This window comes from Aneurinibacillus thermoaerophilus, assembly GCF_900099925.1.
Classification (GTDB): domain Bacteria; phylum Bacillota; class Bacilli; order Aneurinibacillales; family Aneurinibacillaceae; genus Aneurinibacillus; species Aneurinibacillus thermoaerophilus.
On sequence record NZ_FNDE01000029.1, the window covers coordinates 1 to 48691 of the forward strand.

The 48691-nt window shown below is 45.3% G+C and carries 49 protein-coding genes, 5 pseudogenes and 1 riboswitch; of the genes and pseudogenes, 38 read left to right on the forward strand and 16 right to left on the reverse strand.

Annotated elements, in window-relative coordinates:
• From BLR88_RS19965 to BLR88_RS13405, 13 genes are all read left to right on the forward strand, one after another.
• On the forward strand, positions 1-576 hold a 576-nt coding region (locus tag BLR88_RS19965), incomplete at its 5' end, for a DUF6883 domain-containing protein (protein WP_409359904.1).
• Positions 577-584: 8 nt separating this feature from the next.
• On the forward strand, positions 585-785 hold the full coding sequence (locus tag BLR88_RS13365; RefSeq protein WP_057900477.1) for a DUF4926 domain-containing protein: 201 nt from the start codon (positions 585-587) through the stop codon (positions 783-785).
• A gap of 223 nt (positions 786-1008) precedes the next feature.
• The gene (locus tag BLR88_RS13370; protein WP_057900478.1) at positions 1009-1464 is read left to right on the forward strand and encodes a hypothetical protein; all 456 of its coding nucleotides are present in this window, start codon (positions 1009-1011) and stop codon (positions 1462-1464) included.
• 4 nt (positions 1465-1468) lie between these two features.
• A complete protein-coding gene (locus BLR88_RS19610) occupies positions 1469-1621 on the forward strand; it encodes a hypothetical protein (protein ID WP_175493629.1) in 153 nt (50 codons plus the stop codon).
• 124 nt (positions 1622-1745) lie between these two features.
• The gene (locus tag BLR88_RS19615) at positions 1746-1916 is read left to right on the forward strand and encodes a hypothetical protein (protein ID WP_156424000.1); all 171 of its coding nucleotides are present in this window, start codon (positions 1746-1748) and stop codon (positions 1914-1916) included.
• A 78-nt stretch (positions 1917-1994) separates the two neighbouring features.
• The gene (locus BLR88_RS13375) at positions 1995-2492 is read left to right on the forward strand and encodes an HGGxSTG domain-containing protein (RefSeq protein ID WP_057900479.1); all 498 of its coding nucleotides are present in this window, start codon (positions 1995-1997) and stop codon (positions 2490-2492) included.
• A gap of 188 nt (positions 2493-2680) precedes the next feature.
• Entirely contained in the window at positions 2681-3490 is an 810-nt protein-coding gene (locus tag BLR88_RS13380; RefSeq protein WP_057900480.1) for a recombinase family protein, read from the forward strand.
• Between the two features lie 16 nt (positions 3491-3506).
• Positions 3507-3677 carry an IDEAL domain-containing protein gene (locus tag BLR88_RS13385; RefSeq protein ID WP_082705898.1) on the forward strand — a complete coding sequence of 57 codons (171 nt, stop codon included), beginning with the start codon at positions 3507-3509 and terminating at the stop codon, positions 3675-3677.
• Positions 3678-4058: 381 nt separating this feature from the next.
• The gene (locus BLR88_RS13390) at positions 4059-4883 is read left to right on the forward strand and encodes a hypothetical protein (protein ID WP_057900481.1); all 825 of its coding nucleotides are present in this window, start codon (positions 4059-4061) and stop codon (positions 4881-4883) included.
• 340 nt (positions 4884-5223) lie between these two features.
• Entirely contained in the window at positions 5224-6459 is a 1236-nt protein-coding gene (locus BLR88_RS13395; protein WP_057900023.1) for an IS110 family RNA-guided transposase, read from the forward strand.
• A 432-nt stretch (positions 6460-6891) separates the two neighbouring features.
• Positions 6892-7347, forward strand: coding sequence for a hypothetical protein (locus BLR88_RS13400; RefSeq protein ID WP_057900482.1), 456 nt, complete (start codon positions 6892-6894; stop codon positions 7345-7347).
• 436 nt (positions 7348-7783) lie between these two features.
• Positions 7784-7942, forward strand: coding sequence for a hypothetical protein (locus BLR88_RS19620; protein ID WP_175493630.1), 159 nt, complete (start codon positions 7784-7786; stop codon positions 7940-7942).
• A gap of 14 nt (positions 7943-7956) precedes the next feature.
• A complete protein-coding gene (locus tag BLR88_RS13405) occupies positions 7957-8454 on the forward strand; it encodes a hypothetical protein (protein WP_057900483.1) in 498 nt (165 codons plus the stop codon).
• 311 nt (positions 8455-8765) lie between these two features.
• Here BLR88_RS13405 and BLR88_RS13410 read toward each other — a convergent pair.
• Positions 8766-8977: pseudogene (locus BLR88_RS13410) on the reverse strand (helix-turn-helix domain-containing protein).
• Here BLR88_RS13410 and BLR88_RS13415 point away from each other — a divergent pair.
• Both BLR88_RS13415 and BLR88_RS13420 read left to right on the forward strand, forming a co-directional pair.
• A pseudogene (locus BLR88_RS13415) lies at positions 8948-9364 on the forward strand (transposase); the annotation flags it as partial. The pseudogenes BLR88_RS13410 and BLR88_RS13415 sit on opposite strands and share 30 nt — an antisense overlap.
• 37 nt (positions 9365-9401) lie before the next feature.
• On the forward strand, positions 9402-10115 hold the full coding sequence (locus BLR88_RS13420) for an AHH domain-containing protein (RefSeq protein ID WP_091260898.1): 714 nt from the start codon (positions 9402-9404) through the stop codon (positions 10113-10115).
• 124 nt (positions 10116-10239) lie between these two features.
• Here the strand turns inward: BLR88_RS13420 and BLR88_RS20185 are convergent.
• Positions 10240-10335 (reverse strand): annotated as a pseudogene (locus BLR88_RS20185) (DUF4351 domain-containing protein); the annotation flags it as partial.
• Positions 10336-10535: 200 nt separating this feature from the next.
• Here BLR88_RS20185 and BLR88_RS13425 point away from each other — a divergent pair.
• Positions 10536-10829, forward strand: a pseudogene (locus BLR88_RS13425) (sigma-70 family RNA polymerase sigma factor); the annotation flags it as partial.
• Between the two features lie 59 nt (positions 10830-10888).
• Here the strand turns inward: BLR88_RS13425 and BLR88_RS13430 are convergent.
• Together BLR88_RS13430 and BLR88_RS13435 are read right to left on the reverse strand one after the other, a co-directional pair.
• On the reverse strand, positions 10889-11680 hold the full coding sequence (locus BLR88_RS13430) for a LysM peptidoglycan-binding domain-containing protein (RefSeq protein ID WP_057897999.1): 792 nt from the start codon (positions 11678-11680) through the stop codon (positions 10889-10891).
• Between the two features lie 8 nt (positions 11681-11688).
• Positions 11689-11838, reverse strand: a riboswitch (cyclic di-AMP (ydaO/yuaA leader).
• A gap of 59 nt (positions 11839-11897) precedes the next feature.
• Complete coding sequence (locus BLR88_RS13435; RefSeq protein ID WP_057898000.1) at positions 11898-12611, reverse strand: polysaccharide deacetylase family protein; 714 nt, start codon at positions 12609-12611, stop codon at positions 11898-11900.
• 151 nt (positions 12612-12762) lie between these two features.
• Between BLR88_RS13435 and BLR88_RS13440 the strand changes: the two genes are divergently transcribed.
• From BLR88_RS13440 to BLR88_RS13450, 3 genes are all read left to right on the forward strand, one after another.
• On the forward strand, positions 12763-14100 hold the full coding sequence (locus BLR88_RS13440; protein ID WP_057898001.1) for a cytochrome ubiquinol oxidase subunit I: 1338 nt from the start codon (positions 12763-12765) through the stop codon (positions 14098-14100).
• A gap of 30 nt (positions 14101-14130) precedes the next feature.
• Complete coding sequence (locus BLR88_RS13445; RefSeq protein ID WP_057898002.1) at positions 14131-15162, forward strand: cytochrome d ubiquinol oxidase subunit II; 1032 nt, start codon at positions 14131-14133, stop codon at positions 15160-15162.
• Positions 15163-15480: 318 nt separating this feature from the next.
• Positions 15481-17046, forward strand: a complete 1566-nt coding sequence (locus BLR88_RS13450) for a fatty acid--CoA ligase (RefSeq protein WP_091260900.1) — start codon at positions 15481-15483, stop codon at positions 17044-17046.
• Positions 17047-17122: 76 nt separating this feature from the next.
• Here the strand turns inward: BLR88_RS13450 and BLR88_RS13455 are convergent, their stop codons facing one another.
• Positions 17123-18670, reverse strand: a complete 1548-nt coding sequence (locus BLR88_RS13455) for a hypothetical protein (RefSeq protein ID WP_057898004.1) — start codon at positions 18668-18670, stop codon at positions 17123-17125.
• A gap of 375 nt (positions 18671-19045) precedes the next feature.
• Here BLR88_RS13455 and aspA point away from each other — a divergent pair, with 375 nt between their 5' ends.
• Together aspA and BLR88_RS13470 are read left to right on the forward strand one after the other, a co-directional pair.
• A complete protein-coding gene (gene aspA / locus BLR88_RS13465) occupies positions 19046-20473 on the forward strand; it encodes an aspartate ammonia-lyase (protein ID WP_057898006.1) in 1428 nt (475 codons plus the stop codon).
• Positions 20474-20686: 213 nt separating this feature from the next.
• Complete coding sequence (locus BLR88_RS13470) at positions 20687-20881, forward strand: alpha/beta-type small acid-soluble spore protein (RefSeq protein WP_057898007.1); 195 nt, start codon at positions 20687-20689, stop codon at positions 20879-20881.
• An 83-nt stretch (positions 20882-20964) separates the two neighbouring features.
• Here the strand turns inward: BLR88_RS13470 and hemY are convergent, their stop codons facing one another.
• Genes hemY through hemE form a run of 3 tightly spaced genes read right to left on the reverse strand, consistent with a single transcriptional unit; the run spans position 20965 to position 24413 of the window.
• On the reverse strand, positions 20965-22392 hold the full coding sequence (hemY, locus tag BLR88_RS13475; RefSeq protein WP_091260905.1) for a protoporphyrinogen oxidase: 1428 nt from the start codon (positions 22390-22392) through the stop codon (positions 20965-20967).
• Positions 22392-23336, reverse strand: a complete 945-nt coding sequence (gene hemH, locus BLR88_RS13480) for a ferrochelatase (RefSeq protein WP_091260907.1) — start codon at positions 23334-23336, stop codon at positions 22392-22394. The genes hemY and hemH overlap by 1 nt, the downstream gene beginning before the upstream one ends.
• 27 nt (positions 23337-23363) lie before the next feature.
• Positions 23364-24413 carry a uroporphyrinogen decarboxylase gene (gene hemE / locus BLR88_RS13485; RefSeq protein WP_057898008.1) on the reverse strand — a complete coding sequence of 350 codons (1050 nt, stop codon included), beginning with the start codon at positions 24411-24413 and terminating at the stop codon, positions 23364-23366.
• A 484-nt stretch (positions 24414-24897) separates the two neighbouring features.
• Here hemE and fecE point away from each other — a divergent pair.
• Positions 24898-25029: pseudogene (gene fecE / locus BLR88_RS19100) on the forward strand (Fe(3+) dicitrate ABC transporter ATP-binding protein FecE); the annotation flags it as partial.
• Positions 25030-25044: 15 nt separating this feature from the next.
• Here the strand turns inward: fecE and BLR88_RS13500 are convergent.
• On the reverse strand, positions 25045-25836 hold the full coding sequence (locus BLR88_RS13500; RefSeq protein WP_236781968.1) for a 2-phosphosulfolactate phosphatase: 792 nt from the start codon (positions 25834-25836) through the stop codon (positions 25045-25047).
• Between the two features lie 91 nt (positions 25837-25927).
• On the opposite strand from BLR88_RS13500, the gene BLR88_RS13505 reads away from it, so the two are divergent.
• Together BLR88_RS13505 and BLR88_RS13510 are read left to right on the forward strand one after the other, a co-directional pair.
• Positions 25928-26191, forward strand: a complete 264-nt coding sequence (locus BLR88_RS13505) for a YqhV family protein (protein WP_057898010.1) — start codon at positions 25928-25930, stop codon at positions 26189-26191.
• 14 nt (positions 26192-26205) lie between these two features.
• Positions 26206-27414: a M14 family metallopeptidase gene (locus BLR88_RS13510; protein ID WP_254778319.1), complete on the forward strand. Its 1209-nt coding sequence runs from the start codon at positions 26206-26208 to the stop codon at positions 27412-27414.
• On the opposite strand, the gene BLR88_RS13515 is transcribed toward BLR88_RS13510, so the two are convergent.
• On the reverse strand, positions 27411-28175 hold the full coding sequence (locus BLR88_RS13515; protein WP_091260903.1) for a TSUP family transporter: 765 nt from the start codon (positions 28173-28175) through the stop codon (positions 27411-27413). The two genes, BLR88_RS13510 and BLR88_RS13515, sit on opposite strands and share 4 nt — an antisense overlap.
• A 263-nt stretch (positions 28176-28438) precedes the next feature.
• On the opposite strand from BLR88_RS13515, the gene BLR88_RS13520 reads away from it, so the two are divergent.
• From BLR88_RS13520 to BLR88_RS13530, 3 genes are all read left to right on the forward strand, one after another.
• The gene (locus BLR88_RS13520; protein WP_057898013.1) at positions 28439-29719 is read left to right on the forward strand and encodes an ArsB/NhaD family transporter; all 1281 of its coding nucleotides are present in this window, start codon (positions 28439-28441) and stop codon (positions 29717-29719) included.
• A gap of 15 nt (positions 29720-29734) precedes the next feature.
• Positions 29735-30013, forward strand: coding sequence for a hypothetical protein (locus BLR88_RS13525; RefSeq protein WP_057898014.1), 279 nt, complete (start codon positions 29735-29737; stop codon positions 30011-30013).
• Between the two features lie 135 nt (positions 30014-30148).
• The gene (locus BLR88_RS13530; RefSeq protein ID WP_057898015.1) at positions 30149-30886 is read left to right on the forward strand and encodes an NADPH-dependent oxidoreductase; all 738 of its coding nucleotides are present in this window, start codon (positions 30149-30151) and stop codon (positions 30884-30886) included.
• Between the two features lie 67 nt (positions 30887-30953).
• Here BLR88_RS13530 and BLR88_RS13535 read toward each other — a convergent pair whose 3' ends face one another.
• Positions 30954-32603, reverse strand: a complete 1650-nt coding sequence (locus BLR88_RS13535) for a M20/M25/M40 family metallo-hydrolase (protein ID WP_057898016.1) — start codon at positions 32601-32603, stop codon at positions 30954-30956.
• 238 nt (positions 32604-32841) lie between these two features.
• Between BLR88_RS13535 and BLR88_RS13540 the strand changes: the two genes are divergently transcribed.
• The 4 genes from BLR88_RS13540 to BLR88_RS13555 all read left to right on the forward strand — a co-directional run bounded on the left by BLR88_RS13540 (position 32842) and on the right by BLR88_RS13555 (position 35947).
• Positions 32842-33666: an ABC transporter substrate-binding protein gene (locus BLR88_RS13540; RefSeq protein WP_057898017.1), complete on the forward strand. Its 825-nt coding sequence runs from the start codon at positions 32842-32844 to the stop codon at positions 33664-33666.
• 60 nt (positions 33667-33726) lie between these two features.
• A complete protein-coding gene (locus BLR88_RS13545) occupies positions 33727-34431 on the forward strand; it encodes an amino acid ABC transporter permease (RefSeq protein ID WP_057898018.1) in 705 nt (234 codons plus the stop codon).
• Complete coding sequence (locus BLR88_RS13550; protein ID WP_057898019.1) at positions 34428-35150, forward strand: amino acid ABC transporter ATP-binding protein; 723 nt, start codon at positions 34428-34430, stop codon at positions 35148-35150. Before BLR88_RS13545 ends, BLR88_RS13550 begins: the two co-directional genes overlap by 4 nt.
• A gap of 116 nt (positions 35151-35266) precedes the next feature.
• Positions 35267-35947: a L,D-transpeptidase family protein gene (locus tag BLR88_RS13555; protein ID WP_236781970.1), complete on the forward strand. Its 681-nt coding sequence runs from the start codon at positions 35267-35269 to the stop codon at positions 35945-35947.
• On the opposite strand, the gene BLR88_RS13560 is transcribed toward BLR88_RS13555, so the two are convergent.
• The gene (locus BLR88_RS13560) at positions 35944-36978 is read right to left on the reverse strand and encodes a YkvI family membrane protein (RefSeq protein WP_057898020.1); all 1035 of its coding nucleotides are present in this window, start codon (positions 36976-36978) and stop codon (positions 35944-35946) included. The two genes, BLR88_RS13555 and BLR88_RS13560, sit on opposite strands and share 4 nt — an antisense overlap.
• A gap of 215 nt (positions 36979-37193) precedes the next feature.
• On the opposite strand from BLR88_RS13560, the gene lepB reads away from it, so the two are divergent.
• Positions 37194-37706, forward strand: a complete 513-nt coding sequence (lepB, locus tag BLR88_RS13565) for a signal peptidase I (protein ID WP_057898021.1) — start codon at positions 37194-37196, stop codon at positions 37704-37706.
• Positions 37707-37950: 244 nt separating this feature from the next.
• Complete coding sequence (locus BLR88_RS13570) at positions 37951-38844, forward strand: diacylglycerol/lipid kinase family protein (protein ID WP_057898022.1); 894 nt, start codon at positions 37951-37953, stop codon at positions 38842-38844.
• A gap of 81 nt (positions 38845-38925) precedes the next feature.
• Here BLR88_RS13570 and BLR88_RS13575 read toward each other — a convergent pair whose 3' ends face one another.
• Both BLR88_RS13575 and BLR88_RS13580 read right to left on the reverse strand, forming a co-directional pair.
• The gene (locus BLR88_RS13575; RefSeq protein WP_057898023.1) at positions 38926-39525 is read right to left on the reverse strand and encodes a TVP38/TMEM64 family protein; all 600 of its coding nucleotides are present in this window, start codon (positions 39523-39525) and stop codon (positions 38926-38928) included.
• Between the two features lie 4 nt (positions 39526-39529).
• Positions 39530-40252 carry an alpha/beta hydrolase gene (locus BLR88_RS13580; RefSeq protein ID WP_057898024.1) on the reverse strand — a complete coding sequence of 241 codons (723 nt, stop codon included), beginning with the start codon at positions 40250-40252 and terminating at the stop codon, positions 39530-39532.
• A gap of 198 nt (positions 40253-40450) precedes the next feature.
• Here BLR88_RS13580 and pdhA point away from each other — a divergent pair, with 198 nt between their 5' ends.
• The 5 genes from pdhA (at position 40451) to BLR88_RS13605 (ending at position 46045) form a co-directional block, all read left to right on the forward strand.
• Positions 40451-41497: a pyruvate dehydrogenase (acetyl-transferring) E1 component subunit alpha gene (gene pdhA, locus BLR88_RS13585; protein ID WP_057898025.1), complete on the forward strand. Its 1047-nt coding sequence runs from the start codon at positions 40451-40453 to the stop codon at positions 41495-41497.
• A 3-nt stretch (positions 41498-41500) separates the two neighbouring features.
• Complete coding sequence (locus tag BLR88_RS13590) at positions 41501-42481, forward strand: alpha-ketoacid dehydrogenase subunit beta (RefSeq protein WP_057898026.1); 981 nt, start codon at positions 41501-41503, stop codon at positions 42479-42481.
• A gap of 62 nt (positions 42482-42543) precedes the next feature.
• The gene (locus BLR88_RS13595) at positions 42544-43881 is read left to right on the forward strand and encodes a dihydrolipoamide acetyltransferase family protein (RefSeq protein ID WP_057898027.1); all 1338 of its coding nucleotides are present in this window, start codon (positions 42544-42546) and stop codon (positions 43879-43881) included.
• A gap of 3 nt (positions 43882-43884) precedes the next feature.
• Positions 43885-45297, forward strand: a complete 1413-nt coding sequence (lpdA, locus tag BLR88_RS13600; RefSeq protein ID WP_057898028.1) for a dihydrolipoyl dehydrogenase — start codon at positions 43885-43887, stop codon at positions 45295-45297.
• 310 nt (positions 45298-45607) lie between these two features.
• Positions 45608-46045, forward strand: a complete 438-nt coding sequence (locus BLR88_RS13605) for a DUF2621 family protein (RefSeq protein WP_057898029.1) — start codon at positions 45608-45610, stop codon at positions 46043-46045.
• Between the two features lie 157 nt (positions 46046-46202).
• On the opposite strand, the gene BLR88_RS13610 is transcribed toward BLR88_RS13605, so the two are convergent.
• Together BLR88_RS13610 and BLR88_RS13615 are read right to left on the reverse strand one after the other, a co-directional pair.
• Positions 46203-46463, reverse strand: coding sequence for a CstA-like transporter-associated (seleno)protein (locus BLR88_RS13610; protein WP_057898030.1), 261 nt, complete (start codon positions 46461-46463; stop codon positions 46203-46205).
• Between the two features lie 32 nt (positions 46464-46495).
• Positions 46496-48592: a carbon starvation CstA family protein gene (locus tag BLR88_RS13615; RefSeq protein WP_057898031.1), complete on the reverse strand. Its 2097-nt coding sequence runs from the start codon at positions 48590-48592 to the stop codon at positions 46496-46498.
• Positions 48593-48691: the final 99 nt, after the last annotated feature.

Consider the following 48691-nt stretch of genomic DNA (forward strand, 5'->3'; position numbering starts at 1 on the left):
AGGGAATTAGTTGGAAAAGAGAATTTTGACGCATTAACAGACAATAAATGGACGATGGATGATGTGAAAGCCGCAGGCGGAGCATTAGAAAATTTGTTTTTAGGAAGACTTAAGATTGTCAAAAACATCAATAAAACGGTTAAAATTACAAAAAGATTGGATAAAGCGAAACAGCCATTACAACCGCCGAAGCCGAAACAATCCACTGGGAATGCAACTAAGGGGATGGGTAAAGTTCAAAATGCTTTACCTAACCTAGAGAATGCAAAGATAGACCCTCGAAAACTCACAGACTACGCTCTAAATCCGGAACATCCAGTGGGGGGCAATAAAGCGAAAGTGTTTGAAAGTGCTCTAGGATACAATAAATCAAATGCCGATGAATTAATGAAGCAGGTTCAAGAGAAGTTACCTCAGAGTGAAGCTATCTTGGGGAAAGCAGACCAATATGGACAAAGGTATACTGTGGATATGCAGATAACAGGTCCAAATGGTAATACAACAACAGTCAGAACAGGTTGGATTATTAAACCAGGTTCAGATGTACCAGAGATGACAACAATATATGTAAAGTAGGTGATTAAATGAGTTTTGATGAACTCGATACTGTCGTGATATTAAATGATTACCCAAATGAAGGGATAAAAAAGGGTGATATCGGGGTGGTAGTTTCAGTGCATACAGTTCCGAATGAAGCATATGAAATCGAATTTGTAGATGATGAAGGTAGAACTAAATCCATAATCGTACTTGAGCCACATGAGATAGAGAAGTATGTGGGCTAATTGGTAACGGTTACCCGTGCTGAAAAAACGAACGTTCGCGCTGATGGGAAAATATAGACGGGTTTACATCTTAAAAACAAGATCGTACAATACAACCAATAAACCAAACACTAAAAAACTTGACAAACACGCTTAGACCAACTTTCAAAGGCTTATTCCAACTTTAACGATAAGGAGGAATGAGCCTTTTTTGCATGCCCTAAATCAAAGGAGGAAAAGGAAAATGGCAAAGCAGGTACAGGAAAAGGTAGGTCTAATTGCACAGGCAGAAGCAGAGTATGAGGCAATCGTAGACGAAGTAAGGGGATACTGCCAGAAAGCACGAGAGTTACGACAACAGGCGGACGAACTTAGACGTTCAGGTAATATCGCCCCAAAGGTAGCGTCAGAAGTAAGGAAACTACTCGAACAGGCTGAATACTTTTACCAGTTGGCAGACGAAAAGGACGGACACCCAAGACTGGAAGCAATTCGCCGTTTGGAAGAACTACAACGTGAAGCATCTGGATTAAGGGAGACTGTACAGCATAACGAAAGTGTGTTAGCCCGTCAGAAAAAGGAATTGGACGTAGCAAAGGAAGAAGCGGCGGCGATGATTCGGCGGGCAGAGGAACGAATACAGGAAACGGAAAAGCTAATAGCTTCCCAAATGGCAAAGCTGGAAGAATTGGAGGGATAGACGAATGGCGCAACTAAGCCCCGAAGCAGTAGAAGCACGCCGCCAGTACGAAAGAGAATACAGACGGAAGTGGCGGCAAAAACCCGAAAACAAAGAAAAGCAAAGAGAGTACGAGCGCAGGTACTGGGAGCGAAAGGCAAAGCAGTCCAAGGAATAACCCATACAGCCCCACGCTCTTATAGTGCAAACCGCATCAACAAACAAAGCAAGGACATATTACCCGACAAGGAACGAAACCACGATACAAACCAAATACGAAGGTCGCAGGAGGAATAACAAAAATGACGGAGCATGAGAAATTCTTATGGGAAGAACTGAGCATGGCAAACGAAAGCCATACGAGAATCCTAAACCTGTTAGAATGCTATATCGACTTTGTCGTTGGAGTAGGATTGCAAGACGAGTTTCATGCCTACCTGGCAAAGAGAGTTACACCAAGCCGAAATGGATGATGAGATAAAAGCTGGGGGCGTATAGTCCTCCCCCGGTCGGGGAAACAAACCTCATGAAATAAGGTAAGGGGTGAAAGGATGGAGAAAAAGCTCTGCGGAGCAAAGACGAGAAGCGGCGAGCCTTGCCAGAAAGCGGCGTTGCATAATGGACGGTGCAGATTGCATGGTGGAAAATCAACGGGGCCGAAAGACCGTTCCAAGCTAAAAGGCAACAAAAACGCGCTGAAACATGGGCTGTATGAAACGATCTGGCTGGATACGCTGACAGACGAAGAACGGCAACTGTATGCAAGAGTATCAACCGACCCGACAACCCAAGTGGAAAACGAGTTCAAACTGTCCGACATACGCATCCGGCGCATGTTGCAACGTATCAAGCAGGAAGAAGAAAAGGACAAGCCGAATCAAGCTGCTATCCGAGCCATTGAGGAAGCGATCACGAAAGTACAGATGAACAAGGCAACACTTATTCGGGAAAACAGCAGGCTGGTGGAAAGGAACGGAACAGAAAGCGATGGAGCATTAGACCAACTGGCAGTCATACTAGAACAGGCGAGAAAAAAGCATCAAAAATGATTCGGGAAGCAAACAAGGCAGACAGCTTTGTTCGCTTCCTTTTTTGTGGTTCGCGCAGGGGATACGCGATAATAAAATGACAGTTGGCTTACCACGATCACGGTTAGCGCATGGCAGGAAGGATAAAAGGAATTGTGATTCGTATTACCCAGGTCGTAAACTGTAACAAAAAATAGGAGGAACTGGAAATGGTTCAAGAGACAATCAAGAAGGTGGTCGGGTATGCCCGCATATCTTCAGATAGCCAGATTGGAAATACATCCATAGCGGAGCAGGTAAGGAAGATAGAAGCATACTGTATCAGCCAAGGCTGGGAACTGGCAAAGATGTTCATTGACGAAGGGGAAAGTGGAAGCACGAAAGAACGTGGCGGCTACCGAGATATGATGCAATACATAGAGCAAACGGAAAACGAGATCAGCGGTATCGTTGTCCTCAAGGCAGACCGCATCCATAGACGGCTGAAAAATCTGCTGGAACTGATTGAGGACGAACTGGAACCGAAAGGGATTGCTTTCATTAGCGTGTCGGAAAACTTTGATACTTCCACCCCGCAAGGGATGCTGTTCCTGCAAATGATCGGCTCTTTTGCAGAGTTTGAACGCAAGATTATCAACGAACGGACGAAAAGTGGACGGATTGCCACCGCTAGAGAGAATAAATACGCAGGTGGGGGTGTGCCATACGGCTATCAGGTAGTGAATGGGACGATCTTGTTGGACGAGCAACAAGCGCAGACGGTGAAAAGTATCTTTCAACTCTATGTAGAGGGGAATAACCCATACAAAATCGCTTGCAAGTTGAACCGAGCAGGCATCACAACGAAGACGGGTAAGCAATGGACAGTGGTACAGGTACAAAACATTTTGAACAACGAGACGTATACAGGTTTTAATATGTACAACGGGCTAAAGGAGAGGAACGGCATTCGGCAGAAAGACGTTTTCCCTCGTATCATTAGCCGCCAGTTGTGGAATAAGGCAAGGCAGGTTAGCTAAATAGGAGGATGAACAAATGAGCGAATTCAAAGAGCCAATGATGATGTGTTCTAAGGATTACGACGAAATGATTGACATGGCTCTAGCCATGAAGGATAAAGAATGGTTTGAGGAACTGGTTACCAAGCAAAAGCGGTTACGTGAACTAGAGATTGAGATGCGCCGCGAATTAGGTGTACTTGACTAGGATACGAGCATACTCCACAGCAGACCAACGAGAACAGGGCGAGATGACGTTCTTATGTAGGATTACCACAAATGACACCGATGATGGGAGATACAAACAAGAGCGAACCATCTCACAGGGTTAAACGTTATTGTTGACCCCAAGCAAAGCATGTGTCATAATCTCCATACAGTATTCAATTGTGATTCAGGGGGATACTGCTAACTTGGTAAACTTCAACTCTTAGAGCACTTGATTGTCTGTAATGGGCGACAAGTGCTTTTTTGCGTTCAACAGTCAGAAACGGACAGCGCCCGATAATTACTTAATTAGTCGAGTAAGTGTACATTTTACAATCACAAGTAGCCAAAAAAGCGTATGAGAACGGGAGTGTAGCGTGTGATGAAGGCAACTATATCTATCGACAAATTTGTCATGGAGTACAAGGATGTGCCGCTTGGGGCTTATTACGGATTGATAAGAGATGCGGCGATGAACGGGTTTCAAATGAAAGAAACGGTGTATTGGGGCGAATACTGCTACGAGTTGCATATACGGAAAGAGAAGAAAGCCTACCTACATGTATTTTACAAGAACTTTAGGGAGACGAAGGGACATTTGCATACTTTGCGACTAGAGACGCGCCCCGAACATTACTTGCATTTTTATGAGTTGCTGGAACCGATACGCAAGGTGGCAAGCAGGATATACTTTGTTGGCTGTGATGTGGCGTATGATGTGCGTACCTCATTGGAACATGTGGTGGTGATCCCGATGCATGGTAAGAGAAAAATGACTCATGAAGGAACAACGAGGTATTTCGGATTACCTTGTCAGCGCAAGACAAACGGATACTGCCGCATTTACGATAAAAAGCTGGAGCTATGGGAAAAGCAAAAGATCATGCTTGACCACGAGTTGAGCCGTATTGAGATTGTCTACAAGCCCGATAAGAAAATACTGTTGACGGATGTGAGCGGACATCCACCAGAGCAGAACAAGCAATATTTTGCGGCAGTGGTACCAGATTGGAGCGAACTCCCTAAAAGACGGGCAGAACAGATTCGCAACTTGAGGGATGGAGTAGATATGTATGATCGTCGTATTCGAAAAGCGGTAAAAGAAACCCTTGCCGCCCGGTATCACGTAGATTTCAACCAGTTAGCAAGGGAACAATGGGAATCGCTCGTTGAAGTACCTTGTGCGGTATTGCTGGGGGCAGCATAAACCGCAGATTCAACAGCGACTGGTGTAACGATTTCGCATATACAGTATACGACCTTCCCCCAGAGGAAAACGACAGAAAACATACAGGGTTGTGCAGATTTTGGAAAATATCGTATACTACGCATCATTGTTTCCTGTTGGTGTACGGGAGAGTAAAAAATTTTGCTCGGCACTTAAAAAACAACAACATTTTGATATATGTCTGATACAGACGTTGAACGATGAGAAAATGGACTGGCTGGCGTCCCGTTGCGGGTCACTTGTTGACTAACGCTTGAGCTGAGGTTGCCGACATTTTTTCCACATTCAACGTATTTCATAGACAGAGGTGATGCCTTGCATGCACTACAAACAGAAGCATATTTACATTGGAGTTGACCTGCACAAGAAAACACATACGGCTGTGGTAATCAATTGCTGGAACGAGAAGCTGGGGGAAATTACGTTTGAGAACAAGCCCGCCGCTTTTGATGAACTGACCACGTATGTCAAGCAGTTCAAGAAGCGAGGCATGACCCCTGTGTATGGGTTGGAAGATGTAGGCGGGTACGGCAGGGCATTAGCGGTGTACCTGCTGGAAAACAAACAGAAGGTGAAGGAAGTAAACTCCGCTCTTTCCTACGCCGAGCGCAAAAGTTACCCGACCACACAGAAAAGCGATAGCTGGGATGCGGAGTGTGTAGCAAAAATCCTGCTAAACAAGCTGGACATGTTACCCGACGCAAACCCGCAAGACGTATACTGGACGATTGGTCAACTGGTGACGAGAAGGAATGGCTTGGTGAAGGCATTGATCTCCCTTAAAAACCAATTGCACACCCAACTCAGTTACCATTACCCCAGTTACAAGAAGTTTTTTAGCGATATAGACGGAAAATGTGCGCTGGCGTTTTGGGAGAAGTACCCCGCCCCGCATTTGCTGGAAGGTGTATCGGCAGAAACATTGTCGGCATTTTTGCGGAAGTCGAGCAATAACGCCTGCTCCACAAGGAAGGCGGAGGAAATATTGGCATTGGTTCAGGCAGATGGCGATACAACAAGAAAGTACCAAGAACAGCGCAACTTTCTTATCCAGAGCCACGTAAGAGATATACAGTTCAAAAAGAAGGAAATTGCGTATGTGGAGGAAGAACTAGGTAGAATGATGAAGGTACTAGATTTCCAACTGGAAACCATGCCAGGAATTGATTTGGTAACGGCATCTTCTCTAGTTGCAGAAATAGGTGACATTAACCGCTTTGCCAGCGCAGACAAACTGGCACGTTTTGCAGGAATCGCACCTGTTAATTTCAGTTCTGGCGGTAAGGGTACGAACCAAAAAAGCAGACAGGGCAATAGGGTATTGCATGGCTTGTTTTACAACCTAGCTGTCCAGCAAGTACAAGTTTCAAAAGGGAGCAAAAAGCCACGAAATCCATTATTTTACGAATACTTCAACCGCAAAAAAGAAGAAGGAAAAACGCCAACGCAAGCATTGGTATGTGTGATGCGGCGGTTAGTCAATATCATCTATGGCATGATGAAGAACAAAACAGCGTTCCGTCTTCCTGAAAAAGCAGAAAAACAAGCAAGCTGACTGGTGGTATTGCTGGTACATCTAGCAGCCACCGTTACTTTTCAATAGTCTAGCTTTACAACATAGGGGACGGATAATGCTTCGAGCAATCTAAATAAAGATTTTAAAAATTATCGAAAGACTTTTTTCAACGAGTATCCTGAATTAAAAGGGAAGGTTATTGTACATCACGCTATTGAGCAACAAATATTAAAAAGATATAAAGGGCTTTTCAGTGAGCAAGAAATACACGCTCTAGAGAATTTACGTGGAATCCCTAAGGAGATTAATAGTAGTCTTCATTTATCGACAATTAGAAAAGAGTGGAATAGCTTTTATAAGAATAACAAAAACCCAACCAGAGAAGACATAATTAACTTCATGTTGAAACTTGATAAGGAGTATGGGCATTTATTTAATCCACCTGTAAAAAAATGATTTGGAGGTAAGGCTATGAATTTATATTTACTAGAGCCTGAAGTTGCTGGCGGGCATGGAGAACAAACGATTTACGAAGATGGAGATTTTGATAAAGTAAAGTTTTTGCACTATGAGTTCTATGGATGGTTAGGTGATGAACTATTAGAATCAACACCTTGTTTTATAATTACTAGTTCTTTAGCAAAAGAATTAGTTGCCGCAAATCTAACTGGCTACAAGTTAACCAATTGTTTAATAACGACTAGTGAAGAATTCGAGGATTCTTCGCCCGACACAGAATTACCAGAGTTTAAGCAGTTAATTCCATTGGGAAAGGTTACTACTGAAGATAACACATATCATTTTTGGTCAGGTGAAGACTTTTGTCTCTCTGAAAATAATAGTTTAGTTGTTACTCAAAATGCATTAAGTATTCTACAATCGCATACTTTGAATCAGTGTAGTATTACAGTTCTCCATAAAAAATAAAATAGGTTTGACGATTAGACGATACCAATGTCGAATGAATTCATCATTCAACTAATACCACATATAATGCATGCCGAATGCCACAATACGAGTTAACTGTCTGTATTGTGGTCTTCTTTTGCTTTTGGCGGCGGTTAATGAATCGCCAACCCCCCAGTGTCGAATGAGTCGCTTTCTCCACTACCAACAAGCATAACCCAAATCATGCCTATATAATATTCCTGCGATTTCCCTGTACGTACATCATGACACATATTGGTTTACAACTCAGGGTACTAGTAATTTTATTAAGGTTGATAAGAATAAAATAATACAGACAGCTACTGCGCATAGAAAAGGTGGAGAAACTGTAGTAGGTCATGCTTTACAGAAACATGCAGGCAGAAATCCTGATATTTGGGGGAAAGTAAAAGGAGGTCCTGACCAGATAAATCAAATGGCACTAAAACATCTTCAAGAAATATTGAATGGACCAGGAGGATTTAAAAGAGTAAAAAACTCTAGAGGGATAGAGTTTCTTGAGAAAAAGCTTCCTGATGGACGTGGGGTACGTTTAAATCTTGACGGAACATTTAAAGGATTTATTGATCAGTAAAGGGGTTAGCCGAAATGGAAAACTTAGAGATTGTATTATTGGATTTTAAGAAAGAAGAACTTGAAACTCTAATTCATGAAGAACTTAAGTTATCGACCTTAAACATTAAATCATCACATTTTTATGATTTAAACTTAGGAAAAGATATAGAATTTTCTCAAGTAAAAAACATGAAAGAGGTATTATCACCAACAGGAACGGGCAATATTGTTCTAGAACAATTGCAATTAGGAATAACCCTGAAAAATGTAGTAATAGTTTTTTCTTTTGATGAGGAATACGGAGATATCGTTTTCAATTTTCCTGAAAGCGAAATATTTGTAGATGATAAGAGTGAGGTTAAATCGAGATTTAAAAAGTTAGTTAATTATTTAATGAATTTAAAAATCAAATATAATATTTCTAAAGTGATAATAGGTTACGAACCTGCTTATGATGAAGATACAATGTTAATCGAATTTAGCAATAATACTCTTAACTTGGAAAAGGTGCTAGAAAAAATACTTTATTAAATTCTTTGAGCCTCAAGAAATTCCTTGAGGCTCTTTTTATAGGCATATAGTGTCGAATAAACCGTTAGACCGACAATCTATACCTATAACTCCCGAACTCCTTGAATGATAATTTTTTGAGTTATCTTGTACGCACAGAATGAATTTGGAAAAGATGTCCTATTTTATGATTTTCATCAACGATAAACAATGGAAAAATCATCAGCTACCACCGTTTTTATCTCCAAAAACCTTACCTTTGTTTTCTCAACGTTTTAAAAATTTTTTTCGCAACTTTTTCTTCACTACCACCGATTACTATAGCGAGAGGATTACTCCAACTCGATTAACTCCTGGATGTCGATGTCTAGCACTTTGCATACTTTTTCCAATGTGGAGAGATAAACTCTGTCTACGTTGTCCGAACAAAGATGGCTGATGGTGCTGTGCTTGGGCGCAGCCCTGTGAGCCGGGCCAATTCACGTTGAGAAATGCCACGTTCTTTCAGGATTTCTTTCAGCTTGAAACGATGCCAGGCATTGATACGGTGACAGCATCCGCTTTCATTGCAGAAATCGGGGATATTCATCGTTTCACTAATTCCGATAAACTTGCAAGATACGCAGGAATAGCCCCTGTCCGAATGGGTTCGGGCGGCAAGGAAACTATTCAGAAAAGCAAAAAAGGAAACAGGGAATTATACACTATCTTTTATAACTTGGCTGTTCAACAAATACATATTTGTAAAGGTAGTAAAACTCCTCGAAATCCTGTGTTTTACGAGTATTATCAGAAAAAGCTAGCAGAAGGTAAAACCAAACAACAAGCGCTTATTTGCATTATGAGAAGACTTGTCAATATTATCTATGGCATGATGGAGAATAAAACCGCTTATATCATGCCTGACATACCTAACAGCAAAGTAAGTTGATATAATGAGTGGTAGTTACTGAACTGCCACTCTTTTTATAAAGTCATGTTTATTAGACTTTCCTAAGGGGACGCCAAAAGCTAAACCTGAACAAGTACATCATTATGCAACTAATAAAAGTAAGAAGTATACACCGCAAATAGAAGCGATTACGAAAAAGTATGGCTTAGATTTGGATGAGGCTTGGAATAAAGAATTGCTTCCGCATCAAGATAGGCATCCGGATGACGATATTATGTGTTATTGTGAAGAAACTTATGGGATAGAGCAATACCAGCTTAAAGAGGGAAAACTCTTCAAAAGTTGGAACGAAAGAATCACTTTTTATTATGACCCGAACGAGGGGGAACGGCAAACAGACTACCTAGCGAATAATTTAGGGTGGTTTGTCGTTTCGTCTAAATTGAAGAGGGTTTTAGACAGTTTAGAAAAGGGTAATATTCAGTATTTCCCTGTTAGAATCATAGACAAGTGTACGAACGAGCCGCTGGAAGGTTATTTTGTGGCAAATATTATAAATGTGGTAGACGCGCTTTGTCTTGAACATTCAAAGGATAGTGTTTTTGAACTAGATGGAGAAAAAATATATTCGGTACAAAAATATGCGTTGACTAAAGAGAATGTAGCTGGGAATCATATAATTAAACTAAAAGGGGATGAGATACCAGTATTTGTGTCAGAAAAGTTTAGGGAAGAAATAGAGAAGAATGGGATTATTGGGTGCGACTTTCAAGAAGTAAAGGTAGTTTAGAGGTGGATACCGGACTAAACGTTTTGACTGGGAGTTCTGCATCTTAAAGGGGAGCATATCACAGTGTCATACAAGCCGGGTCTGCACCAGCATGCGAAGAAATTCTTTTTTTGGCTTCTACTCATTCTTTGGAAGTGTACCTTATTTTGCTTAGCAGTGCAGCCGCGATAGGATTGTCCTGCTGAATATAGTCACGCCAGTTTTTTTGTTTCAGTTCGACTTTTATTGATAATGATAAGTCTGTAACGTATAAAGTTGTATTTAAAGGGGGTTCCGTATTTTATTTTTTTGGATAATTCTGGATAAAAAAGATTGAATCCATCTGAACCGGATAAAGGTTGGGTTCACCAGTATTTTTCGTCGGGGAATGCACACACGAATATGGATCTGATCGCACAACACATACAACATATTTGGTTAAATGAAATATCCCTTATCGATATTCTTGGCACAGAAGCGAACGAAGTCGAAGATAAGGTACAGCTAAAGATTGAAAAAAACAAAATTTATCAGCACATTCATATCCTCGATGATAGGGAAAAAGAAGTTATTATTGGCCGTTTCGGGCTGGATAACGAAGAGGAACGGACACAGCGGGAGATCGCGCGTGAGCTTGGCATTTCACGTTCATATGTATCGCGGATTGAGAAGAGGGCTTTATTGAAGTTGTTTCATGAATTTTACCGCAAAAACGAGAATGCAGTGAAAAATTAATCGAACATATAAAAACAAACCGCCGAAAAATTTTTTCCCATTTTTCGGCGGTTTGTTTCTTATTTTAAAACATAAACTTTTATATTTTGAACGCCAAACTTACTTACATGTTCTGGTGAGCCTGGCACGAAAATATCCACGCGGTTGTTTTGAATAGCTCCGCCAATATCGGTGGCGTGTGCGATCATACCGCCTTTCGGAAGCCCCTGGAAGGAATAGCCTGTAATGTACACTTTGCTTCCAAGCGGAATCACATCTGGATCGACCGCGATGGTACCGACCTTCAGCTTATTGCCGAAGTAGTCCACACCTTCCCACCCGCCGTTTTCTTCAGGTGCAGCGGAATAAGCCGTTGCTTTTGAAAAAATGACGCGCTTATAGGTAAACTTTTTACCAGAGGCCGTTTTCACCGACGGACTGTCGGAAGTTTTGTTGGCTGCAATTGCGGTCGCTGGTTTGTTCGCTTTCTTTTTTGGTGCCTTTTTATCGTCTTGTTTCTTTTCTGGCAACACAAGTACGGTGCCGCCTTGAATATTTTGCGGGTCTACGTTTGGATTCGCGGCTTGCAGCTTTTGGACAGGAACGTTTAGCTTCTTCGCGATGGTCCAGAAAGTTTCTCCTTCCATGGCTGTATAGGTGTCCGGTAATTGGATCGTAGAACCGATTTGCAAGTTTAATGGATCAACGGATGGGTTGACAGCCTGAAGCGAAGTGAAAGGTAGATGATGAGCCTTTTCAATGTTCCACAGCGTATCATTTCTTTTTACTTTGTACTCTGCACCGGCGGCTATATTGGTGGCGCTTACGCATGCAGTTAATGTAAGTAAACCGGTAAATAAACTTTTTTTCATACAAAAAACTCTCCTCTCCTGATAGCCTACAAGGTTAGTTGCCGGGTTCGGGTTCAGGAGTTTACCCTATGCTTATCCATGTATCTTGATAAGCAATTCACCCCAAAAGAGTATCCCCTGCACTTCTTTATTTAAAGAAGTTTCGGCTTTTTTGTACCCCGACATCATAACACAAAAATCAAAAGAGGATCGCTGGTAATTATAAGTACTTAAAGTTTTATCTTTCTTTTTCTTGTAAAAGATGGGAAAGCGTTACGAATTTATACCCTTTTTTAGAAAGAATAGGAAGGATTTTCTCCACTGCAAGCAATGTTTGCGTCTGGTCGATACCGGAGTCGTGAAACAGAATAATATCTCCCGGTTTGGCTCCACTTGTTACTTTGTTAACTATGTAGTCGATCCCCGGATGTGCCCAATCGCGCGTATCTTGGTGGTATGACCAGATGACGACCGGATGTTTTTGTTTTGTCGAACTGAGAAGCACAGTATATGTTACTTCTCCTCCGGGTGGACGAAAGAAGCGCGGGTGTTTCCCGATTAGCGAGTAAATGACTTGATCGGTTTTGCGGATTTCATCACGTAAACGGGCCGTAGTTATGTTCTTCATACGCGGGTGGGTAAACGTATGGTTGCCGATTTCATGACCTCTGCGATTAATGTCCCTGATCACACGGGGATACCATTTCGCGCGCTGGCCCACGACAAAAAACGTCGCTTTGGCATGATATTTGTCAAGAATGTTTAGCAACTTAGCCGTATAGACAGGATGGGGGCCATCGTCGAACGTAAGGGCAATGAGTTTCCGCTTCGTGTCAACATGGTAAATAGGGGAAGCAGTCGATTTCGAGATTGCTGGCGCTGCTGGAAACACAGTGGCCCAGCAGCATAACAATGTGGCGATTAAGCTAACGAAAAGCTTCACAATTTTCATGTCTCTCACCGTTTTATGTAATGGTATGTATAATGTTTGCGCGTTTTTGGATAGGTATGCTTACAAAGGGTGGGAATGCATGCAGAATATTTATCGTGTAGGAAAACAATACTAAAGTGGAAAGCATTCCAGATGAGAGGAGCAGAAAACGGTGGATGATTTGCAACTAGCCCGGGCGTTGTTTGGGACGACAATGGGATTTCATATTATTTTTGCTACGCTTGGCGTGGGGCTTCCGCTGATGATTTTAACAGCAGAAGTTTTGCGCCAGTGGAAAAAAGACAAAGACTATGGCATTATGGCACAACGCTGGACGAAAGGATTTGCGGTGCTTCTCGGGGTGGCTATTCCTTCCGGCACCATTGCGGGTGTTCAGCTTTCCTTGCTGTGGCCTGGTTTTATGGAAGTCGTTGGGAAGGTTGTTGCTCTTCCGTTTCAGATTGAGATTTTCGCTTTTTTGTTGGAAGCGTTGTTCATGTCCATTTATGTGTATGCGGCCGATCGGTTGTCCGCGTCTATGCGCATTCTAAGCATGATATTCGTAGTGATTGGTGCGGCAGCATCCGCGATCCTGATTACAAATGTGCATGCATTTCAGGGAACGCCCGCCGGTTTTAGGATGGAAAACGGCGAAGTGATTGATGTGGATCCGTGGGTTGGATTTTTTAACCCGAGTTTTTTTGTATCGGCGGGACATGTTACTTTGTCTGCTTACATGACCGGCGCATTTACGATTGCTTCCATTGCAGCGTTTAAATTGTTGAAGAGTAACAGGGGAAGTAAGGAATTTTTATTTCACCGCAAAGCGTTAATGATGGCTCTTACCGTTGGCGGTTTGTTTTCTCTTGGCACGGCGCTGAACGGTCATGATTCGGCGCAAATGCTACACAAATACCAGCCGGAGAAACTTGCGGCCGCTGAAGGACTTTTTGAAACGCAGCCGTATGCTCCGTTGGCGATCGGTGGTTATACGGATGAAGCCACTAGAAGTGTCAAGTATGCGATCGAGATTCCGGGGCTGCTCAGTTTTCTTGCGGGCAACCGGTTTGACGAGGTAGTAGCCGGATTAAACGATTTTCCACGCGAATACTGGCCGCCACTTTATGTGCATATATTGTTCAACGCGATGGTCGGCATCGGTGGCCTGCTTCTTGCGCTATCTATCATTGGATTTGTTTGGCGTCATTTACTGAGGCGGGAAACGTTTCCGCGCTGGTTGATGTGGTTGTTTATTGTAACGGGACCGTTGGCAATGATCGGAATTGAGTGTGGCTGGATTTTTGCCTGCACCGGGCGTCAGCCATGGGTGTTGTACCGGACGCTTTTGACTGCTGATTCCGTTACTCAGGCAGGCAATATCGGGTTTTTATTTGTTCTGTTTGTTGGGATTTATATACTGCTCGGTTTGGCGACCGTGTTTGTGCTGCGCCACTATTTCAAACGCCATCCGCTTGTTAAAGATTTGGAGAAAGTGTCTCTCGGTTCATGAGGTACAGGAATAAGGAAGGGATGGAGGAATATGAGTAATGAATTGATCGCAATTGCTATGTTATGGATGTTTGTGTTCGTGTATTCAGTTGCTGCATCTATTGATTTTGGCACCGGTTTTTGGTCTATGATATACATGAACCGGAGGCAGAACAGGGCAACCAATATCGCTAACCGGTACTTGTCCCCTTCGTGGGAAGTGACGAATGTGTTTGTTGTACTTATTGTGGTCGGGCTGATGAGTTTTTTTCCCGGTGCCACATTTACGCTGGGCACGGTACTGCTGATTCCTGGCAGCTTAATTCTGCTGCTTTTGGCTATCCGCAGCGCATTTCTTGTATATTCACATTCGATGGAAGGGTATGAAAGGCAGCTTGCGATTATATCTGGCATTAGCGGTCTGTTTATTCCCGCATTGCTCATTCTTGTTCTGCCCGTTACGCAGGGAGGATTTATTCAAGTAATAAATGGGCATGAGGAATTGTTGCTTGGGAAATTGTTGACAAGCGCAAGCGGGATTTCGTACATGGCTTTTGCCATCAGCAGTACATTCTTTTTGTCTTCGTTGTTGCTATCCGATTACTCTAGGGTCGCGGGTGAAATGGAAGCATACCGCTTATATCGCCGCGACGCCATTTTGAATGGCCCGCTTTCTTTTTTTACTGCGCTGGCACTCGTTACATCCATGAAAAGTGAGGCTTTATGGCTGTATGAAAATTTGCTACATCATTTCTGGCTGCTTATTGCATCGGCTGTAGCGTTCTTTATCGGCTATACGGCGTTGTGGTGGCCGGGAGGAAAGCGCGCTTCATTGCCCGGTCAGCCCCGTGTGGCGGTACTTGGCATCGTGGTACAATACTTGCTTGCCAGCTATGCTTATGGAAAAGCTCATTTGCCCTATATCGTGTATCCGCACGTTACCATTGAGTCCGCTTTTACTCATCCAGATACGTTCCGGGCGCTGTTTGTTTCCTACATTGTCTGCTTTGCGATTCTAACCCCGGGATTTTTATATTTCTGGCGAATGTTTATGAAAGACAAACGTTACGTAAAGCAGCCATAAACATTTTATTTGTTATTTCAGCGTTTCAGCTATGGTTAGAAGGCAGGAAAGTTGGAAGTAAGAAGCACGTTTTGTTTTTTCTTCTCCCTTTCCCCTTCTTTCACTATGAGAACACCGATATCTGAATGAAGTCAAGTGCATAGAGGAATATTGTTTCTTTTTGATATGAATTATTTCTTTTAGAAATGTATTGTTTCTATTGAAAACAATACACACTGCTAATGATACAACACTTTAGCATTAATAAGTCAGAAAATTGGTTTTATTTTTGCAATAGAAGAAGGAGAGGAATGATTTTAATGCTTGTGGGGGGATAGGATGAGTACGACCATTGGCGAGTTAGTAGAATGGACAGCCCGGAATTATCCGGAGAAGATCGGTTTGATATACCGGCGTAAAAATCAAGTATGGACGTATAAGCAGTTGGATGAGCAGGTAAATCGCTTTGCAAATGCCCTTATTGGGCTCGGTGTAAGAAAAGGAGATATTGTTTCCGTATTTTTGTACAACACGAGCGAGTTTGTGGTTGCGTTATTCGCAGCTGCAAAAATCGGTGCGGTTTTTAATCCGATTAATTATCGCCTAACCGCCTACGAGTTGCAGTATATTTTAAACGATGCCAACAGTAAAGTTTTGCTATATGAGGAGCAGCTGAAAGAGACGGTTCACAAAACAAAAGAGCTTGGCGTTAAGGTTGAATATTATATTTTTGTTGATGAGCAAGTTCCGGACTATGCCTGTTCGTTTTATGAATTGTTGGAGGAAAGTGAGGATCGTGCGCCGTTCGTTGAAGTTCATGAAAATGATTTATATATCATGATGTATACAAGCGGGACAACCGGGCGGCCGAAAGGCGTGCTTCACCGGCATCGCGATATGGTACACCATAATTTGCTGATGATGCAATGCATGGGACTTAACAAAAATGACATTGGCCTGTGCGTGGCTCCACTCAACCATACGGCTGAATTGCATACATCGTTTTTTCCGCGCATGCAGGTGGGAGCCACAAATGTTCTGCTTCATTCCTTTCAGGCTGAAGAAGTGCTGGCGACGATCGAAAAAGAAAAAGTTACCCATTTGTTCGCAGCGCCGACGATGGTGAATATGCTGTTGAACGATCCTTCGTTTGAAAGATATGATTTATCCTCTTTGCGTTTGCTTGGCTATGGCGGCGCTTCGATGGCACCTGTACTTATTAGACAATTTCAGGAGAAGGTGGGTGCAGATTTGGTGCAGATGTATGGTTTGACGGAGATGGGGCCGGTGGTAACCGTACTGTACCCGGATGAACAGTTGGCCAGGGCCGGATCGGCGGGCAAAGCGGTGATGACGCACGAAGTGAGAATTGTACGCACGCGGGAAGACGGCAGTCCTTCACACCCCGACGACATATGCGGCGTGGGAGAAATTGGAGAAATTATCGTAAGAGGTCCGTGTATGATGCTTGAATATTACAAGCGGCCAGAAGCGACGGAGAAAGCGCTGGCATACGGCTGGTACCATACTGGGGATATGGCTTCGTATGATGAAGATGGATATATTTGGATTCGTGATCGTATTGACCATATGATTGTTTCCGGAGCGGAAAATATTTTTCCGCGTGAGGTGGAAGACAGGCTGATAGAACATCCAGAGGTGCTGGAGGTGGCGGTGGTAGGCAAGCCAGATCCAACATGGGGACAGATTGTTGTTGCTTATGTTGTAACCAAACAGGGAAGTGCGGTGGATAGCAAAGAACTGGATGCTTTTCTTCTTAGCGGCGGCCAACTGGCGAAATATAAGCGACCGCGCGAGTATTACTTTGTGGAGCGTCTGCCTAAAACACCGAGCGGCAAAATCCAAAAATTCGTGCTGGAAAAACAGCTAAAAGAAGTACAGTAAAGCGCAAGTATAAAGCGGGTGAAAAAACTAAGTAAACCCCCGTTCTATTCGAGATAACAGAACGGGGGGATTTTTCTTATTGTTGACTATCTAGCCATTTATTTTTATTGTCAATTAAATATTGGAGCACCGGGTCTGGTTCACCTTGAATCCGGGTGAGAAAGTATTGCGAGAGCAACAAATCGTTGCGGGTCAAATCAAGATAGTCCGGATACGGGTGCGGCGTGAAATTCGGATAGAGCGCATAATACAGATTATGGTTAGGCATAACCCAGAGTTCTTGTGTAGCTTTAATGCCAGCCAACAGCTTATTACCGAGTTCCCTTTTTTCTTCATCCTGGTCACGCAAGTAAGCTTCGTATAGATAATTCATAATCGCGACCAAATGATTAAGGGAAGTATGGGTTCGCTTCGTTTCCGCGCTTCCTACATAATCGGGTACAAACACACCGTATTTGCCGATCTTCATACCATGCATAGCGATGTAACGTGTAAGATATGCGTTCCACTTGCGCAACGCATGCTGAACGGCGGCATCTGGCATGGCTTGCGTGAAGCGGAGCAGGAAGGTGGCGTTGTCTGCGTTCCGCCGGTTGTCCATATACTTATAGCCGATTTTATATTCCTTATTAAGCCATTCCGATCTCGGCTGTGTTTCCCAATATCCTTCTTTGTTTTGGTTTTTTACTGCCGCGTAAGCGAGATGGGTGGCGAGATTGACGAAAAATGCGCCGTTTTCTTCCGTGGAAAGGAAGGAAAGGGCGTGTAAGCCGTCTCCATTGGCCGGATTTCGGTAGAATGAGCCCGGTGCGTACGGACGGTAAGTGGACTCATTCGGATAATAGGCTCCATCTTCTCTTAATTTTTTATCTTTATCCAATTCTAATAACGCCGCTTTGGCTGCCGCCTGCTCGTTGTCCCAGCGAATAAGCGGCTGATTTCCCAGCATTCCCCATGTAACAGCCTCCGTTTTTGCATCCGCGTTCAAAACAAGGGAAAACGTATGACCGTTCGCGGCTTGCGCGTGTTTTATTGGCTGCTCCTTTTCCCTTATCTGTTTGTATACCGTATAACCGAGGGGCGCATAGGCTTCCGCCTGACCAATCCGATAAAACAGGCGTTCTCCGTCTACATAAAGAGCCGAAGAAAAGACAGGCGGAATGTAGCTGCTTTGTTTCCATGTTTTGGTTGGAACTGCTGACAATTGCGCCGTTTTGACAACCGTAGGATCGAAAGCAAGAATGCGCAACGGAATGGAGACTGCTCTGTCAGAAGCGGTATGTTGCACAAAATAAAGCACGCTTCCATTCTCCATCCGGGCCAGCGTTAAGCGAAAAGAGAGCCCGCCTTTTTTATACTGATAATGCGTATATACCGCATGCTCGTATGTATCTGTTGTAACCGAAGGCGTCACGTCGGCAACCCACCCACTGGCTTCAATACGGAACTCTGGAATTCCGTCCTTGTCAAGGTCAATGGGAAAGAAAGCCATGGACGCTTCTTTGGCACTTACTTGCGTTGCAAGTGCGATAAATAAACACAATGACAATAACAAACCGAACCAACGTGCAATCATCGTTTTCATCTGTCTTCGTTCACTCAGCACCTTTCCAAAATCTATCAAAAAATATAAAACTCTTTTTCAATAAAATCAATAGAAGAATGATAAAAAAGCGTCAAAGAAGTCTTTGATGCTTCTAAAACAAAAGGATGTTGCAGAAGCTTGAAATAACATAAAAACCAGTAATCTTCAACAATCTTTTCCACTTCTGAGGCAACGATATGATGAAATGCTTGCCAGCGATCATGCATACATAATTTAATTGTATAAGAAATGAAGCCATAAGCGAAGAATTTTTTTTTCGGCTTCGAATCATGAAAGAACGGGAATACGATAAGCCACGTTTGTATGATAGTCTGTTGTTTGTTGAATAAATATACCTATAATAAGAGTATGGAGAAAGCAAAATATTACAGCTATTGGAGATGTTATCGAGTCATGGAACAAAACAAAAAATTCCGCGTAGAAAAAGATTTTCTTGGCGAAAAAGAAGTGCCGATTGACGCATATTATGGCGTTCAGACAATGCGTGCAGTAGAGAATTTCCCGATTACCGGATACCGTATTCACGAATCGCTAATCATAGCAATGGCGATGGTCAAAAAGGCAGCCGCGCTTGCCAATATGGAGACTGGACAGTTAAATCCACGCCTTGGTAATGCTATCGTACAGGCGGCGCAAGAAATTATTGACGGAAAGATGCACGATCAATTTATCGTCGATCCGATTCAGGGCGGTGCCGGGACATCCATTAACATGAATACGAATGAAGTGATTGCAAACCGCGCGTTGGAGCTTCTCGGACAGAAGAAAGGCGATTATTTCCAATTAAGTCCAAATACGCATGTTAATATGGCGCAGTCCACCAACGACGCGTTCCCAACTGCCATTCACATTGCAACGCTTTCTATGCTGGAAAAATTGCTGGTTACGATGCAAGAGCTGCACGATGCATTCGGGAAAAAAGCGAAAGAGTTTGACCATATAGTAAAAATGGGACGCACGCATCTTCAGGATGCAGTGCCGATTCGCCTCGGCCAGGAATTTGAAGCGTACCGCCGGGTGCTAGAAAGAGACATGAAACGGATTAAGCAGTCCCGCCAGCATCTGTATGAGGTAAACATGGGTGCCACGGCGGTGGGGACAGGCTTAAACGCTGATCCACGCTATATTAAGAGTGTGGTGAAACGCCTTTCGGAAATTAGCGGTTTCCCGCTTGTAGGTGCAGAACATCTTGTCGACGCGACCCAGAATACGGACGCGTACACAGAAGTATCGGCTGCGCTAAAAGTGTGCATGATGAATATGTCTAAAGTTGCGAACGATCTGCGCTTGATGGCTTCTGGCCCGCGTGTTGGCTTAGGAGAGATTTCGCTTCCGGCTCGTCAGCCTGGCTCTTCCATCATGCCAGGTAAGGTGAACCCTGTAATGGCTGAAGTAATTAATCAAATTGCGTTCCAAGTTATTGGTAATGATCATACGATTTGTCTTGCTTCCGAAGCTGGCCAGCTTGAATTGAATGTAATGGAACCGGTGCTTGTCTTTAATTTATTACAGTCCATCAGTATTATGAACAACGGTTTCCGCGTGTTCCGTCAATATTGCGTGGAAGGTATCATGGCCAATGAAGACAGGCTGAAAGAATACGTGGAGAAGAGCGTAGGCGTGATCACCGCGGTCAACCCACACCTTGGTTATGAGACGGCAGCTCGCATTGCACGTGAGGCGATTTTGACAGGCAAATCGGTTCGCGAATTATGCCTGTATTACAATGTACTAACGGAAGAGGAACTGGACTTGATTCTTGATCCGTATGAAATGACCAACCCGGGTATTGCGGGCGCATCGCTTTTGTTTAAAGAGTAGCGGTGTTTATGAAGAGGGGCCTTTACGCCCTTCTTTTTTATTTTTATTACTTACCTTAGTGGTTGTTAGCACAAATCGAAAAAGACGATTACCGGGGTTTTCCCAGTTAGGACAAAAATACGTCAATTGTCTCCCGCTTTACCAATATGTTTGCTTCATAAAAAGAAATCCAGAACAAACAATAACAATACTTCAAGCAGGAGGTGAAATACCATGGCACAGGGCAGAAGCAACAAATTGCTTGTTCCTCAGGCGGCGCAATTGCTTGATCAGTACAAATACGAAATTGCTTCAGAGTTTGGTGTAAAGCTCGGAGCGGATACGTATGCCCGTTCTAACGGTTCCGTAGGTGGCGAAATTACAAAACGTTTGGTGCAGATGGCGCAGCAACAGCTAAGCGGTAAGTAGTCAATCGAATAAAACCCGGCTTCCGTGGAAGAGCCGGGTTTATATATGAATATGATAAGATAGGTCATGTTACATATATTAAGTTATACAAGGATTGGTGTGCGCAGGTGCCTGAGCACTTGTTTCACTGCCGCTTCTCCTTGGTCGATGCAGTCCGGAAGTCCGATGCCGTAATACGGCGCTCCAGCGAGGAATATACCGGGAAGATGTCGTTTGAGTTCATCGCTCAACTTTTCAATGCGGTATTTGTGACCGACAATATACTGTGGCATCGCCTGTTTCCAGCGTGTAATGTGGTAGAACTCAGGTGTTTCATTGATTTCCAAAATTCTCCGTAAATCGTGCAACACCGCCCTGATAATTTCTTCATCCGATTTGTATACGATACTGTCGTCCCCCGCGCGGCCGACGTAGCAGCGCAACAGCGCTTTGCCTTCAGGTGTCGTGTGCGGCCATTTTTTGTGCGTCCATGTACAGGCGGTAATCGTATAGTGGGCATTCCTTGATACAACAAAACCAGTACCGTCGATATTCTGTTTAATGGCTGCTTTCGGAAACGCAAGCGCTATGGTGGCGACAGACGTAGTCGGAATATCGGCAAGTAGACGCATGCATTCATATTCTGTGAACATACGTAAAGTCGCTTGTGGGGGTGTTGTCACGACAACGCTGTCAGCATACACGGCGGAGCCATCGCCGATATACAGTTTATAGCCTTGGCCTGTTTTTGTTACCTTTTGCACAGGTGCATGTTTGCGTACACAAGCTGGGTCCAGATTTTTTTCGATGGCTGCAACGAGTGATTGTAAGCCCGTTGTCAGTGTTAAAAATGCGCTTGGCGCTTTTTTATTGCCTGCTGATTTCGGTTGTTTTGGCGTTGTGGAGCGCATACCGAGAATTAGACTGCGGTATTTTTGCTCCACCTGATGGAATTGTGGAAATGTGGACATCAGACTTAGCTGATCGATATCCCCCGCATAAATGCCAGACAAAAGCGGTTCAATTAAATTTTCCACTACTTCATCGCCAAGCCGGTGGCGGAAGAACTCTCCTAGGGAGCGATCGTTATCGTGCTGGGGGCTGCGCGGCAATACCAGATCAAGCGCAGCCCGCAATTTACCGGCCGGCGAAAACAGCGAAGTGGTGATAAACGGAGTTAGTTTTGTCGGAATGCCCATAATGGCTCCGCCCGGAATCGGATATAATTTGTCATTATTTAGTACATAGGCTTGCCCGGTGTAGTTACGTACGAGCTTGTCCTCAAGCCCGACTTCTTTCACAAGCCGGGATGCGCTCGTTTTGCGAGCAAGAAACGAATCCGGTCCGCGTTCGATAACAAAACCGTTCGTATAATCCGTTTGTATTTTTCCGCCCAAACGATCGGACGCTTCAAGTAGTACGTATTCAATCGGTAATCCTTGTTCGCGAATCTTTTTTTGCAGGTAGTAGGCGGTTGTCAGCCCGGTGATGCCGCCGCCGACAATCGCGACTTTCAGCGTGTCTGTGCTCATCATTCATCACTTTCTTTCATTAGTAACTTCTTTAATACGGCGGAAGTCAATGCTTCGATAAATTTATCGTGGGTGTTGGGCATCGGTGGGCGGTAGTAATGAATACCGAGCGCTTCCGCTAGACGCCTACATTCATAATCGTTATCATAGAGCACTTCAAGATGATCGGCTACAAATCCGATCGGACAGAACACCATGGAGGTATACCCTTGTTTGGACAATTCACGGATTTTGTCCAGCACATCGGGACCTAACCAAGGCTCCGATGTGCGACCTGCGCTTTGCCATGCGGTCGTGTAGCAGGATACCCCGGCCTTTTCTGCAATCATTCGCGCATTTTCCTCAATTTGTTCCGGATACGGATCGTTCATTTGTTTGATTTTTTCTGGCAAACTGTGGGCGGAGAAAATTACAATCGTTCTGTTACGTTCCGTTTCTGGAATCCGGTTGAACGTTTCATGTAGCTGATCGGCCCAATATTCGATAAAGGCGGGTTCTTTGTACCAGCTGTCTATGGAATAGATCTCCAGTCCGTCATATTTTTTGCTTTCTTCATGTGCGCGCATATTATAGGATTTCGCGTTGAATGTAGAGTAGTGGGGCGCAAGCACGATGCTGACCGCTTTTGTGATGCCGTCCTTATGCATTTGCTGTACGGCGTTTTCGATAAAAGGCGATACATGCTTAAAGCCCAGGTAAGCTTTAAATACAATTTTATTTTGTACCCGGTTTAATGCCTCTTGCAGTTTGGCCGTCTGTTCTTCCGTAATGTGGGCAAGAGGAGAAATGCCACCGATTTTTTCATAGCGTTTCATTAAATCCTGTAGCAGTTCTGGCGGCGGTTTGTGTCCGCGCCGGATATGGGTATAATAAGGCTCGATTTCTTCAGCGTTTCTTGGCGTTCCGTACGCCATAACAAGAAGTCCCATGGTTTGTGTAATCATCATCTATAACCTCGTTTTTGGTTAGTTTCAAAGGGAGCGCTTTATCCTGGACGAATACTCGTGGACGAATGCTGTTAAGCGTTGCAGAGTTTCCACTTTTACCTGCGGGTAGACGCCGTGTCCGAGGTTAAAGATAAAGCCGGGGTTTTCCATGCCTTGCTCCAAAATTGCTTTTGTTTTCTTTTCTAACACTGGCCAATCTGCAAGCAGAAGTCCAGGGTCGAGATTACCCTGCACCGTTTTGGTGATGCCTTGCTGGCGCGCAGCCTTGATGCTTGTTCTCCAATCTAGGCCGATTACATCAAGTGGGAGTTTATTCCATTCCTGTAGCAGATGTCCCGCGCCAACGCCAAACATGATTTTGGGCACATTTTCCTCGGCAAGCTTCGCGAGAATGCGCTGCATAATCGGAGCGACGAATGTGGCGTAATCTTGCGCGTTCAACGTGCCGACCCAGGAGTCGAAAATTTGCACCGCTTGCGCGCCTGCTTGAATTTGCGCTTGGAGATATGTAATCGTCATTTCTCCGAGCTTATCCATTAGCAGGTGCCAAGCTTCCGGGTTGGAATGCATGAATGCCTTGGTTTTATAGTAGTTGCGTGATGGCCCACCTTCAATTAAATAGCTGGCAAGCGTAAACGGCGCTCCTGCAAAACCGATAAGGGGAACGGAGAGTTGTTCGCGCAGCAGTTTAATCGTATCGAGAATATACGGGATATCTTCTGCCGGATTGAGCGGTTTTAGTTTTTCGACATCTTCTTTACAGGCAATTGGATTGTCGATAACCGGACCGATGCTTGATTTGATTTCAACGTTGATCCCCATCGAAGGTATCGGTGTCATAATGTCTGCAAATAAAATGGCCGCGTCTACATCCAGCTGCTTAACGGGCAGCATGGTAACTTCCGCGCATACTTCCGGACGGTGCGTAATTTCAAACAATGAATATTTTTCACGGATTTTCCGGTATTCAGGCTGGTAGCGCCCAGCTTGTCTCATATACCATACAGGTGTATGGCTGTGTTCTTCCCCGCGACAGGCTTTTAAAAAATTATGATTAAAAGGTTTTGTGTTCATTTTCCCACACCTTTCTTTTCCGTAAACATAGAAACAACAAAAAACTTTCCAATTGTACGATAGCACATATTACTATAGAAAAAATAAGTAATTATTGTGACAAATACTCTTCCAATGTGTAGCCAGCGCGTTTGTTCTTGTTCCTGTTTAAATGTCGCAAAATAAATAACCTCTTTTCCCATTACTTTGTTTCATAATTTCTAGGCATAAAAATGGAGCATAAATTCTAACATTTTATGCTCTTCTTCATTACTCGTAATATGAATGCACCATGATCTTAACATATTCTTCTTTTCCAGTTCAATTTTATAATTGCTTTTGATGTTTGGACATATTCCCATCCCAAAATGCGAGTTATATAGAAAAGTCCTTGCAATATAAAAGATTGGTGCTATACCCTTCGGCCAGGAACAGCAAGCCGGTCAGGGCAAAGGAAAGAAAATAAATCATGAGTCAGCTGGATTTAATCCTCGCAAAGCGCAGACAGAGGCAGCGGGCCTGGAGCGCGATGGCTCTGGCCCAGGGCCCGGATTTGCTTTTGCTTGACGAGCCGACGACATATCTAGATATGACACATCAGCTTGAAGTGCTGGAACTTTTGAAATCTTTAAATCGCGCGGATGTATTGCCGTTACGCTTGCGGTGCTGTCGGTTCGTCGCCGGATTTGGCGTTTGGAGCGATAATCAGGTATTTGTTTTTTAATACCGGAACAATATCAAACACATTCAGTTGTCCGCAGTATAGCACATCGTCGGTTCCATGTTGCTGGGCCAACCTTTTTCCGTTCGATGTCTCAAGTAAAAGGTTGGGCAATTCGTTTTTAAGATGCAAGTAGCTTGCTTCTAGTGCTTTGCCAAGGTCGCGCACTTTTATTGCAGGCTGCAGTTGCTGTGCGCGGTGGATCATAAGCCCGGCCGCTAGCCCATCTTCCAAAGCGAATTCATGGCGCGTGCCTGCGCAGTACAGCGTAATGTCAAGCTGTCGTTTGAGCGCTTCACGGATGCATGCTTCCGCGTTCAAAAAACAGCCGATAAGTACGTGCGCGGCACGGGCGGCTTTGCTGATTGCAATCGTTCCGTCAGTGGTTGTAAGCACAAGCTGTTTACCGTTCTGACGGGTAATGCTAAACGCGACGGGGGAATTGCTATATTCAAATTCCGCCACTTTTTTCCCATGCCTTTCTCCGGCGCATACTACATTTTGTGAACGCAAGGCCTGCGCCTGCCCAATGGTTTCCACTGGAAGGACGGAGGCAAAACCGCTGCTAAGCGCGGCCACAATCGTGCTAGCCGCTTTTAATACGTCGATAACAATAACCGTTCGCCCCGTTATATGTTCCTGCCGAATTTCTTCCATTGTTTGTACGACATCAATTTTCATTGCTTTTCTCTTCCTCTTTTCCCATGGATTTTCTGCCTTCATACTATGCCGGACAAAATATAGGAGTTCCCCTGCGTATGACGACTATTCACCGCCATACATGCATACGTTGAAAAGAGAGGAGGGAGGTCTATTGCTGGAAAAAGCAATTATCGGCATGGCATCGCTGCGTCTTTTGTCCGGTTCGCTGGAAATTTTGGCGGCATTGTTAATTATTAAAGTGAACGAAGTGGAGAAAGCTTTGCTTGTGAATTCCGGCTTGGCGCTGGTCGGTCCGTTTGTGTTGCTATTGACAACTACGATCGGGCTTGCCGGAATGGCGGATCGGGTAAGTCTGGCAAAGATTTTTTGGATTTTCCTAGGGTTAGCTTGCATTTTTATCGGAGCGCGCAAATAGGGAGGGGGATGTTTATGAGATATGTGGTGCGTAGAGGAGATACGCTACGGAAAATTGCAAACCGCCTAGGAATCGGCGTTACCGTCTTGCTTGGTACCAATCCGGCATTGGAACGGAGGGGATACCTGATCCCCGGGCAGGTGCTTACCGTTCCGGAAACTGCGACAAAGTACGAAGTGCAACCCGGTGATACTCTTTATTTTATTACACAAATATTTGGCTTATCACTAGGGGACTTGCAGGCTGCAAACCCATCCCTGGAGCGAGAAGAGGTGCTTAAGCCGGGGGATGTGCTCGTAATCCCGAATCCCCGGAGCGAGGAAATTGTACGGACAAATGAAGAGTATACGCCTGAGGATGTGGTACGAGATGCGGAAGCTTTGCGGGACAAATACCCATGTTTGAAAACCCATATTATCGGGCGTTCGGTGATGGGCAAGCCGATTTGCGCGCTCCAGCTTGGAAGTGGGGAAAAGGAGGTATTTTACAGCGGTGCATGGCACGCCAATGAGTGGATTACGGCGACTGTTCTCATGAAGTTCGTAGAGGACACAGCGCGGGCATATGCGCGAAAAGAATATTTACGCGGCTACGATGTGATGGATTTGCTGCACAGGTTTACCATTTGGATCGTTCCGATGGTGAACCCGGACGGGGTAGAATTGTCGTTGCTTGGGATTGATCCTTCACATCCGCATTATCAGGAAGTGCTGGCGATCAACAACGGCTCTCACAACTTTGTGGGCTGGACGGCCAACGTTCGCGGGGTGGATTTAAACCATCAGTGGCCGGCATTATGGGAAGAGGAAGCGAAAACAAGTCCCAAGGCGCCTGCACCCCGTCATTACGGAGGGCCTTATCCGCTGTCGGAGCCGGAAGCGCGCGCGGTGTACGAATTTACAAAAAGCCGCGATTTTCTGGGGGTACTGGCCTACCATTCGCAAGGGCAGGTCATTTTCTGGGGGTTTCAGCATTTGGAGCCGCCGGGCAGCGAAGAAATTGTACGGCGGATGCAGGTGGTGAGCACGTATACACCAGTGCATACAGCGGATAGTTTTGCTGGGTACAAAGACTGGTTCATCCAGCAGTACCGTCGTCCGGGTTACACAGTCGAAGTCGGCGTCGGTGTAAATCCCGTACCGCTTGAACAATTCGACTTGATTTATAACCAGAACCAAGCGATTCTGCTGGAAGCACCTTTGTTGTTTGAATGCTACGGTTAATGGAGCATATCCCAGATCTGTTTTCCAATAAGCAGGGCTGTTATGCTGATAAACAGAGGTTTGACGTAAGCAGCTCCTTTGCGGATGGCGACCTGTGTCCCGACAAGTGCACCAGCAATCATTGCAAGCCCCATCGGAATGCCATATTGGTAATTCACGGAACCGAGTACCATAAAGGTAACCAAGCCGGCGATATTGCTGGCGAAGTTTAGCACTTTAGCGTTGCCTGCCGCGCCGACAAAATCGAACCCCATCAGCAAAAATGAAAATAGCAAAAACGATCCGGTTCCAGGACCGAAGAAACCGTCATAGAACCCGATGACAAACGCAGTTATAATCGCGAATAGGGCGAGGCCTTTGGTAAGACCTTTGTATGTAGATTCTGTGCCCCAATTTTTCTTAAAGAGTGTATAAATGGAGACAAGAATCAAGAGAATGATCACAAGCGGTTTTAGAAATTCAGGCGGAATTTTTGTGACCGTATAGGCGCCGAGCGCTGAGCCGACGAGCGAAAGCGGAAACAGCCAGGCGACAAGCTTTATGTTTACTTTTCCCGATCGGATGAAAGAAAGGGTGCTTGTGCATGAAGACATGGTACTCGCGAGCTTATTGGTGCCGAGTACGACGGTGGATGGAAGCCCGGTCAATAGCAGTGCCGGGATCGAAATCAATCCGCCGCCGCCGACCACGGAGTCGATAAACGACGCCAGAAAACCGGCTGCCATAATAAACAGCAGCATTTCCACACTAACCTGTTCCATAAAACATCCTCCAGACTATAAACAAAAATAAAAACAAAAATCTATACACTACTATACTATAAATTCCAAACAATTTATGAAAAAAAAGCAAAAGGTATGATAAAAGCGGTTGTTAGATAAGAAAGATTGTTCTTTCTTTTTGTAATTATTTATCTTTTGCAAAAGAAAATATTTATTTTTGATGTCATATAGAGTATAATAAAATTTTAGTTATGCTGAGTAAACGGTAAACGAAGATGTCACCGAAGATGTAGGGGGAGTATATGGAACAGCAAGCAATTTACGCAATCGTAATTTTTCTAGTGACATATGCGTTGATTATTTCTGAGAAAATTCATCGCACCATTGTCGCCATGCTTGGCGCTATTATGATGATCATATTTGGAATTGTCGATCAGGAAACAGCACTACATCATGTTGATTTCAATACGCTTGGCTTACTGACCGGGATGATGATTATTGTCACGATTACGGCGCAGACCGGGCTGTTTAAGTACATTGCTATCTGGGCTGCAAAAAAAGCGAAAGGGGATCCCGTACGCATTCTTGTAGCTCTGGGGCTGATTACCGCCATTGCTTCTGCTTTTCTTGATAACGTGACAACCGTTCTGTTGATGGTGCCTGTTACGTTTAGTATTACCCGACAGCTGCGTGTCCCCCCGATTCCATACCTGTTGACGCAAGTGTTAGCATCCAACATTGGGGGAACGGCGACCCTGATTGGAGATCCGCCGAACATTATGATCGGCAGTGCTGTGAAAGAGCTTACATTTATGGCGTTTATTATGAATCTAACTCCGGTTGTACTCGTTATTTTGTTTGCTACAGTAGGAATTCTTGCGCTTTGGTACCGAAGGCAATTAAAGACAACGCCAGAATTAAAGCAGGAACTGATGGAGATGAATGCGAAAGACGAACTAGCCGATCCGGTGTTGCTTAAAAAGTGTCTGGCTGTTCTCGCTTTAACGATCGGGGGCTTCTTTGTCCATCAGTCGTTTCACCTTGAGTCGGCAACTGTCGCGCTTACCGGCGCGTTTCTTCTGCTTTTGATTACAGGGGAGCACTATTTGGAAGATGCGCTTACCCGTGTGGAGTGGACGACGATTTTCTTTTTTGTTGGATTGTTTGTGCTTGTGTCTGGACTTGTGGAAACGGGCGTTATCGCCAAATTGGCGCAGGAAGCCATCGCGCTTACTGGCGGAGACATCACGGCTACGGCGATGCTCATTCTTTGGATGAGCGCCATTGCTTCTGCATTTGTGGATAATATCCCATTTGTTGCTACCATGATTCCAATGATTCAGGAGATGGGGAAAATGGGCCTTACAGATTTGGAGCCGTTGTGGTGGTCATTGGCGCTTGGTGCGTGCCTAGGCGGGAACGGGACGCTCATTGGCGCTAGCGCCAATGTGATTGTCGCCGGTATGGCGAGCAAAGAAGGACATCATATTTCGTTCGTGAAATTTTTGCTGGTCGGCTTTCCGCTCATGATTCTTTCCATCATTATTTCCACGGTGTATGTATACGTCCGTTATTTAATGTAAGATGGGGGTTAACGAATGGTTCGCTATGAGTATGATAAGGAAGGTCTTGATATTCAGGAGCACAAGAACGGGAATGACAAAGAATTTGTCATTAAGATAAAAAATCCTGCCCAATACTTGCAGGCCTTGCGCAAAGTACGGGCGTATTTTTCTAATGACACCGTGCATACGGATGTGTTATTTTATACGCATCGGAACAATGAGTATCACGTTATTGTCCGTGCGGATTACTACGTTATCTTTTTGTTAAGTTTGTTCAAATACCGGATTTTGTCCCGATTGGAATGGGAATAGTAAATACGGGGACGCGCCTGCGGCTTTTGTCCGCAGGCGTTTTTATTTTATAATAAAAAACATGTTTCTTGACTAAAGTAAGTACTATATTTTAGAGTAGTATTTAGATAACAATAGGAAAGGCAGGAAGAAACAGTGAATGAAGTGATAAAAACGTTGACCAACCACCGTTCGATTCGCAGTTATACGAACGAGCCGGTTACAGATGAGCAACTTGACGCTATTATACAGGCAGTACAGGCAGCCCCTTCATCCATTAATGGCCAGCAGGTTACTGTGATTTGCGTAAAAGATCCGGCGAAGAAGAAAAAAATTGCTGAGCTGGTTGGCAATCAGCTCTGGGTTGATCAAGCGCCTGTATTTCTCTTGTTCTGCGCTGATTTCTACCGCGCCAAAATCGCAGCTGAATTGAATGGCGAAGAGCTTGTTATTACAGACAGCATTGAATCGGTTATTGTAGGCGCCTCCGACGTAGGGATTGCCATGGGTAACGCCATTGCTGCCGCTGAGTCCATGGGGCTTGGCATCGTGCCGATCGGCGGTGCGCGCCGAAATCCGCAGGAGTTGATAGAATTGCTTGATATTCCGGAATACGTATTTCCGGTAGCCGGTCTCGTGGTCGGGCATCCGGCCGATCCTTCCGCGCTGAAACCGCGTTTGCCACGCGAAGCGGTATACCATCAAGAAAAATATAATCGAGATTTGCGCGGTTTAATCGAGCAATACGATGAGCAAATGTCCAAATATATGAGCGAGCGGACAGGGGGACAGGAGACGCGCAATTGGTCGCAGACCGTCTCCGCGTTCTACAAGCAAATTTACTATCCTAAAGTACGCCCTATGCTCGATCGGCAAGGCTTTAAGTACGAATAATAATTTAAAAAACTCGCGAGGCTGCCCTGTCTTGGTTGGGGAAAGGCAGGAACAGCCCGCGAGTTTTTTAGTTGAGCAGATAACGGATAATATAGTTTGTAATGTTTGGAACGATTTCAAATGAAAATTTCATTTCTGCTCGTTCGTATTTTTTATGGGCATCGTATCCGTATGGCCCGACATTGATAACAGGAACGTTCAGTTCTCGGATCGCTTTGTAGTCGACCGTGTATTTTTGTCCAAAGGCGGGATTGTTAGCCGCTTCGTACCGAATGCTTTCTTCGTCATCGCTTAGCGCCACAAAGCTCATATCAGAAATGAACGGGAAGAAATGGCGGATACGAATCGGATACGGATAGTACGGCTGCACATATTCGATTGCGCGCGCAAGCGCCGCGCTCAAATTGCGTTCGTTTTCTGTCTTGTCGGTTAATTCTACGCGTGGCGAGTAGAGGGACGAATAAAATACAATAATGGCCGGACTTTTATCTTTCATCCATTTCCAAGCTTCTTCAACGACGCGTGCCGCGTACATTCGACTGTCCAGGCTTGTATCGGAAAGCAACTGTTCCTTATAGGCGGTCATATGGTGAATATATTTGTCTCCCCATTCGTTTTTCAACATATCGTTCATTTCTTCATATGTATACACACGGCTTGTCCACGGAATTTCTTTGTATGGCTCCCCGCTACGCTTGCAGTATGCTTTATAACGTTCCGCAAACAGGCGTAGCGCGTTATCAAACGCGATTTTGGCCTGTTCTTTTAGTTTTTTCAGGACATCTTTTGGCGACCAAGAATATATGAGAAAGTTGTAATATACATAAGCGGCTAGCGCAGTTTGAACCGTGTAAGAAGGTTTTAAATCCATTTGTTTTAAGGAAACGGGCGGCGCAGGGATTTCGCCGTGCGCTTCATCGCACAATTCCGGATTATAGGCGATTTGCCTTGTCAACTCCGAAGCGATGAAGTTTGGATCCAATCCCTCAAAGCAGGCTCCAACGTGTGTTTCTGCTCCCGTAATGAAGAAAGAAGGAAGCAGCTTTCCTACAGTGCCTTTGTATACATACCTGGTTTCATCTCCTTCGGAACGTGAGGACACAAAATCGGAGTTGATAGCTGCTATGTATTCGAATCCGTATTTTTCCCTCCATTCCTTTAGGTTTCTTAGTGCAGACAGTATACCGTGTGAACTGTCTTCCTCATCACATTCTGCGATCAGCACCAGATTTCCCGCCAGTTCCTCTGGATGTTCTGCATAATAACGAAGCAGGTATAGGTTGCTTGCGACTCCGCTTTTCATATCGAGTACACCGCGACCGAACAACCATTCACCCGATTCTAGTTGTTCTTTGACTATGGGAGGAAGAGTTTCATTTCGGAGCGCTTGCATGAGTTTATCCGGCTGAAAGGCTTTGTTTTTGAGCGAACCGAAGTCATCGATGCCGACCGTATCGAAATGTCCCATCAAAATTACGGTGCGTGGGCTTTCTGTTTTTGTGCCCCGCACGCAAGCTAGCACATTGGAACGTTTGCTTGTGTCATGAACCGTAGGCGCACAGATGACTTGTTCTGGATGATGTCTGAAGTAAGGCCAAGCTTTAATCATGTTATATAGTTGCTCCGCAAGCACTTGCTCTCCTTCCGTATTTACAATGCTTTCAGTACGTACCAGTTCTTTTGTTAAAGAAAGTATGTCTTCGTAGCAGGATAGCATAAAACATATTCACTCCTTCTTATCGAAATCATTTAATCTTTCATTATATTGATACTTTTTTGCGCTTTATTGAAGAGTAAAAAGAATAATAATTTAAAAAAATCATTTTTTTGTACATAGTGTATAAAATATAACTATATTTTTTGTGTATTTTGATTATATTAAAATGAACAAAAAATTTATAATATAAAAAAAACTGAATGAAAAATTAAATTAAAGGTAATAAAGAGGGGGAAATATGAAGAGGCTAACGAGTATTTTAATGACTTGCGCTTTATTATGTTTTCTAGTATTAACGGGTTGCAACTCTTCGCAAGGAGCAAAAGAAACGGCTTCCAATCAATCTACGGGAGAGAATAAGGCGCAGGGGACAAAAATGAAATTGGTAGAAGAAGGAACATTAGTTTTTGCTTCCAGCGGTTTATACAAACCGTTTAACTTTAAGAAAGACGGTCAGTTAACGGGATTTGACGTAGACATTGGCAATGAGCTTGCAAAGCGTATGGGCCTTAAGCCGAAAGCGGTTACAAATCCTTGGGAAACGATCATTCAGGGATTAAAAGGAAATAAGTATGACGCAATTATCGGCAGTATGTCCATTACTCCGGAGCGCGCCGCACAGGTTGATTTTACAGACCCATATTACATATCGGGCGCTCAAATTTTCGTAGCCGAATCAAATAATACTATTAAATCAAAAGAAGATTTGAAAGATAAGGTAATCGGGGTTGTGCAGTCAAGCACTTTTAAGGTTTTGGCCGAAAAGTATACGAAAAAAATCAAAAGTTTTCCGAGCGATGTGTATGCATTGCAAGATTTGCCACCAGGCCGTCTTGATGCTGTGATTACCGATAAAATGGTAGGAATCAACGCGATGAATGAGCAGCATCTAAAAATTAAGCCTGTCGGTGAACTTTTGTACGAAGATAAAATCGGCATGGCTGTTAACAAGGGAAATACAGAGTTGCTCAAACAGATGAACAAAGCGTTGGCTGATATGATCGCGGACGGAACATACGAAAAAATCAGCATGAAGTGGTTTAACCGCAATATTTTAAAATAAGCAGGGAACGTTGCGCCGTTTGCCTGCGCATCTTTTTTCTAACAGGAAAGGAGAAGGTAAATGGGGGACTTTATCAATAATATTGCTCAAATTTTTCAGGTGCATGGCCTCGCTTTTTTAAAGGCCTCCTGGGTGACGATAGAGATTACGGCGGTTTCCCTGGTATTCGCTACTATTATTGGACTTGTCTTCGCATTTTTTAAGATTTCTAGCAGCAAGCTTTTACAGCGAATCGCGGATGTATATATTACGCTTATTCGAGGAACGCCGCTTATTGTTCAGTTGATGTTCTTATATTACGGAATTTCAAGCATTGTAACGCTAAGCGACTTTACTGCAGGAGCTCTTGCGCTTGGCATTCACTCTGGAGCCTATATTGCTGAAATTTTTCGCGGGGCCATTCAATCCATCGATAGAGGACAAATGGAGGCGGCGCGTTCATTAGGAATGCCGTATGCGCTGGCAATGCGACGCATTATTTTTCCACAAGCACTGAAACGGGCGATCCCTCCGCTTGGAAACCAATTTATTATCGGGTTAAAAGATTCATCGCTTGTCGCTTATATTGCTGTTACCGAATTGTTTAATACTGCGCTTTCAGCCCAAGGAGAAAATTACATGCCATTTGAAACGTATTTTGTGGTTGGGATTTATTATCTTGTTCTTGTACTTATTTTTACTATTATTTTAAATAAAGTAGAAGAAAAGTTAGATGTTGGAAAAGGAAAAAGTAAAAGGGCGCAGCGTGAGGTGAGAGCAGCATGATTCAAGTAAAAAATTTAACAAAATCATTCGATGGACAACAGGTCTTGAAAAATATAAATTTAGATATTCAAAAAAGTGAAGTTGTAGTATTAATAGGTGCGAGCGGTTCGGGAAAAAGTACGCTTTTGCGTTGTTTGAATTTTTTGGAAGTTGCCGATTCGGGCGAGATCTGGATTGATGGGGAATATATTGATCCTAAGAAGACAAATCTCAACAAAGTAAGAGAGGAAGTGGGAATGGTATTTCAGCATTTTAATCTATTTCCGCACATGTCTGTTATTGAGAATATCATCGAAGCCCCGGTTCATGTAAAAAAGAAACGCAAAACGGAAGCAAAGCAAAAAGCAATGGAACTACTCGGTAAGGTAGGGCTTGGCGATAAAGCGGATGCCTATCCGGAACAGCTTTCCGGTGGTCAGAAGCAACGCGTTGCTATCGCAAGGGCGCTGGCCATGGAACCTAAGGTGATGCTTTTCGACGAGCCGACTTCTGCGCTTGATCCTGAACTGGTCGGTGAGGTTCTTCAAGTTATGAAAGAATTAGCGAAAGATGGCATGACCATGGTTGTTGTAACCCATGAAATGGGCTTTGCCAGGGAGGTAGCAGACAGAGTCATTATGCTGGCAGACGGTCATATTATTGAAGAGGGGCATCCCGCGCAAATTTTCACATCACCGAAGCATGAGCGAACGCAAAAATTCCTAAAGCAAATCGTTTAAAGAGTAAAGCATCGGCCGCATGATCGGTGTTTTTAGTAAAGGGTGCAAACTTTCTAATACAAGGAAATAGCTCGCGGAGCTTGCCTGCAAGTTTTGCTTATGGGAGAGTGGCTTTTATGAAGCAAGATTTCGCGCGGATGGTGTTGACGGATGATGCGGCCTGTACACTGGGGGACACGGTAAGGCAGATCATTGTCGTTACTGTTCCCGATTGGAACAGCCGTTGCGCCCGCTTGCGGACGTTCGAAAAAATAGCAGCAGGCAAGTGGATGCCAGCGCTCGCACCTATGGCGGCGGTAGTAGGCAAGTATGGGTTTGCGCTTCCCGAACAAAAAAAAGAGGGAGATTGCAAAACTCCGGCCGGAATTTACAAAATTGGCACCGCATTTGGTACAGCGGCAAGGCCGCGCGGTCTAAAAATGCCGTACCGCCCTGTTACCAGACGGGATTACTGGGTGGATGACAAGACCTCTCCCGAATACAATACGTGGGTACATTACGAAGGAAACCCGGCAAAAAGATGGAAGTCGTTTGAACGACTAGCAATACCGCTTTATAAATACGCGCTTGTTATTCGATACAACGATGACCCTATCATGCCGGGAAAAGGGAGCGCGATTTTTATGCATATTTGGCGCGGGCCATCCAGCTATACGGCGGGTTGCGTGGCCCTTGCCAGAGCGAATTTGCTCGCGGTTCTCAAATGGCTTGACCCGGATAAAAGTCCGGTTATTATTCAGGGAACGGAGCCATTCATCTTTTCTCTGCTCAAAAGAAGACACGGGACGCAATGTTAAGCGTCCCGCGTCTTCTTGTTGTTTTTTCCCATGATAAAAATCATCAGCAGTGTACCGGCGCCTATATATCCGAACAACGGATACAAGCGGTGTACGAGAGAGGAAAAGCCGAACTGACTAATGACGTAACAAATCGCGAGCAAACCGATGATGATGAAGCGTCTATCCTTTCCGAAAGCGGAATGAACTTGCAATTGACGCGTGACACCGAAGACGTTTCCGACCAAAGTTGTGAAGATCTCAGCTAGAATGATGGCGCTGAACATCCACTGCATAAGCGGTCCAAACGATGAAACAACCATCGCCATCGGCACTTCCGCGCCAGAAACTTCTTCGCTATGGACAAGAAGCGTGTAGTTGCTCAGCAAGAGCAGCAGGCCAAGCCCGGCCCCCCCAATGATGCTTCCTCCGATTAGCACATTCCGGTCTCGTATTTCACCCCCAATCGGTACGAGTACGACAAGCGCGAGCGAAATGTTGAAGGCGACGTATAAAAAAGGTGACAGAATCCAAAGGGGAGTGGTCGAAACCGTGGGAGAATCCGAAAAATAGTTTTCGGCAAGAAAAGTATGGGCGCCAATGAGACCCGTAAAACTAATCATAAGCGGTACGACAAACGAATTAACGGTCATAACCGCTCCTATACCGCGGGAGGTTACAATGTATACGAACATCGCCGTAACTAAAATACCGATCTGGTAGAATCTTCCGAACTGCTGCTCGAACAGGGCACCGGTTCCGGCCAGCATCACTCCGGTAATACAGATTAGGGTTACCAGCATAAATCCGTTAACCCAGTTGCCAATTCGTTCACCGAACATGTAGTGGTTGAATTGATGATAGGAAGATGCTTCGATTTTTTGTGCGAGCAGCATGACTTTCGCCCCCGCTAAAGTAAACAGAAAAATGCTAATAGCGATGATAATGGTGCTTTTGCTGCCGAATCGTGTAATGAATTGGAAAATTTCCTGCCCGCTTGCGAATCCGGCGCCGACAATTGTTCCGATATACGTAAAACCGACTTGTATCATCGCTTTCCCTTTGTTTTTATTTGTTTTCGCGATTCACCACCTCTTTTCGCTTCAATTTCTCTACTATCCTATGAAACGGCCCGTCCCAATAGAATGTCTTATCAACGATTAGTAAAAAAAATCGTTACTTTATCTTTCTTTTGTTTTAAAATTGAGAGGAAAAGCAGAGTATATCGTTTTTTATTTTGGGAAGGAAACAGGAGGAGCTTCTTGTTATGAGAAAGTTGATAAAAGAATGGGTACCTGTGATTGTGCTAGCCATTGTCCTAAGCTTGACCATTCGCACCTATATAGGGGAAGCGGTCGTCGTGCCGAGCGGTTCTATGTTACCGACCATTCATATTAACGATCGATTGGCTGTTGATAAATTGATTCGACCGGAAGATTTACAGCGAGGCGATATCGTCGTCTTTTATCCTCCGGTTCCGGAGAAGGAGGGTGAGAGGTTTATTAAGCGGCTGATTGGAATCGGAGGTGATACGATAGAGATCAAGAACGGCGCTTTGTATCGTAACGGTCAAAAGGTGGATGAGCCGTATATCAAAGAACCGATGAACTATGAGTTTGGTCCTGTTACCGTTCCACCGGGTAAGTTTTTCTTTCTCGGGGACAATCGTAACGAGAGCTATGATTCGCATCTGTGGCCCACTCCATTTGTAGACGCTGATGCGATTGAAGGAACGGTACGTTTTCGGTTTTATCCGTTTACAGATATAGGAGCAATGTAGAGAAAAAAGCAAACGCGCATAATGAATAAGCGCTTTAAATACTGCATGGAAGGCAGCGAACACAAAGCATCCGGCTTTCTTTAGAAAGGAGGCGCCTGTGTTCGCTGTTTTGCTTTTTGTACAGAGGAGAAAAGGGGAAATAGGAGGGAGATAGTGTAAAGTTAACGATTATGCTGCTTTCTTTTTAGGGAATAATTTGTAGTAAGTGTTGTGTTTATTAGCAGGAAAGGCTGGGAAAAGCAAGATGGGTAAGGAAGGCGACAAAGCGAAGTTATTGCTGATATATAATCCGGTTGCCGGGCAAGAAACCGTAAGCCAGATGATCGGGGACATTGCGCGTTCATTGCAGGAGAAATGGGACTTGACCATCCGTCCGACATTGTGTGGCGGACATGCGGAACGAATCGCGGCTCAAGAAAGCGAAGGATATGACGTAGTCGTAGCCGCTGGAGGTGACGGCACGATCCATGAAGTGGTAAACGGACTCATGCGGTTTGATAAACGTCCGATCCTCGGAATTGTGCCTGGCGGCACGGCAAACGATATCGCCCGCACAATGCAGGTGCCGCTCGACTTGCTGGAAGCGTGCGAGTTTATGAAGCAGGAACAGCCGTGTGCTATCGATATAGGGAGGTGTAACGACCGTTATTTTGTAAACTTTTTTGGGGTTGGATTAATCTCGACCGTATCCAGTGAAATAAAAAACGAAACGAAAACATATTTGCGGCATTTTACATATTACTTAAAATCGCTGCAATATTTGCAGTCGGATAGCCTATTTCGCGTTGCGATTACGACGGAAGACAAAACGATTCAAAAAGAGGCGGTCATGGTATATGTAGCGAATGGACAATCGTTGGCTGGCCTTGAATTGTTTGGCGACAAGGAATTGAATAGCGGCCAGTTTGAAGTCATTATTGTGGAAAATATTGGACTATCGGAAATCATGAGTGTGGCATCATCATACTTGCGCCGCGAACCGATTCAACATGAAGCTATTTTCAGGTTTAAAGCATCTGAACTTACGATTGCGTGCAGCCCTGCGCAATTCATTGATATGGATGGTGAAAAAAACGGCAAAACCCCTAGTAAAGTTAGGCTTTTATCCGGAGCGCTCCGCGTGATTGGAAGAGTGTAAGATCGGAGCAGTTTCGCCTTTAGGTTGCACACGAAAAAGTGGTAAACCCGTGAGTTAGAGGGTTTACCACTTTTTCTTTCATCACTGTTTTATCGTTGTCAGACGCATCTCTACTTTTTTGCCGATGTACCAGAGAACGAAAATGATGAAAAGCACAATAAACAATTTCCATGGATGATCAATAAACGATATCGCATCGTGTCCGATAAAGGACATAATGAAAATCATAATGGTTTTGCCCAGTATGATCGCGGCCACGAATTGGCTCATTGGCATGTTAGATAATCCGGCCACCACGTTAATAAGGGAAGAAGGTGAAAACGGGAAACACGACAAAAGAAAAATCGCGCTAAAGCCATGCCGCTCCATCCATTCCATCGCTTCTCTTACCTTCGGATGGCGGGTAAGAAAGTTCAAGAAGCGGTGTCGCCCAAGCTTGCGACAAATAGAGAACACAAACACTGCTCCTAGGCAAACACCGAGCCAAGAATACAAAAAACCAAGCCAAAGCCCATAGGCAGCCGCGTTTCCGGCTACGATCGCAAACAGCGGGAAAGGCGGGAACAACGCTTCTAGAAAGGGAAGAACGATTCCGGGCAATGGACCGAGCGATTCGTATTTGGCTAGTAGCGCCAATAAATTTTCTTCAGAAAAATACGCTTTAATCTCTGTCCAATTCATGATTTTATTTTACCTCAAAAAAGAAGGAAAATGCACTAGAAAGTTGGCTTTGCCAGAAGCCCCAATCGTGCCCACCTTTTTCTTCGACATAGGTTACAGAAGCGCCCCGTTGTTCAAGTAGATTCTTCATTTCTCGGTTATAGCTTAAGAAGTCGACGGTTTTGCCGTCGCTGACTGGAACCGCTGTCTCCTCAAGTCCTATAAGCATATAGATGAGGAGGTAGGAAAGATCTGGCTTACGCAGGACCCCTTTCATTACATCAGGATAGAAAGCTCCGGAAAGTGACAGCACTTTATTAAATAGATCGGGTCTGTCCAGTGCGAGATCAAGGCTAACTGTGCCGCCGAGAGAGTCGCCAACAAGCACACGGTCGCTTGCTGAAAATTCTTCCTCAACTGCGGGCAGCAGTTCCTCTGTGAAAAACGATTTGTAGATGGCATTGCGGCTGCGTCCGGTTCCATATTCTTCTGTCCGATTTTCGCGCGAAACTGTAACAGCGGCAATAATAAAAGGGAACAGCTTGCCATTCAGAATCATTTCTTGAGCGATGGTCGCCCCGCGTCCGAAGTTGAGAAACTGCTCGCCATCCTGCGCGTACAGTACCGGATACGCTTTGTTTCGGTCGTAGTTGGGTGGCAAATATACTTTGTAGGAACGCGTCTCACCAAGGTAAGAGCTTGTAAGTTCGCGACGCACGATCGTCCGCTTGCGTAACTTCTGATCCATATGTATCAATCCTCCGAATGTTTTTACGTATTGCTAAAAAAAATTGGACATGATAAAGAGGAAGTGCTATACTCATCGCGAGTCAAGAATACTAAAACTGTACTTGTTGTGCAACAAAAGGTGTTATACTGTAAACTTGTTCTATTACAGTGTTGGTAATGTTTCTTTTTTTCATATTTTATCAAAAAAGGAGTTGTCATGATGTTACAAATTCTTTCTCCTGAAGGCAAGGTAACTGACACAAAGCAAATGCCTCAAGTCGATGACGCCACTTTGAAAGAATTAATGCGCAAAATGGTGTATACCCGCGTTTGGGACCAGCGCGCAATCAGTTTGAACCGCCAGGGCCGTCTCGGTTTCTACGCGCCGGTTGCGGGGCAGGAAGCGTGCATGATCGGAAGCCAAAGCGCGCTTTCCAAAGAAGACTTCATTTTGCCGAGTTACCGTGACATTCCACAAATTGTTTGGCATGGATTACCGCTGTATCAAGCGTTCCTGTACTCTCGCGGACATTTCCACGGCGGTCAAATCCCCGAAGGTGTAAACGTTTTAATGCCGCAAATTATCATCGCTGCACAAATTACCCAGGCGATGGGCGTAGCGCTGGCGTTCAAGAAGAAAAACGAAAAACGCATCGCCATTACGTACATAGGCGACGGCGGTACGTCCCAGGGTGACTTCTACGAAGGACTGAACTTTGCTGGTGTATACAAAGTACCGGCCGTATTCTTCGTGCAAAACAACCGTTACGCGATTTCCACGCCGTTCTCCAAACAAACTGCGGCGGAATCTATCGCGGCAAAAGCGGCTGCTGCGGGCATTAAAGGCGTACAGATAGACGGTATGGATGTGCTTGCCGTATACGAAGCTGTGCGCGAAGCGAGAGAGCGTGCGCTTGCAGGCGAAGGGCCAACTTTGATTGAAGCATTGACATTCCGCTATGGCCCGCATACAATGGCCGGCGATGACCCGACACGTTACCGCAAACAGGAAGAAATGACCGAATGGGAGCAAAAAGATCCGCTCGTTCGTTTTCGTGTGTATCTTGAGAGCAAGAATCTATGGTCCAAAGAAGAAGAAGATAAAGTAATTGAGCAGGCGAAAGCGGAAATTAACGAAGCGATTAAGAAAGCCGATGCACAGCCGAAGCAAAAAGTAACAGACTTAATCGACATTATGTTCGAAGAGAAGACTCCAGCTCTGCAGGAGCAATACGATGAGTATAAGCAGAAGGAGATGAACTAAGCCATGGCACAAATGACGATGATTCAAGCCATTACCGACGCGCTGCGTACAGAGATGAGAGAAGACCCGAATGTGCTTGTCTTTGGTGAGGACGTAGGGGTAAATGGCGGGGTATTCCGCGCCACGGACGGATTGCAAAAAGAATTCGGGGAAGAACGCGTATTCGATACACCGCTTGCTGAGTCCGCGATTGGAGGTATGGCGGTTGGTCTTGCGCTGCAAGGATTCCGCCCGGTTGCTGAAATCCAATTTTTTGGTTTTGTGTTTGAAACATTTGACGCCATTGCATCCCAGGCGGCGCGCATGCGTTATCGTTCCGGCGGGCGTTATCATTCTCCGATCGTATTCCGCGCTCCGTTTGGTGGCGGCGTAAAAACGCCAGAACTTCACGCCGACAGCCTGGAAGGTTTGTTCGTACAAACGCCGGGTGTAAAAGTTGTCATCCCTTCTAATCCGTACGATGCGAAAGGATTGTTGATTTCAGCGATTCGCGACAATGATCCGGTCATCTTCTTGGAACATATGAAGTTATACCGTTCTTTCCGCGCGGAGGTGCCGGAAGGCTCGTATACAGTACCGCTCGGAAAAGCAAGCGTAGTGAAAGAGGGTAAAGATGTAACTATCATTACCTATGGTGCAATGGTACAAACATCTTTGAAAGCAGCCGAACAAATTGAAAAAGAACGTAACGTTTCTGTAGAAGTGATTGACCTGCGTACGATAAATCCGATCGATACAGAAACCATTATTCAATCCGTAGAAAAAACGAACCGTGCCATTGTTGTGCAGGAAGCGCAAAAACAGGCGGGAGTTGCCGCGGAAGTTATTACGCAAATTAACGAAAAAGCGATTCTTTCCCTGGAAGCGCCGGTTCTTCGCATAACGTCTCCGGATACCGTTTATCCGTTTGCGGCCGCGGAAGATATCTGGTTACCTGACCCGGCCCGCGTAATTGAAGGTCTTAATAAAGTACTTGACTTCTAAGTTGATTGTATGACGGATTTTAAATTACGACCTGCGAGAAAGCGAAAGAGGAGGTTTCATTCATGGCGTTCCAGTTCAAGATGCCGGACATCGGTGAAGGTATTCACGAAGGCGAAATCGTAAAATGGCATATTAAAGAAGGCGACCATGTCGAAGAAGACCAGATTATTATGGAAGTGCAGAACGATAAAGCGGTTGTGGAGATTCCATCTCCCGTAACCGGTAAAGTTCTGTCTATCAAAGTGGACGAAGGCACGGTAGCGGTGGTTGGCGACGTGCTTGTAGAGTTCGAAGCGGAAGGAGCGGCTCCCGCTCAGGAGGCGGCGCCGGAACCGAAGAATGAAACGGTGGGCGCAGCCGGACATAATGCCGGTGAAGAGTTAAAAGCGCAGACAGAGCAGGCAAAGGTGGAAACTGTGCCTGCACAAAATCAGACCGGGCTGGTTGATGAGAATAAGCGCGTATACGCGACTCCGGCCGTACGTAAATTGGCGCGTGAGCTTGGCGTTAATATCCGCCAGGTGCAGGGTACAGGCAAAAATGGCCGCGTAACGCGCGAGGACGTAGAGCGATTTGCCAAGGGTGGCGGCCAAGCCCCGGCAGCAGGCGTGGCTCAAACAGAGCAAGCAACTCCAGTAGCACAACAGAAAGTCGAAGAAAAACAAGCGCCAGCAGCCGTAGTTGCGGCACCTGGCGGATTGGAGGAGCGCAGACCGCTGAAAGGCATTCGCAAAGCAATCGCGACCGCGATGGTAAAGTCGGTGTACACTGCGCCGCATGTAACTGTTATGGATGAAGTGAACGTATCTAAGCTTGTGGAAATGCGCGAACGCTTCAAGCCGATTGCGGCAAAGAAAGAAGTTAAGCTGACATACTTGCCGTTTATCGTCAAAGCAGCTATTGCTGGCCTGCGCGAATTCCCTGAATTGAATGCAAGTATTGACGATGAAACGAATGAAATCGTCATCAAAAAGTACTATAACATTGGTATCGCGACAGCGACAGATGAAGGATTGCTCGTACCGGTTATCAAAGATGCGGATCGTAAGCCGATTTGGAAAATCGCAAGCGAAATTTCTGAATTGGCGACGAAAGCCCGCGAACGAAAAGCTTCGGCTGATGAGTTGAAGGGCAGCACATTTTCGATTACAAACATCGGTTCTGCCGGTGGTATGTTCTTCACACCGGTTATCAATTACCCAGAAGTGGCGATTCTTGGGGTAGGCCGCATTACGAAGAAGCCGGTTGTGAACGAGAATGATGAAATTGTGGTGGCACCTGTGATGGCGCTGTCCTTAAGCTTCGATCATCGTCTGATTGACGGTGAAATGGCACAACTGTATGTGAATTATGTGAAAGAACTGCTGCAAAATCCGGAAATGCTTGTCATGGAGGTGTAACGCATGGTCGTAGGCGAATTTACAACGGAACTCGATGTACTTGTTATCGGGGCTGGTCCGGGCGGATATGTGGCGGCGATTCGCGCCGCCCAGCTTGGCAAAAAAGTAGCGATCGTAGACAAAGCGGAAGTGGGCGGCGTGTGCTTGAATCGCGGTTGTATCCCCTCCAAGTCGCTTATTTCTGCGGCAAAGCAGTATGAACAGGCGAAGGAAGCAAGCAACATCGGAATCAACGTGGAAGGCGTCTCTGTTGATATGAAGAAAGTGCAGGAATGGAAGCAAGGCGTCGTGAAAAAGCTGACCGGAGGTGTCCAGACGCTTCTGAAAGGAAACGGCGTAGAGATCATTCCTGGCGAGGCGCTGTTCGTTAGCGAAAATGAGGTGCGCGTATTTCATGGATATGACGTGAACCGCTACCGTTTCAATCACTGCATTATTGCGACCGGCTCCCGTCCGATCGAAATTCCTGCGCTGCCATTTGGCGAACGCATTCTGTCTTCTACAGAAGCGCTGGAGCTTGACCATATTCCGGAGAAGCTGCTTGTAGTCGGCGGCGGTTATATTGGAATTGAGCTTGGAACCGTGTTCGCGAAGCTTGGTTCGAAGGTAACCGTACTTGAAGGTATGTCTAACATTTTGCCTGGCTTTGAGAAGCAAATGGTGCAAATGGTTCGGAAAAAACTCAAAAAGCTGGGTGTAGAAATCCATACCGAAGCGATGGCAACGAAGAGCGAAGTGACAGAGAACGGCGTAAAAGTAACAGCAAATATTAAAGACAAAGAAGAAGTGTTTGAAGCGGATTACTGCCTGGTTACGGTAGGTCGTCGCCCGAATACGGATGAGCTTGGCCTTGAAGCCATTAATATGAAGCTGACGGATCGCGGCTTGATTGAAGTGGATAAGCAATGCCGGACAAATGTGCCGAATATCTACGCGATCGGCGATGTGGTGGCAGGCCCTGCTTTGGCGCACAAAGCTTCATATGAAGGGAAAGTAGCGGCGGAAGTTATCGCCGGACTGCCGAGTGAAATTGACTACATGGCGATTCCGGCGGTTGTCTTCTCCGATCCGGAGATGGCGTCCGTTGGCTTGACAGAGGAGCAGGCGAAAGAAGAAGGATATAAAGTGAAGACGGGCCGTTTTTCCTTTGCTGCGAATGGCCGCGCGTTGAGTGTAAATGAAGCGGACGGCTTCGTAAAAGTGGTGGCGAATGAAGAGGATGGCCGCGTATTGGGCGTACAAATCGTTGGGCCGGAAGCGTCCGACCTAATTGCAGAAGCTGGACTGGCAATCGAAATGGGCGCGACACTTGAAGATATTGCGCTGACCATCCACGCGCATCCGACGCTATCAGAAGTAACGATGGAAGCGGCGGAGGCAGCACTTGGCCACGGTATTCATTCATTATCGAAATAACGACAAGAAAGGCAGGCTGGAATATTTCCGGTCTGCTTTTTTATCGTATAAGAAAGCAGATGTTGCTTTATAGTGATGAAGCAACGTATGCTTTCTCTCCAAGAATAAACGAGGAAAAATTCACAAGACGTGTGCAAACGTTGCCTTTTCCATGAGTTTTGAAAATTTCACGTTCGCTAACAAAATGTTCAGATGGATTTTATTAGACAGGCAGGAATAAAACGGTGCATAATAAAAGGTAAGTCGAATCATCGAAGGCCATTAAGTTGTCATAATCAAGCACCAAAAAGGGAAGGGGGAAATTATAGAAATGTCAGCGTGGTTCGGCTCGTTTATTATCGTATGGATGATCATTCTTATTTCACTATTCGCGATCGGTGGCTTTTTCATGTTCCGCAAGTTTTTGAAGGCGATGCCAAAACAGGATGGGATGTCAGAGTTGGACTGGCAAGACTATTATATTGAGAAAACCCGACAGATGTGGACTGAGGATACGATGGAGCTGTTAAACGAACTTGTTACACCGGTGCCAAAACTATTCCGGGATGTGGCTCGGCGCAGCATCGCGGCCAAAATTGGCAAGCTGGCGCTTGAGGAAGGAGCAGAAAAAATAACGAAAGACCTTGTAATTAAAGGATATATTTTGGCGACACCAGCGCGCGATCATAAGTTTCTGGTCGCCCATTTGAAAATGAAGCAAATTGATTTTTCCCCGTATAAACAGCATTTGAAAATTCATGTGGAATAAGCTGTATGCGTGTTGACAAATCCTCCCCTTCTTCCTGGGCCTGGCTTACTTTCTTGCAAAGAAGCGTTGCTTGCTCGCTCCGCTTCGGTCTCGAATTTGTTTCGTAAGCGAAAAAAGTAACCCAAGCAACGGAAGAAGGGGATGGTTGTTAGTTAACTCAGCAACAGCGGGTACCGTTTCCTTTGCCGTACCGGGCTTCAATTGCTTGTCTGAAAAATTCTTTTTCCGATAGCGGCGCGGTTTCGCCTTTCGACGGCGCCGCGTGCCAGTAGTCGAGATATAGTTCATAGTCCGGAATGCCGAAAATCATTCGGAACGTTGAGCGAATCCGCCGCATCAATGAGTGGTTTGCGGACAGCTCTTTTATTTTTTCCGGCGGAACGTAGATGCGCGGCGGGCAAGACTCATCACGCCACATGTCTTTTTCCTCCTTTTTTTCTCGAGACGCAGTTAAGCTGTGTGTGAATGCGATGTATAAAGGGAAGCATCGCCTTTTGATTGTACGTAAGGAGCCTCTTGCAGCGAACCACGGTACGTACCGCGCAGAATGCTAATCCACGTGCGCAGGCAGTCGATGATAAGCGCCAGCACGATTCCGACGAAAATCGCTGTCATGACAGCATCTACACGGTCGTTGAAAATCATCTGCTTGGCCGCTTCTATCGTTTTAACCCCTTTCGGCAGGTGCCCCTGTTCGAGCGCTTTAGTGAAAGCGGAAGCATGAGACAGGAAACCAATTTTCGGATCGGGGTGGAATAGCTTCTGCCATGCGGCTACCATTGTGACGGTTGTAAGCCAGACCAGCGGCACAAGAGTAACCCATGCATACGCTTTTTTGCCCATTTTCAGGATGATCGTTGTGCCGACCACAAGCGCGATAGCAGCGAGCATCTGGTTAGCGATACCGAACAATGGCCAGAGGGTTTTGATTCCACCAAGCGGGTCGATAACCCCAGCGTATAAGAAGTAACCCCAACCGAGACTGATGATGGCGCTGGAAATAATGTTACCCGGCAGCCAGGTCGTATCTTTGAATTTCGATGCGAAGTTTCCGATAAGTTCGCTTACCATGAAGCGGCCTACACGGGTACCTGCGTCGATCGTAGTAAGAATAAACACGGCCTCAAACAGGATCGCGAAATGATACCAGAACGCCATGAGCGCTTTTCCACCGATGATGGTGGAGAAGATAACGGACATACCAACCGCGAGCGAAGGCGCGCCGCCTGTGCGGGAAAGGATTGTTTTTTCGCCCACGTCTTCGGCAAGTTGCGTCAGATCAGCTGCGGATACAGAAAACCCCCATTCGGTAATGGTTCTCGCCGCTGTAATGGCATCGTTTCCAATCGCAGCGGCCGGACTGTTGATCGCGAAGTATGTGCCAGGTGTAAGAATAGTAGCTGCAATCAATGCCATAATGGCTACGAAAGATTCCATCAACATGCCGCCGTAGCCAACCATACGGCTATGGCTTTCTTTCGCGATAAGCTTTGGCGTTGTACCGCTTGATACGAGTGCGTGGAAGCCGGAAACGGCACCACAGGCGATAGTGATAAACAGGAATGGGAACAAATTGCCCGTAAATACTGGGCCGGTTCCATCGATAAATTTCGTAACAGCCGGCATTTGCAGATTCGGCAGCGTGAGTAGAATACCGACCGCAAGCAAGCCGATGGTTCCAATTTTCAAGAACGAGCTTAGATAGTCACGTGGCGCGAGCAGCAGCCATACCGGAAGGATGGATGCGATAAATCCGTATACGATCATCATAATCGCCAGGGCTTCCGGACTAAATGTGAACAGCGAAGCCAAAGTCGGCGATTCGGCTACCCATTGGCCAGCTACAAGTGCAAGCATCATTAGCACAAACCCGATCAACGATGTTTCGCCGACACGCCCCGGACGGATGTAGCGCATATATACACCCATAAACAGCGCGATCGGAATGGTCATTGCAATTGTGAAAGTGCCCCACGGGCTTTCGGCCAACGCGTTGACGACAACTAGCGCCAATACAGCAATTAAGATAATCATAATAGCAAGAATACCAACCATGGCGATCAAGCCGCCAACCGGGCCGATTTCTTCTTTTGCGATTTGGCCAAGGCTTTTTCCGTTGCGGCGCATGGAAGCAATCAGGATGACAAAGTCCTGAACCGCGCCTGCCAAGATAACCCCTGCAACAATCCAGATGGTGCTTGGCAAATATCCCATTTGGGCGGCCAATGTCGGACCGACAAGCGGGCCGGCACCCGCAATCGCTGCGAAGTGATGACCGAATACAACCCATTTATTTGTTGGAACAAAGTCTTTACCATCATTGTGTACCTCGGCGGGAGTGGCGCGGTTATCATCCAGATTGAAGACTTTATGTGCGATAAATCTGCTGTAGAACCGATAGGCAACCGCATAGCTCGCTAGAGCGGCAAACAGCAACCACGCCGCGTTAATTTCTTCGCCGCGCGAAAGCGCCAGCCAGCCCCAGGCGACAGCGCCAAGCACGGAGATTGCGCTCCATATGAGAATGGAGAGCAGACGGCTCTTCATAGTGAATCCTCCTCGTATAGTATGTTTAAGCCCCTCAAAATCACGAATTTCCAGTTGAATTCGAGAGACTATTAACCAAAAAACCAAGATATATTTTCC

Excerpts from the sequence above, each read along its gene's own strand:
- BLR88_RS13365 (WP_057900477.1), top strand. The coding sequence starts at position 585 with ATGAGTTTTGATGAACTCGATACTGTCGTGATATTAAATGATTACCCA.
- BLR88_RS13370 (WP_057900478.1), top strand. The coding sequence starts at position 1,009 with ATGGCAAAGCAGGTACAGGAAAAGGTAGGTCTAATTGCACAGGCAGAA.
- BLR88_RS19610 (WP_175493629.1), top strand. The coding sequence starts at position 1,469 with ATGGCGCAACTAAGCCCCGAAGCAGTAGAAGCACGCCGCCAGTACGAA.
- BLR88_RS19615 (WP_156424000.1), top strand. The coding sequence starts at position 1,746 with ATGACGGAGCATGAGAAATTCTTATGGGAAGAACTGAGCATGGCAAAC.
- BLR88_RS13375 (WP_057900479.1), top strand. The coding sequence starts at position 1,995 with ATGGAGAAAAAGCTCTGCGGAGCAAAGACGAGAAGCGGCGAGCCTTGC.
- BLR88_RS13380 (WP_057900480.1), top strand. The coding sequence starts at position 2,681 with ATGGTTCAAGAGACAATCAAGAAGGTGGTCGGGTATGCCCGCATATCT.
- BLR88_RS13385 (WP_082705898.1), top strand. The coding sequence starts at position 3,507 with ATGAGCGAATTCAAAGAGCCAATGATGATGTGTTCTAAGGATTACGAC.
- BLR88_RS13390 (WP_057900481.1), top strand. The coding sequence starts at position 4,059 with ATGAAGGCAACTATATCTATCGACAAATTTGTCATGGAGTACAAGGAT.
- BLR88_RS13395 (WP_057900023.1), top strand. The coding sequence starts at position 5,224 with ATGCACTACAAACAGAAGCATATTTACATTGGAGTTGACCTGCACAAG.
- BLR88_RS13400 (WP_057900482.1), top strand. The coding sequence starts at position 6,892 with ATGAATTTATATTTACTAGAGCCTGAAGTTGCTGGCGGGCATGGAGAA.
- BLR88_RS19620 (WP_175493630.1), top strand. The coding sequence starts at position 7,784 with ATGGCACTAAAACATCTTCAAGAAATATTGAATGGACCAGGAGGATTT.
- BLR88_RS13405 (WP_057900483.1), top strand. The coding sequence starts at position 7,957 with ATGGAAAACTTAGAGATTGTATTATTGGATTTTAAGAAAGAAGAACTT.
- BLR88_RS13430 (WP_057897999.1), bottom strand. The coding sequence starts at position 11,680 with ATGAAAAAAAGTTTATTTACCGGTTTACTTACATTAACTGCATGCGTA.
- BLR88_RS13435 (WP_057898000.1), bottom strand. The coding sequence starts at position 12,611 with ATGAAAATTGTGAAGCTTTTCGTTAGCTTAATCGCCACATTGTTATGC.
- BLR88_RS13445 (WP_057898002.1), top strand. The coding sequence starts at position 14,131 with ATGAGTAATGAATTGATCGCAATTGCTATGTTATGGATGTTTGTGTTC.
- BLR88_RS13450 (WP_091260900.1), top strand. The coding sequence starts at position 15,481 with ATGAGTACGACCATTGGCGAGTTAGTAGAATGGACAGCCCGGAATTAT.
- aspA (WP_057898006.1), top strand. The coding sequence starts at position 19,046 with ATGGAACAAAACAAAAAATTCCGCGTAGAAAAAGATTTTCTTGGCGAA.
- BLR88_RS13470 (WP_057898007.1), top strand. The coding sequence starts at position 20,687 with ATGGCACAGGGCAGAAGCAACAAATTGCTTGTTCCTCAGGCGGCGCAA.
- hemY (WP_091260905.1), bottom strand. The coding sequence starts at position 22,392 with ATGAGCACAGACACGCTGAAAGTCGCGATTGTCGGCGGCGGCATCACC.
- hemH (WP_091260907.1), bottom strand. The coding sequence starts at position 23,336 with ATGATTACACAAACCATGGGACTTCTTGTTATGGCGTACGGAACGCCA.
- hemE (WP_057898008.1), bottom strand. The coding sequence starts at position 24,413 with ATGAACACAAAACCTTTTAATCATAATTTTTTAAAAGCCTGTCGCGGG.
- BLR88_RS13500 (WP_236781968.1), bottom strand. The coding sequence starts at position 25,836 with ATGAAGGCAGAAAATCCATGGGAAAAGAGGAAGAGAAAAGCAATGAAA.
- BLR88_RS13510 (WP_254778319.1), top strand. The coding sequence starts at position 26,206 with ATGAGATATGTGGTGCGTAGAGGAGATACGCTACGGAAAATTGCAAAC.
- BLR88_RS13515 (WP_091260903.1), bottom strand. The coding sequence starts at position 28,175 with ATGGAACAGGTTAGTGTGGAAATGCTGCTGTTTATTATGGCAGCCGGT.
- BLR88_RS13520 (WP_057898013.1), top strand. The coding sequence starts at position 28,439 with ATGGAACAGCAAGCAATTTACGCAATCGTAATTTTTCTAGTGACATAT.
- BLR88_RS13525 (WP_057898014.1), top strand. The coding sequence starts at position 29,735 with ATGGTTCGCTATGAGTATGATAAGGAAGGTCTTGATATTCAGGAGCAC.
- BLR88_RS13535 (WP_057898016.1), bottom strand. The coding sequence starts at position 32,603 with ATGCTATCCTGCTACGAAGACATACTTTCTTTAACAAAAGAACTGGTA.
- BLR88_RS13540 (WP_057898017.1), top strand. The coding sequence starts at position 32,842 with ATGAAGAGGCTAACGAGTATTTTAATGACTTGCGCTTTATTATGTTTT.
- BLR88_RS13545 (WP_057898018.1), top strand. The coding sequence starts at position 33,727 with ATGGGGGACTTTATCAATAATATTGCTCAAATTTTTCAGGTGCATGGC.
- BLR88_RS13550 (WP_057898019.1), top strand. The coding sequence starts at position 34,428 with ATGATTCAAGTAAAAAATTTAACAAAATCATTCGATGGACAACAGGTC.
- BLR88_RS13555 (WP_236781970.1), top strand. The coding sequence starts at position 35,267 with ATGAAGCAAGATTTCGCGCGGATGGTGTTGACGGATGATGCGGCCTGT.
- BLR88_RS13560 (WP_057898020.1), bottom strand. The coding sequence starts at position 36,978 with ATGATACAAGTCGGTTTTACGTATATCGGAACAATTGTCGGCGCCGGA.
- lepB (WP_057898021.1), top strand. The coding sequence starts at position 37,194 with ATGAGAAAGTTGATAAAAGAATGGGTACCTGTGATTGTGCTAGCCATT.
- BLR88_RS13570 (WP_057898022.1), top strand. The coding sequence starts at position 37,951 with ATGGGTAAGGAAGGCGACAAAGCGAAGTTATTGCTGATATATAATCCG.
- BLR88_RS13575 (WP_057898023.1), bottom strand. The coding sequence starts at position 39,525 with ATGAATTGGACAGAGATTAAAGCGTATTTTTCTGAAGAAAATTTATTG.
- BLR88_RS13580 (WP_057898024.1), bottom strand. The coding sequence starts at position 40,252 with ATGGATCAGAAGTTACGCAAGCGGACGATCGTGCGTCGCGAACTTACA.
- pdhA (WP_057898025.1), top strand. The coding sequence starts at position 40,451 with ATGATGTTACAAATTCTTTCTCCTGAAGGCAAGGTAACTGACACAAAG.
- BLR88_RS13590 (WP_057898026.1), top strand. The coding sequence starts at position 41,501 with ATGGCACAAATGACGATGATTCAAGCCATTACCGACGCGCTGCGTACA.
- BLR88_RS13595 (WP_057898027.1), top strand. The coding sequence starts at position 42,544 with ATGGCGTTCCAGTTCAAGATGCCGGACATCGGTGAAGGTATTCACGAA.
- lpdA (WP_057898028.1), top strand. The coding sequence starts at position 43,885 with ATGGTCGTAGGCGAATTTACAACGGAACTCGATGTACTTGTTATCGGG.
- BLR88_RS13605 (WP_057898029.1), top strand. The coding sequence starts at position 45,608 with ATGTCAGCGTGGTTCGGCTCGTTTATTATCGTATGGATGATCATTCTT.
- BLR88_RS13610 (WP_057898030.1), bottom strand. The coding sequence starts at position 46,463 with ATGTGGCGTGATGAGTCTTGCCCGCCGCGCATCTACGTTCCGCCGGAA.
- BLR88_RS13615 (WP_057898031.1), bottom strand. The coding sequence starts at position 48,592 with ATGAAGAGCCGTCTGCTCTCCATTCTCATATGGAGCGCAATCTCCGTG.